This window comes from Burkholderia sp. PU8-34 (genome assembly GCF_053427725.1).
This window is the reverse complement of the sequence record NZ_JBSAXC010000004.1, coordinates 340631-398301: the sequence shown is the minus strand read 5'-3', so window position 1 is coordinate 398301 and position 57671 is coordinate 340631. Positions and strand designations below refer to the sequence as shown.

At 67.9% G+C, this 57671-nt stretch carries 47 protein-coding genes and 2 pseudogenes (1 of these 49 cut by a window edge); 20 read left to right on the top strand and 29 right to left on the bottom strand.

The features are described 5' to 3' along the window. On the top strand, positions 1-1229 hold the 3' portion of the coding sequence (locus ACV22Z_RS13155; RefSeq protein ID WP_448076724.1) for a Zn-dependent hydrolase. 22 nt of this gene lie to the left of the window's left edge; 1229 of the gene's 1251 nt are visible here — the last part of the coding sequence; its start codon lies beyond the left edge, outside the window; its stop codon occupies positions 1227-1229. A gap of 174 nt (positions 1230-1403) precedes the next feature. Here the strand turns inward: ACV22Z_RS13155 and ACV22Z_RS13150 are convergent, their stop codons facing one another. From ACV22Z_RS13150 to ACV22Z_RS13105, 10 genes are all read right to left on the bottom strand, one after another. Beyond that, positions 1404-2240, bottom strand: a complete 837-nt coding sequence (locus ACV22Z_RS13150) for a c-type cytochrome (RefSeq protein WP_448076723.1) — start codon at positions 2238-2240, stop codon at positions 1404-1406. 148 nt (positions 2241-2388) lie between these two features. Further along, positions 2389-3693, bottom strand: coding sequence for a hypothetical protein (locus tag ACV22Z_RS13145; RefSeq protein ID WP_448076722.1), 1305 nt, complete (start codon positions 3691-3693; stop codon positions 2389-2391). Next, the gene (gene glmS, locus ACV22Z_RS13140; protein ID WP_448076721.1) at positions 3690-5522 is read right to left on the bottom strand and encodes a glutamine--fructose-6-phosphate transaminase (isomerizing); all 1833 of its coding nucleotides are present in this window, start codon (positions 5520-5522) and stop codon (positions 3690-3692) included. The genes ACV22Z_RS13145 and glmS overlap by 4 nt, the downstream gene beginning before the upstream one ends. 133 nt (positions 5523-5655) lie before the next feature. Next, positions 5656-6144 (bottom strand): Biofilm PGA synthesis auxiliary protein PgaD, encoded by a 489-nt coding sequence (locus ACV22Z_RS13135; protein WP_448076720.1) that lies wholly within the window; start codon positions 6142-6144, stop codon positions 5656-5658. Further along, on the bottom strand, positions 6122-7393 hold the full coding sequence (gene pgaC, locus ACV22Z_RS13130; RefSeq protein ID WP_448076719.1) for a poly-beta-1,6-N-acetyl-D-glucosamine synthase: 1272 nt from the start codon (positions 7391-7393) through the stop codon (positions 6122-6124). Before pgaC ends, ACV22Z_RS13135 begins: the two co-directional genes overlap by 23 nt. Then, the gene (gene pgaB, locus ACV22Z_RS13125) at positions 7390-9480 is read right to left on the bottom strand and encodes a poly-beta-1,6-N-acetyl-D-glucosamine N-deacetylase PgaB (protein WP_448076718.1); all 2091 of its coding nucleotides are present in this window, start codon (positions 9478-9480) and stop codon (positions 7390-7392) included. Before pgaB ends, pgaC begins: the two co-directional genes overlap by 4 nt. Positions 9481-9497: 17 nt before the next feature. Beyond that, a complete protein-coding gene (pgaA, locus tag ACV22Z_RS13120; protein ID WP_448076717.1) occupies positions 9498-11522 on the bottom strand; it encodes a poly-beta-1,6 N-acetyl-D-glucosamine export porin PgaA in 2025 nt (674 codons plus the stop codon). A 171-nt stretch (positions 11523-11693) separates the two neighbouring features. Beyond that, positions 11694-12455: a hypothetical protein gene (locus ACV22Z_RS13115; RefSeq protein WP_448076716.1), complete on the bottom strand. Its 762-nt coding sequence runs from the start codon at positions 12453-12455 to the stop codon at positions 11694-11696. A 78-nt stretch (positions 12456-12533) separates the two neighbouring features. Beyond that, on the bottom strand, positions 12534-12950 hold the full coding sequence (locus ACV22Z_RS13110) for a hypothetical protein (protein WP_448076715.1): 417 nt from the start codon (positions 12948-12950) through the stop codon (positions 12534-12536). Between the two features lie 853 nt (positions 12951-13803). Further along, positions 13804-14793 (bottom strand): LysR substrate-binding domain-containing protein, encoded by a 990-nt coding sequence (locus ACV22Z_RS13105; RefSeq protein ID WP_448076714.1) that lies wholly within the window; start codon positions 14791-14793, stop codon positions 13804-13806. A 763-nt stretch (positions 14794-15556) separates the two neighbouring features. Here ACV22Z_RS13105 and ACV22Z_RS13100 point away from each other — a divergent pair. From ACV22Z_RS13100 to ACV22Z_RS13080, 5 genes are all read left to right on the top strand, one after another. Further along, complete coding sequence (locus ACV22Z_RS13100) at positions 15557-16972, top strand: circularly permuted type 2 ATP-grasp protein (RefSeq protein WP_448076713.1); 1416 nt, start codon at positions 15557-15559, stop codon at positions 16970-16972. A gap of 90 nt (positions 16973-17062) precedes the next feature. Further along, positions 17063-18004 carry an alpha-E domain-containing protein gene (locus tag ACV22Z_RS13095; protein ID WP_448076712.1) on the top strand — a complete coding sequence of 314 codons (942 nt, stop codon included), beginning with the start codon at positions 17063-17065 and terminating at the stop codon, positions 18002-18004. An 8-nt stretch (positions 18005-18012) separates the two neighbouring features. Continuing rightward, complete coding sequence (locus ACV22Z_RS13090) at positions 18013-19005, top strand: transglutaminase family protein (RefSeq protein ID WP_448076711.1); 993 nt, start codon at positions 18013-18015, stop codon at positions 19003-19005. A 183-nt stretch (positions 19006-19188) separates the two neighbouring features. Next, complete coding sequence (locus ACV22Z_RS13085; protein WP_448076710.1) at positions 19189-22626, top strand: transglutaminase family protein; 3438 nt, start codon at positions 19189-19191, stop codon at positions 22624-22626. Between the two features lie 369 nt (positions 22627-22995). Further along, positions 22996-25632, top strand: coding sequence for a circularly permuted type 2 ATP-grasp protein (locus ACV22Z_RS13080; RefSeq protein WP_448076891.1), 2637 nt, complete (start codon positions 22996-22998; stop codon positions 25630-25632). Here the strand turns inward: ACV22Z_RS13080 and ACV22Z_RS13075 are convergent. Continuing rightward, positions 25595-25933, bottom strand: a complete 339-nt coding sequence (locus ACV22Z_RS13075) for a hypothetical protein (protein WP_448076899.1) — start codon at positions 25931-25933, stop codon at positions 25595-25597. The genes ACV22Z_RS13080 and ACV22Z_RS13075 overlap by 38 nt on opposite strands. Between ACV22Z_RS13075 and ACV22Z_RS13070 the strand changes: the two genes are divergently transcribed. Beyond that, positions 25851-26864: a transglutaminase family protein gene (locus ACV22Z_RS13070; RefSeq protein ID WP_448076890.1), complete on the top strand. Its 1014-nt coding sequence runs from the start codon at positions 25851-25853 to the stop codon at positions 26862-26864. The two genes, ACV22Z_RS13075 and ACV22Z_RS13070, sit on opposite strands and share 83 nt — an antisense overlap. 265 nt (positions 26865-27129) lie before the next feature. Here ACV22Z_RS13070 and pip read toward each other — a convergent pair whose 3' ends face one another. Then, positions 27130-28062 carry a prolyl aminopeptidase gene (gene pip, locus ACV22Z_RS13065; RefSeq protein WP_448076709.1) on the bottom strand — a complete coding sequence of 311 codons (933 nt, stop codon included), beginning with the start codon at positions 28060-28062 and terminating at the stop codon, positions 27130-27132. Between the two features lie 319 nt (positions 28063-28381). On the opposite strand from pip, the gene ACV22Z_RS13060 reads away from it, so the two are divergent. Next, positions 28382-29533 (top strand): acyltransferase family protein, encoded by a 1152-nt coding sequence (locus ACV22Z_RS13060; RefSeq protein ID WP_448076708.1) that lies wholly within the window; start codon positions 28382-28384, stop codon positions 29531-29533. A 165-nt stretch (positions 29534-29698) separates the two neighbouring features. Here ACV22Z_RS13060 and ACV22Z_RS13055 read toward each other — a convergent pair whose 3' ends face one another. The 4 genes from ACV22Z_RS13055 to ACV22Z_RS13040 all read right to left on the bottom strand — a co-directional run bounded on the left by ACV22Z_RS13055 (position 29699) and on the right by ACV22Z_RS13040 (position 34050). Further along, positions 29699-30904, bottom strand: coding sequence for an acyltransferase family protein (locus ACV22Z_RS13055; protein ID WP_448076707.1), 1206 nt, complete (start codon positions 30902-30904; stop codon positions 29699-29701). Next, positions 30901-31728 (bottom strand): class A beta-lactamase, encoded by an 828-nt coding sequence (bla, locus tag ACV22Z_RS13050; protein WP_448076706.1) that lies wholly within the window; start codon positions 31726-31728, stop codon positions 30901-30903. The genes ACV22Z_RS13055 and bla overlap by 4 nt, the downstream gene beginning before the upstream one ends. A gap of 121 nt (positions 31729-31849) precedes the next feature. Continuing rightward, positions 31850-33670 carry a M56 family metallopeptidase gene (locus ACV22Z_RS13045; protein ID WP_448076705.1) on the bottom strand — a complete coding sequence of 607 codons (1821 nt, stop codon included), beginning with the start codon at positions 33668-33670 and terminating at the stop codon, positions 31850-31852. Then, on the bottom strand, positions 33667-34050 hold the full coding sequence (locus ACV22Z_RS13040) for a BlaI/MecI/CopY family transcriptional regulator (RefSeq protein WP_448076704.1): 384 nt from the start codon (positions 34048-34050) through the stop codon (positions 33667-33669). The genes ACV22Z_RS13045 and ACV22Z_RS13040 overlap by 4 nt, the downstream gene beginning before the upstream one ends. Positions 34051-34372: 322 nt before the next feature. Between ACV22Z_RS13040 and ACV22Z_RS13035 the strand changes: the two genes are divergently transcribed. Beyond that, a complete protein-coding gene (locus ACV22Z_RS13035; protein ID WP_448076889.1) occupies positions 34373-34717 on the top strand; it encodes a carboxymuconolactone decarboxylase family protein in 345 nt (114 codons plus the stop codon). A 97-nt stretch (positions 34718-34814) separates the two neighbouring features. Continuing rightward, positions 34815-34925: pseudogene (locus tag ACV22Z_RS13030) on the top strand (IS3 family transposase); the annotation flags it as partial. Between the two features lie 68 nt (positions 34926-34993). On the opposite strand, the gene ACV22Z_RS13025 reads toward ACV22Z_RS13030, so the two are convergent. The 7 genes from ACV22Z_RS13025 to ACV22Z_RS12995 are packed head-to-tail and all read right to left on the bottom strand — an operon-like array spanning position 34994 to position 42215. Further along, positions 34994-36058, bottom strand: coding sequence for a 2-aminoethylphosphonate aminotransferase (locus ACV22Z_RS13025; protein ID WP_448076703.1), 1065 nt, complete (start codon positions 36056-36058; stop codon positions 34994-34996). Further along, the gene (gene aepY, locus ACV22Z_RS13020) at positions 36058-37236 is read right to left on the bottom strand and encodes a phosphonopyruvate decarboxylase (RefSeq protein WP_448076702.1); all 1179 of its coding nucleotides are present in this window, start codon (positions 37234-37236) and stop codon (positions 36058-36060) included. The genes ACV22Z_RS13025 and aepY overlap by 1 nt, the downstream gene beginning before the upstream one ends. Then, positions 37233-38921, bottom strand: a complete 1689-nt coding sequence (gene aepX, locus ACV22Z_RS13015; RefSeq protein ID WP_448076701.1) for a phosphoenolpyruvate mutase — start codon at positions 38919-38921, stop codon at positions 37233-37235. The genes aepY and aepX overlap by 4 nt, the downstream gene beginning before the upstream one ends. Continuing rightward, positions 38918-39685, bottom strand: coding sequence for a phosphocholine cytidylyltransferase family protein (locus ACV22Z_RS13010; protein ID WP_448076700.1), 768 nt, complete (start codon positions 39683-39685; stop codon positions 38918-38920). Before ACV22Z_RS13010 ends, aepX begins: the two co-directional genes overlap by 4 nt. Positions 39686-39727: 42 nt before the next feature. Next, positions 39728-40729: an HpnL family protein gene (locus tag ACV22Z_RS13005; RefSeq protein WP_448076699.1), complete on the bottom strand. Its 1002-nt coding sequence runs from the start codon at positions 40727-40729 to the stop codon at positions 39728-39730. Then, entirely contained in the window at positions 40726-41538 is an 813-nt protein-coding gene (locus ACV22Z_RS13000; RefSeq protein WP_448076698.1) for a HalD/BesD family halogenase, read from the bottom strand. Before ACV22Z_RS13000 ends, ACV22Z_RS13005 begins: the two co-directional genes overlap by 4 nt. Further along, positions 41535-42215: a CDP-alcohol phosphatidyltransferase family protein gene (locus tag ACV22Z_RS12995; protein WP_448076697.1), complete on the bottom strand. Its 681-nt coding sequence runs from the start codon at positions 42213-42215 to the stop codon at positions 41535-41537. Before ACV22Z_RS12995 ends, ACV22Z_RS13000 begins: the two co-directional genes overlap by 4 nt. 417 nt (positions 42216-42632) lie before the next feature. Between ACV22Z_RS12995 and ACV22Z_RS12990 the strand changes: the two genes are divergently transcribed. After that, a complete protein-coding gene (locus ACV22Z_RS12990; protein ID WP_448076696.1) occupies positions 42633-44147 on the top strand; it encodes an acetyl-CoA hydrolase/transferase family protein in 1515 nt (504 codons plus the stop codon). Between the two features lie 39 nt (positions 44148-44186). Here ACV22Z_RS12990 and ACV22Z_RS12985 read toward each other — a convergent pair whose 3' ends face one another. Then, complete coding sequence (locus ACV22Z_RS12985) at positions 44187-45725, bottom strand: MDR family MFS transporter (RefSeq protein WP_448076695.1); 1539 nt, start codon at positions 45723-45725, stop codon at positions 44187-44189. Positions 45726-45868: 143 nt separating this feature from the next. Between ACV22Z_RS12985 and ACV22Z_RS12980 the strand changes: the two genes are divergently transcribed. After that, entirely contained in the window at positions 45869-46309 is a 441-nt protein-coding gene (locus ACV22Z_RS12980) for a MarR family winged helix-turn-helix transcriptional regulator (RefSeq protein WP_448076694.1), read from the top strand. A 71-nt stretch (positions 46310-46380) separates the two neighbouring features. Here the strand turns inward: ACV22Z_RS12980 and ACV22Z_RS12975 are convergent. Beyond that, positions 46381-46590: pseudogene (locus ACV22Z_RS12975) on the bottom strand (DUF2938 family protein); the annotation flags it as partial. 91 nt (positions 46591-46681) lie between these two features. Between ACV22Z_RS12975 and ACV22Z_RS12970 the strand changes: the two are divergent. Both ACV22Z_RS12970 and ACV22Z_RS12965 read left to right on the top strand, forming a co-directional pair. Then, positions 46682-47116 (top strand): helix-turn-helix domain-containing protein, encoded by a 435-nt coding sequence (locus tag ACV22Z_RS12970; RefSeq protein WP_448076693.1) that lies wholly within the window; start codon positions 46682-46684, stop codon positions 47114-47116. A 280-nt stretch (positions 47117-47396) separates the two neighbouring features. Beyond that, a complete protein-coding gene (locus tag ACV22Z_RS12965; protein ID WP_448076692.1) occupies positions 47397-48017 on the top strand; it encodes an HAD family hydrolase in 621 nt (206 codons plus the stop codon). 154 nt (positions 48018-48171) lie between these two features. Here ACV22Z_RS12965 and ACV22Z_RS12960 read toward each other — a convergent pair whose 3' ends face one another. Continuing rightward, positions 48172-49500, bottom strand: a complete 1329-nt coding sequence (locus ACV22Z_RS12960; RefSeq protein ID WP_448076691.1) for an aminotransferase-like domain-containing protein — start codon at positions 49498-49500, stop codon at positions 48172-48174. 82 nt (positions 49501-49582) lie between these two features. Between ACV22Z_RS12960 and ACV22Z_RS12955 the strand changes: the two genes are divergently transcribed. Together ACV22Z_RS12955 and ACV22Z_RS12950 are read left to right on the top strand one after the other, a co-directional pair. Further along, complete coding sequence (locus ACV22Z_RS12955) at positions 49583-50212, top strand: LysE family translocator (protein WP_448076690.1); 630 nt, start codon at positions 49583-49585, stop codon at positions 50210-50212. 44 nt (positions 50213-50256) lie between these two features. Beyond that, entirely contained in the window at positions 50257-50613 is a 357-nt protein-coding gene (locus ACV22Z_RS12950; RefSeq protein WP_448076689.1) for an antibiotic biosynthesis monooxygenase family protein, read from the top strand. A gap of 143 nt (positions 50614-50756) precedes the next feature. Here ACV22Z_RS12950 and ACV22Z_RS12945 read toward each other — a convergent pair whose 3' ends face one another. After that, complete coding sequence (locus ACV22Z_RS12945) at positions 50757-51635, bottom strand: helix-hairpin-helix domain-containing protein (protein ID WP_448076688.1); 879 nt, start codon at positions 51633-51635, stop codon at positions 50757-50759. A gap of 233 nt (positions 51636-51868) precedes the next feature. Here ACV22Z_RS12945 and ACV22Z_RS12940 point away from each other — a divergent pair, with 233 nt between their 5' ends. Continuing rightward, positions 51869-52069 carry a DUF2905 domain-containing protein gene (locus ACV22Z_RS12940; RefSeq protein WP_448076687.1) on the top strand — a complete coding sequence of 67 codons (201 nt, stop codon included), beginning with the start codon at positions 51869-51871 and terminating at the stop codon, positions 52067-52069. Next, complete coding sequence (locus ACV22Z_RS12935) at positions 52066-53202, top strand: CapA family protein (RefSeq protein ID WP_448076686.1); 1137 nt, start codon at positions 52066-52068, stop codon at positions 53200-53202. Before ACV22Z_RS12940 ends, ACV22Z_RS12935 begins: the two co-directional genes overlap by 4 nt. 137 nt (positions 53203-53339) lie before the next feature. Here the strand turns inward: ACV22Z_RS12935 and ACV22Z_RS12930 are convergent, their stop codons facing one another. After that, entirely contained in the window at positions 53340-54875 is a 1536-nt protein-coding gene (locus ACV22Z_RS12930) for a sigma-70 family RNA polymerase sigma factor (protein ID WP_448076685.1), read from the bottom strand. 376 nt (positions 54876-55251) lie between these two features. Between ACV22Z_RS12930 and ACV22Z_RS12925 the strand changes: the two genes are divergently transcribed. After that, a complete protein-coding gene (locus ACV22Z_RS12925) occupies positions 55252-55689 on the top strand; it encodes a hypothetical protein (protein WP_448076684.1) in 438 nt (145 codons plus the stop codon). Positions 55690-55755: 66 nt separating this feature from the next. Next, on the top strand, positions 55756-56562 hold the full coding sequence (locus ACV22Z_RS12920; RefSeq protein WP_448076683.1) for an SH3 domain-containing protein: 807 nt from the start codon (positions 55756-55758) through the stop codon (positions 56560-56562). Between the two features lie 181 nt (positions 56563-56743). Here ACV22Z_RS12920 and ACV22Z_RS12915 read toward each other — a convergent pair whose 3' ends face one another. Beyond that, a complete protein-coding gene (locus tag ACV22Z_RS12915) occupies positions 56744-57289 on the bottom strand; it encodes a cytochrome b (RefSeq protein WP_448076682.1) in 546 nt (181 codons plus the stop codon). Between the last annotated feature and the right edge of the window lie 382 nt (positions 57290-57671).

Genomic DNA, 57671 nt, shown 5'->3' with positions numbered 1-57671 from the left:
CGCCGCGCGTCGACGGCGACCGCCTGTGGGCGTCGCTCGACCGGATGGCGCAGATCGGCGCGACGCCGAAGGGCGGTGTCTGCCGTCTGGCGCTGACCGATCTCGATCGCGAATCGCGCGACCTGTTCGTGCAGTGGGCGCGCGACGCCGGCTGCACGGTGCGCGTTGACCGGATGGGCAACGTGTTCGCGCGCCGCGCGGGCCGCCATCCCGACGCCGCGCCGGTGATGACGGGCTCGCACGCCGATTCGCAGCCGACGGGCGGCCGCTACGACGGCATCTACGGCGTGCTCGGCGGGCTCGAGGTCGTGCGCGCGCTGAACGACGCGGGCGTCGACACCGAGCGCCCGATCGACGTCGTGATCTGGACCAACGAGGAAGGCTCGCGCTTCGCGCCGGCAATGGTGTCGGCCGGCGTGTTCTCGGGCGTCTATACGCTCGAATACGGGCTGTCGCGCACTGACAGCGCGGGCAAGACGATCGGCGAGGAGCTGGAGCGGATCGGCTACGCGGGCGACGAGCCCGTCGGCGGGTATCCGGTGCACGCGGCGTACGAGCTGCATATCGAGCAAGGCGCGATTCTCGAACGGGCCGGCAAGACGATCGGCGTCGTGACGGCCGGGCAGGGGCAGCGCTGGTACGAGGTGACGCTCACCGGTGTCGACGCGCACGCGGGCACGACGCCGATGGAGTTCCGCCGCGATGCATTGGTCGGCGCCGCGCGGATGATTTCGTTCATCGACGTGCTCGGCCGCCGTTACGCGCCGTACGCGCGCGCGACGGTCGGGATGATCGACGCGCGGCCGAATTCTCGCAACACGGTACCGGGCGGCTGCTTTTTCACGGTCGAGTTCCGTCACCCCGACGATGCGGTGCTCGACGAGCTGGACGCGGCGCTGCGCGCGGAACTCGCGCGGGCGGCGGACGAGACCGGCCTCGGCGCGCAGATCGAACAGATCTTCAAGTACCCGCCGATCCCGTTCGCGCCGCGCTGCATCGACGCGGTGCGTGACGCGGCCCGGGGGCTCGGGCTGTCGCACATGGACATCGTGTCCGGTGCGGGCCACGACGCGTGCTATGTCGCACGCGTCGCGCCGACCGGGATGATCTTCGTGCCGTGCGTCGACGGGCTGAGCCACAACGAGGCCGAGGCGATCACGCCGGAATGGGCGGCGGCGGGCGCTGACGTGCTGTTGCGCGCGGTGTTGCAGAGCGCGCAGGAAGCCTGAGCGTGACGCGTGCTCCGCGGCGGGCGGGCGTTCGACGCCAGTTCGCACGCGTTCAGATCGCCGTGCAGCAGCACCGTCGCCCTGAGCGGATGCGTCTGCGCGGCGTCGATCGAAGCGATGGTGAGCAGCGTGTCGCTCGACATCGTCGACGCTCGTTGTGTGGTCCGGCCGCGGTTACTTGCCCGCCTTGCGCCGCGCCATATACGCGAGATACGCGACGATCTGGTCGAGCTCCCGGTCGCTCAACTGATCGGGCGGGAATGCCGGCATGCTCCGGCCCGGCCAGTCGCGCACGGATGCCGGGTTGCGAATGTAGCGGCGCAGCGCGGCGGGCTGGAAGTAGTCGACCGGATTCATCGGCGCGTTCAGGTCGGGCCCGGCATGGCTGCTGCCCGCGCCGTCGAGGCGGTGGCACGCGAGGCATTGCGTGACGAACAGCTGCTGGCCCGCGCGGGCCGGATCGCTGGCGGGCAACGCGGGATCGACGGCGAGCGACGGCCAGCGCGCGACGGGAGCCGACTCGATCGTGACGCGCACGATCTGGTACGGCCACTGTTCGCCGCGCACCGACGACGCGTCCGGCCCGAGCCACACGAGATAGAACGGCCCCGCGCTGACCTGCTTGCCGGGCAGCTTCGGCCACGGATGGGCCGGTTCCTCGATCGCGAGCCACGCGACGGCGCCGGCCGGCGCGCGGCGGCGCACGAGGTCCAGCGGCAGTTGCGCGACGAAGCCGTCGGCCGCGCGCGTTTCGAGCACGCCGTTGGCCGGCAGCGGCGTGTCGCCGAGCAGCGCGGCGAACGGCACGGCGCGGAACGTCATCGGCCGGCCGTACGCGATGTCGCGCGGCACGTGGACGTCCGTCGCGTCGGGGCGCGCGAGCAGTGTCTGCCGGGTGAGGGTACGGGGCGTGCCGCCGGTCTCGAGTTCAAGCGTGGACTGGGCCGACGCGCGTTGTCCGATCAGGCAAACCGTCAGCAGCACGAGCGAAAACCACCGGCGCTTCTGCATGCGTTCTCCGGGAAAGGGCGTTCCGGCGGCGGCAGGACGCGCAAGCCGCGGCCGATGGAAGGAATCGGGCGACAGTCTATCCGGTACGCGCGGCGCTGGCGACTCGCGGACCGCCCGCGTTCACGGCACGGCCGTGACCGGACCGCTGTCAATGACTCGCACACGGCACCTCGTTCTTCGGCAACGGCGTGTCCCGCTCCGGTTCGAAATCGGCTTCGCGCGTGCCCGATGGCGTGAGCGACACGAAATGCATCGCTGCGCCGCGCGCCGGGAAACCGGCGATGCCCGTCGTGCCCCACGGAATCGGCGAGCGCTGCGCGCCGCTCACCGAAATCTCCGCCGGCGCAAGCGCGAGCGTCAGCAGCCGCCCGTCGCGGGTCGGCACGTACGCATGCGTGCCGGAGATGCCGATGCCGGCTTCGCGCACCGATGCCGGCAGGCAGTCGAGCGTCGCCGTGCGACGGCCGTCCGGGTCGATCAGCATCGCGACGCCGCGATCGTCCGCGGTCGTCGTGACGACGATGAAGCGGTCGATCGCCGGCACGTAAGCCGACGCGTACACGTAGTACCGGATCGCGTCGTTCAGCGTCCCGAGCTTGTCCAGCTTCGCGGTGACCGGATCGAACATCGCGTATTCGAGCGTCGCGTCCGTACTGCCTTCGATGAATTTCTGCCAGACGAGCAGCGCAATGCGCGGCGAGCCCGCGATCACGGGCCACCACTCGCGGCGGTGCGGCGCGACCGCGACGTGGTTCAGCACGCGCCCGGCCGCATCGTAGGTTTTCAGGTAGACGCCGTTGCCGGTGCCGAGGTTGTCGACGCCGCCGCCGTCGATCCAGTCGGCGGAATAGAACACGACGAAGCGTTCGCCGGCCGTTGCGACATGCCCCGAGTGGCCGCCCGACTCGACGTCGTTCGGGTAGGGTTTGATCGGCTTCAGGTCACGGCGGTAGACACCGTAGCGCTGGCTGACTTCCTGTGGCGCGTTCCAGCCGTCCTCGAACGTGACGAAGATGTCGCCGCGCGCGTTCTGCGCGATCGACACCGGCTCCTGCGCTTCCGGCCGGCTGATGAGCGTGTGGACATGCATCATGTGCGCGCTGCCGGGCGACCATTCGCCGACGTACACGTCATGCGGCCAGTTGCCGTTGGGCAATGCACCGCGCGGCGGGATGCCCGAGCTGCTGAAGAAGAGCCAGCGCTTGCCGTTGCCGGCGTCGGCCACGCCCACGCCGTGCATGAAGCGGCGCGGATCCCCGGTGTTCAGCTGTTGCGGAGAAGGTTGGGGCGCGGCCTTGTGCCGGGCCGTGGCGGTCGCGTGCGCAGCCTGCGACGCCAGGCCCGGCGCAACGGCGAGACAGCAGGCGATGCAGGCCATCGCCGCGACGGACGGCAAGGCTTTCCGTCTGCGCGGGTTCGATCCTCCGATGACCTGCACCGGCCGACGCGTCATTCGACGGTCACCGATTTCGCGAGGTTGCGCGGCTTGTCGACGTCGGCGCCGCGCGCACAGCCGACGTGATACGCGAGCAGCTGCAACGGCACCACGTGCATGATCGGCGCCAGCGCATCGCCCGGTTCGCGCAGGCGGATCACGCGTGTATCGTCGGCGGCGTCGATGTCGAGATGGCTGCCCGCCAGCACGTAGAGCCGCCCGCCGCGCGCCCGCACTTCGGCCATGTTGGACTTCAGCTTCTGGAACAGGCGATCGTCCGGCGCAATCGTGACGACCGGCATCGCGCTCGTCACCAGCGCGAGCGGGCCGTGCTTCAGTTCGCCTGCCGGATAGCCTTCGGCGTGGATATACGACACCTCCTTGAGCTTCAGCGCGCCTTCCATCGCGATCGGAAAATGAATCCCGCGCCCGAGGAACAGCGCATTCTCCATCCGCATGAAATCGGCCGCCCAGCCCATGATCTGCGGCTCCAGCGCCAGCGCATGGCCGATGCGCGCCGGCAGTACGCGCAGTTGCTGCAGATACGTCGCCGCGCGCGCGGCGTCGAGCCTGCCGCGCAGCTGCGCGAGCGTCACCGTCAGCAGGAACAGCGCGACCAGTTGCGTCGTGAATGCCTTCGTCGACGCGACGCCCAGCTCGATGCCGGCCTGCGTCAGGAAGCGAAGCTGCGCGTTGCGCGCGATCGTGCTCGTCGGCACGTTGCAGATCGCCATCGACAGGTCCTGCCCCAGGCTGCGCGCGTGCTCGATTGCACCGATCGTATCGGCGGTCTCGCCCGATTGCGAGATGCCGACGACGAGCGTGCGCGGATCGGCCACGGAATCCCGGTAGCGGTATTCGCTGGCGATCTCGACCTGCGCGGGTATGCCCGCGATGCCTTCGAGCCAGTATTTCGCCGTGAGCCCCGCGTAATAGCTGGTGCCGCACGCGAGCAGCAGCACGCTTCTCACGCGCGACAGCAGCGCCTGGGCTTCGCTGGCAGGGCCGAACAACGCAGGGCAGATCGTGTCGATGCCGGCCAGCGTGCTGTCGATCGCCTTCGGCTGTTCGAAGATTTCCTTCTGCATGAAGTGCTGGAACGGGCCAAGGCCGGCATCGCTGTCGCGCGCCTTGACTTCGCACAGCGGCCGATTCGCTTCGCGCCCGAGTGCGTCGGCGATCCGGATGCGCTCCGGCGTGATCAACGCGACGTCGCCGTCCTCGAGGTAGATGAAGTGGTCGGTCAGGTCGCCGAGCGCCGCGCAGTCGGATGCAAGGTAGTTCTGCTGCGCGCCGATGCCGATCACGAGCGGCGAGCCGGCGCGCGCGGCCACGAGGTGCTGCGGCTCGCGCGCGCTCAGCACCGCGATCGCATAGGCGCCGCGCAGGCGCTTGACCGCGCGAACGACGGCGTCGAACAGGTCGGCGCGATGCTCCTGATACTCGCCGTGAATCAGATGGGCGATCACCTCCGTGTCGGTCTCGCCGCGAAACGTGTAGCCGCGCTGCTGCAGTTCCGCCTTCAGCGCCTCGTGGTTTTCGATGATGCCGTTGTGGACGACCGCAATCGTGTCGCCCGACATGATCGGATGCGCGTTCGTTTCCGACGGCGCGCCATGGGTGGCCCAGCGCGTATGGGCGATGCAGGTTCCCGCTTCGAGTCCGAGCGTCATCACCCGTTGCTGCAGGTCCATCACGCGGCTCAGCGTGCGTTCGCTGCGAATGCGTCCGCCGCTTTGCAGCGCGATCCCGCACGAGTCGTAGCCGCGATATTCGAGCCGGCTCAGCGCCTTGACCAGTTGCGGCACCTGATTGTTCCGGCCACTTGCTCCGACGATTCCGCACATATGTCACCTCGTCCACAAGAAGTTATCGATGCCATGCCCGCGCGCGCAGTGCCCGCGGCCCCCGCCGTGCCCGGCATCCTGCCGGGCCGGCCCGGGGCTGCCGCAGTCGTCCGCTCACCCGCGGCCCGGCAGCCTATTTGCCACTCTGCGGCGCCGTGTGGGTCTTCCATTCGATCCCGGAAATCAGGCCGTTCGCGTCATGCGATGCGATGAGGATGCGCGACGACTGTTTCCCGGCGGGGCGGCGGGCGTTGATCAGCGAGGCAGCCGGCCCCGGCCGCGTCTTGAGGTGGGCCGAGCGCCGCAGCATCTTCGACACGCGCAGCCGGTACGCGAGCGGATGCACGACGCGCCCGGCGATCAACCACGTGAACAGCACGCCGGCCATGACCGCAATCCATGTCACATAGAAAATCAGCTGTTCGATCGGCATCTCCGCCTGATTGAACGGCAGCAGATAGCGGTACGTATAGATGCAGATCGACGCCCAGACTGCACCGACCAGCGACGGCCGCACGAGGCGGAACCACACGATCTGCACGGTTCCGACGATGAAGCCGTGGTCGGTGATCATCTGGCTCGGCGAGCGGAGGGAGAGATCAATAATCGGCGCGTTCTTCATGTTGAATTCCTCGGTCGGGACTGACCCATACGGCCCGCTTGCCACGGCCTCGCAGCACGGTGGCGGGCAGGGCGACGACGGTGGTGACCATGCTGATCAACCAGAAGGCCACCGGATACCAGACGGTGTCCAGGAAATACATCAGGAGTTTTTCGTCGTAACGCCGGTCGATCATGCAGCCGACGATCAGTTGCAGCACGCAGGTCGCCACCAGCAGCATCCCGTGCCAGTGCGGAACGACCGATACGTGCCAGTCCGGCGGCAGCGGATGGAAGAGGCCGATGAACGCGAGCAGCAGGATGAACGACATCGAATACGCCCACGCGATGCCGATCAGGTACTCCGCGAACAGCGGCCACATCATCATCCTCGTGGGGCTGGCGACGGTGCCCGCATACTTGATCAGCACCTGGATGCCGCCCTTCGACCAGCGCAGCCGCTGGCGGTAGAGCCCCTTCAGCGTCTCCGGCATCAGGATCCAGCTGAGCGCGTGCGGTTCGTACACGACGCGCCAGCCGCGGCACTGCAGCTTCCAGCTGATGTCGATGTCCTCGGTCAGCATGTCCGTGCTCCAGTAGCCGACATCGGCGAGCGCGGTCTTGCGGAACATCGTGATGACGCCCGACACCGTGAAGATGCGTCCGTACACCTGCTGCGTGCGCTTGATCAGCCCGACGATCGACGAGAATTCGCCGACCTGCATGCGCCCGAGCAGCGACGTGCGCGTGCGGATGCGCGGATTGCCGGTCACCGCGCCGACCCCTGGGTCGGTGATGAAGTGCTCGAGCATCCATTCGATCGCATCGTGCGCGAGCAGCGCGTCGCCGTCGATGCAGAGCAGGTACTCCGCGTTCGACACGGCCGCCGCGGTCGTGAGGCCGACTGCCTTGCCTTCGTTGCGCGCATGATGGACGACGAGAAGCCGCGGTATCGTGGCGGCCAGCTCGTTGAGGATGCCGCCGGTGCGGTCCTTGCTTCCGTCGTTGACCGCGATAATGTCGTAGTTCGGATAGTCCATGCCGTTCAGGTGCTCGATCACGCTTCGTGCGTTCGACTCTTCGTTGAAGCAGGGCACGACGATCGATATCTTCGGCATGCCGCTCGACGCAATCGTCCGCCTCGACAGCACGCGTCCGTCTTCGAGCAGGAAGAAATGCACGACGCCGCCGATCATCCACAGATACGACATGAAGAACGGATAGTAGAAGACGAAATCCTGCAGACGATGAATGATCAGTTGTGCCGTCATTGCGCCCGCCCCCCTTTCTGTTGCTGCATGTGCATCAACGCGTTGATCGAGGTCGGATCGAGGCGGGACTTGAGCGACATCACGTCGCGCATCGCGTCGAGGCTCGGCTGGTTGTTCAGGAAGTTGTCCGGGTAGTAGCCGAAGTTCAGCGCGCCTTGCCCTCGCAGCCGGTGCATCTGCGCAAGCAGCGTGCTGGCCGGAATGGCCGCGCGGGCGTGCCAGTCGTAGGACTGCAGCTCGAACACGGTCTTCGAGAAACCGCGCTGCTTTTTCGAAACGACGTCGACGAGCTGGTCGAGCCAGCGCTCGGGGCTCGACGCCTGTTCCATATAAGGCATCGCCATCAGCGCGACGTAGTCGTACGTGTTGAGGAAGTCGTCGTAGTTCTGCGCGTACCACGCTTCGGATTCGGGATTCAGCACCGGCTGCGCGAAGATGTTGCGCGCGGTCAGTACGTCGCCCTCGTTCTGGTTCGCAAGGACGATCTGTGTCAGCTGCCGCGTCAGGTTCAGCAGATAGCGTGTCTTCTCCCGGGTCCAGCGGTTCATCAGGTCCGGCTTGGCGCGAATCTGCCCGATGTCGCGCGGCAGTCCCCATTGGGCATACGTTTGCAGCGCGTGCTTGCCCGCATCCTCGTAATCGTCGAGCACGGCGTCGTCGCTGTACAGGATGCCGCTGAACGACGCGTATTTGCCGAGATCCTCGTAAATCTGCTCGATCATCAGCCGCGCGTTCGGATCGAACGGGCTCAGGCGAAAACCGCGCGTGACGTGCTCGCGCGCCGGTGCGCCGCCGTATGCGCTGACCGTTTCGAGGCCATGGAGCTTCTCCGGCGGCGGACGGAAGGCGAGCACCGGCATCCACGCATAGACCTGGACGTTGGCGCGCGTATTGAGCTGCCACGCGGCGCGCGAGAAGAGGTCGGCCCGCATCGGCAGGTGCCGGTTCGGAAAATAGACGGCCTCCGCGACGCCCGTGCCCTTCGGGTCGGCGTATGCCTGCAGGTAGACCGACTTCGGCTGCATCCGGTAGATGCGCTCGATCAGCACGCCGAGGTTCTTTTCCTGTTGCGCAGGGTTGGGGTCGTAGACCTGGTCGAGATCGACCTGCACGACGCGTTCGACGGAATGGACTTCGCCGCGGTTGGCCGCCGGCTCGCGCATCGAGTGCTCGAATCCGCCGATATCGACGTCGTACATCATCAGGATGCGCCGGAGGCGGTCGAGCGGCACGTCCGGCGTATTCGGCCCGGCATCGAGACTGAACTGGATGTCCATGCCGAGCGACGTCGATATCCTGCGCACCGGCTGGTTTTCCGCGCCATACGGCCAGACCATCGAGCGCGCGACCACGCCCGTGCGCTCGTGGATCTGCCGGATGCAGGTCTGCAGGTCGTTGCGTATCCGTGCCTCGAATTCCACATCGGTTTCATAGCGCTTCTCCTCTTCCAGATAGAGGTGCGACGTGGTCGCGGGCAACTGATTGCCCTGCGGATTGGCGGTCGCTCCATGGTGCAGGTTGTGCGTGTGGCACCCGAGCTCGACCAGCTCCGACGAACCGAGCTGCCGGACTTCGTCCCAAGACATGAAGTAATCGCGCGGCACCTCGATCTTGTCGCTGATGCGGATCGGCGTATCCGCCGGCGTGTCGATCCACGCGGTGACGATGCCCATCACCGCCGGATACCTGAAGCGCTTCAGCAACGGCAGCACTTTCGTATAGTGGCTGCGGAAACCGTCGTCGAACGTGAGCAGCACGGCGCGAGCCGGCAACGGCTTGCCGCCGTGCCGCGATGCCTCGATTTGCTTGACGGTCACGGGGTGATAGTTGTTGCTGTCGAGCCATGAAAATATCGCGGTCAGCGTGCCGGTATCGATCGCATAGGGGTCGATCATCGTGGACGTCGCAAACGTCGACAGCAGGTTGTCGCGCACGTCGTGCATGCAGATCACGCGAAACGTCTTGCCGTCTGCGGGGTCCGATGGCGGCAGCAGGTCGATCAGCTTCGCCTGGGTCACGCCTGGAAACAGCGAACACGCGGCGAAAGTGCCGAGGCATCCACACATGAATGTCCGTCTCGATTGCATTGCCTGACCTCCCGGTTCTAGAACGGCAGATTGAGCGCGAGGAAGCCCGTTTCCGAGCGCTCCCGCGTGCCGTCGTATGCATGGCTGGCGACTTCGATGCCGTAGCTCAGCGTGATGTCGTGCTTGAATGTCCACGCGTGCTCGAGACGCGCGCTCCACAGCGCGCTCGTGCCGAACCCGCGCTCGTTGTACGCGCCGCCCGACGCAAAGATGCGCTGTTGCAACGACATGTCGCCCTTTTTCCACATCGTCCATTGATGCATGACGGTCGCTGCGATCGCATAGTCGCGCCCCGGGCTGAAGTACGGGGTGTCCTGCTTCGAGTTGCTGTCGGTGCCGAGATTCAGCGACACGTTGACGAGCTGGTTCGCGGACGTGAACACGCGCTGCGTGCCGGTCGCCGCGATTTCCTGGTGGAAGTTCGTGTCGCTGTAGCGGCTCACGCCGTAGCTCAAGCTGACCTCGCGACGATCGTTCTGGCGCCACTTCACCTCGACATTCGCGGATTTGCCCCAGATGTGCGCGACATAGGCCTTCCACGGCAGCGTGTTGTCGTTGCTGTCGAGTGCGCCGGACACCGTCCAGTAGTCGTCGAGGTTGTAGGTGACGGAACCGCGGCCGCCGGTGCGCCCGTCCGAGCCGAACGAGCGTGTGGCTTCGGCCTGCACGGTTAACGGCCCGTGCCGGTAATCGCCGCCGACGCCCGTGCGCGTGCGGCTGAGGTTGCCGGTATCGGTCTGCCCATACCCGTAGAAGGTATGGGAGAACACGCGCCAGTTGTCGCCGAACGGCTGCGAGTACAGATAGGTGTCCGACGTGAACTGGTTGTCGGCCAGCACGCTGTTGCCGTGCTCGTAGCTCAGCTCCGTGGTCAGCACCGGGCTGCGGTACGCGTTGTAGTCGCGCTTGAACGAGCGGACTGCGCCGCTGTCCGGAAACGTGTTGTCGACGGTCTGGTCGACCTTCTTCGCGGTTTCATAATCGTCCGCCACGAGTGCCGCGCGGCCGAGCCCGGCAAGGACCTCGACGCTGTCCGGGTGGTCGGTCAGCGACGCGTTGTACATCGCCATCGCCTGACGCGGGTGCGACTGGCCCGACACGGCGTCGGCATGCGCGGCGCGTACCTCGGAGTTGAACGGGATTTCGTTCTCGAGCTTCTCCAGCTCGGCGATCCCTTCGTCGACCCTGCCCGTATAGATCAGGTACTGCGCGTGCAGCCGGTAGTAGCGCAGGTAGTCGTCGCCGCCCTGATCCCATGGATGCACCTGCTCGGCCGACGGCAGCGACTTGCGCATGTCGTCGAGCACGGTGCTCGCGTCCTGCGCTCGGCCCTGGTCGACATACGACCAGAACAAGCCCTCGCGCAATTCGATCGGGCGCGTGCGCGCGCCATACTGGAAGCCGCGCGTCGCGCGGTCGGTCGGCGTCGCGCTCGCCTGGGCCAGCGCGCGCTGATAGGCCGCCGACGCCTTGCCCGGCTCGTTCAGATACAGGTACGCATCGCCGGCGCCGGCCAGCGCGTCAATCGAGACTTCCGCATCGGGGGGGATCGTTTCGAACGTCGCCACCGCCTTGCGCATGTCGCCCCGGGCGGCATAGGCGACCGTCCGATCGCCCGCGAGCGCCGTTCGCACCGGCGAGTACTCGGGCGTGGGCGGCATTCTTGCATTGAGATCGTCCGCGGCGTGCAGTGCCGTATCGATCCCGTCGAAGCGATCGGGGCTCGTCATCGAGCGGGCCTTGTCGCGCCCGCCGCGCACCTGCTGGCGGATCGAGAGTTCCTCCAGCTGCGCGAGATCGAACGCGGAAAAGATGTCAGGCCGGGCCTTTGCTTCGTCGAGCGCCTTGACGGCACCGCCGCCCGTGGCGAGACCGAATACTTCGGCACGCACCGCTGCGGCGTCGGCCGGCTGCGTGCCCGTTGGACCGGGCGGCTCGGCGGCTTTGGCTGCTTGGGCGGCTTCTGCGATCTCGCGGGATCCGTTTGACTCGACGTCGCCTTCAGCGGCGATGCATGTGCCGGATGCAATGAACAGCAGCATGAGCGGCGCCTGAACGAGCATCCGCGGATTGGGCGGGATGGTAATGCGTCTGCGCTTGCGAACGTTGGCCACAGGGTGTCCTCCCTTCGAAACGGCTGAATCGGCCGTACCCCTGACAATGCGCCCGATCTCGCGCCGAGCTGCCCGATAGCTGGTTCTCCCGATTGCAGTTCAAATTCCAGGCCGGTTCCGGATGGCCTGCCCGAGCAGCAGCTGCGATTCGCTGTTGCCCGGATCGATTGCGAGCACCCGGCTCGCGTTCTGCTCCACGCAGCGCCACTGGTCGAGTACCGCGCACGAGCGCGCTCTCGCGAGCGCCCGGGCGCTATCCAGTTCCGGGCGCGTGACGCTGGCCGTCTGCATGCGGCCCGTGCCGCCGACAAGCGAATGCTGTCTCGACGCGACAGCCATGTGCGCCCGTGCCCCGGCAAGCTCGCGCGTCTGCAGCTGGCGATGCGGTTGGCCGTAGGGCCGTTTGACGGATGGGTTGGCCGGTGCGGGATGCGCGGCGTTGCTGGCCATCGTCACGGCGGGCGCATGCCGGGGCCGCGCGTGCCTGGAGGGCGCGGCGTTCGACGCACACGGAGAGGAGCAAGTGGCGGGCCCGGCCGCGGAATCGACTTCGACCGTGACCGGCGACACCGTTTCACGCGGCGGTACTGTTTGCGCCGCCGTGTTCGTCATGCGATCGGCGACGGGTTGGGGCGCCGCTGCGACGACCGATTGGCCGGCGGTCCCGGCCGCGGTGCCGACCACGCCCGACACTTCATGCGCCGCGTTCGCGTGCTCACCGCCGGCATCTCGCCTGACGTGTGTAAATACGCCAAAGATCACCGCAAATGCAGCGAAGCTGAGTGCCGCATTCTTGCCCGGACCCCATCTCGATTTCGGTCGGCCGGTGGGGTTGGCGTCCGGTCGTTTTGAACTGGTCATGCTTCGCTCCTCGATTCATGGCCTGTCGTGTGCGTCGCGTGAATCCGCTCACGCGCGACAGGCAGGCGAGCGGAAGACCTACCACCGCATTTGCGTGTTCAACGCGCCTGTTTCGACGGTTGCGTCCTTCATCTGCCCTTGATACGTCCCTTCGATCCGGTAGCTCGCATCGGGAACGCTGAACAGGCACCGCGACCCTGCGGCATTGAATTCAGCGAGGACGCGGCCGTGACGCCTCAACCGCACTTGAACGTTCATCAGCGGCGCGCCGGTCTGGGAGGAAGCGAACGTAACGCCGAGGTTGTACGGGCGCCCGTCGGCCGGGAGCGGCGCGATCCCGTCGATACGCGCATCGCCGCAAATGTATGAAATGACATATCGCTGCGCGCCAGGATCGGAAGCGACCGTTTGAGCGATTGAAGCTGCACTTGCGCAAAACATCGATGCAGTAATGGCTGCAACTGGAAGCGCATGTTTTTGAAACGAAGACGGCATAACGACCTCCGTTTGCAGTTTTTGGCAAGCATACATTTCGGCCGGGAAAACGCAAATCCGATTCGCTATTTCGCAACACGTGTTATTCGTACATGAAGAGCGATGAATGAACAATCGTGAGTTTCATGGGGTAGCGGTGAACGGAACGTAATATTTAAATAGGAATATGGCGAAATTAATGCCGAAAATAACGACTGACAAATAGAATTTTTCCCGATGGATTCAAATTATTGATGGCGCCGGAGGCCGAAGGCAAGGCGCTTGAGCAGAATTGCCGCGCAATTCGTGCCGACGGTAACGACTGACGATAGGGGTATTGCCGTTGCGCACGATGCCGAGCTGGAACGGGATGGCGCAAAATATGGCAATCAAATGATATTACGCTGTAACTCGTACCGAATTTGATGGCTGATAAATGAAAATATTTCCGCGCGTTCTGGGTTGCGGTAAAGGGGTGGCGATACAAATTATTGCAGGTTTAAATGGGGTTGCGGTGAAATTAGAATCGGCGCTGATTGCTGGTGAATGAAATATGTCTCACTTTGAGACAGATGGAGGTGTGCCGTTTTTACGTTTTATTACACGATTCAAGTTCCGCTTTTTGTATTGATGGATTTTCGGTTTCAGGCTGGAGAAATTCCGGCTGCCGGCATGCTTCATTTTCGATATTGGAACCGCGTCCATGTGAATCCGGTGAATTCCCGATGACGACGGTTGAAAAGATGCGGCGGGAACCCGATCGGCGCTCGAAGGCGATCGGGTTTCAACGTTCGGCGAACACCTGGCGAAGGCCGGTGAATGCCGACGCGAGCCGCGCGTTGCAGCGGCGCCGCCGACGGCGCCCGTGGCCGCGTTACCGGCCGCCGCCTGCGGCCCTTCGCGCGACCCGCATCGCCGGCGGCTGCGCTTGATCGGACGATGCCGCCGCCGCGCCGCGCGGCCGGTTCATGATGTAGGTCCACAGCTGTTCGGCCGCGAGCCCGCGCTTGCGCGCCGAGCGGTACAGCCGGATTTCGAGCTCGGTGATCCAGTCGCCCGACCCCGCGCATACGAGGGTGCCTTCCGCGAGCTCCTTCGCGACGCAGCTTTCCGGCAGCCAGCCGATGCCGTGTCCCGCCACCACCATCCCTTTCAGCGCCTCGGACATGTGCGTCTCGAAGCAGCGGTGCAGCGCGTACGGCTCGGCGGCATTCAGCAGCAGCATCTCGACCACGTTGCCGAGGAATGCTCCCGACGAATAGGCGAGCAGCGGCAACGGCTCGCCCGGCGTGCCGGGCAGCGCGAACACGGGCTTGCCGTGCGCGTCGGGCGTGGAAACGGGCAGGATCCGCTCGACGCCGAGGCTCACGAACGGGAAGTGGTTCGGATCGAGCACGATCGGCAACTGCGGATGGTGATAGCCGAGCAGCAGGTCGCATTCGCCCTCGACGAGCTGCTGCACGCCTTCCGGCACGTTCACAGCGTTGACTCGCGCAGTCACGTGGCCGACTTCGCCGTTGAGCTGCTTCAGCCATTCGGGGAACAGCGTGAAGACGAGGGTATGCGCGACCGCGAACCGCACGACCTGGTCGCTTGCCGCGAACTGGTCGTAGCCGTTCACGAGGTTGCGCGCCGCATACATGCTGCGCAGGATGTCCGCGGCGAGCCCGCGGAACATCTGTCCGGCCGGGGTGAGCGCGACCGGCGTGATGCTGCGGTCGACGAGCTTCGCATCCATCCACGTCTCGAGCGCGGCAATTCGCCTGCTGAATGCCGACTGCGTCAGATGCCGGTTACGCGCCGCCCGGGAAAAGCTCTTGGTATCCGCGAGGCTCAGGAAATCTTCCAGCCACTTTGCTTCCATATTGGTCGTCGTCTTTTATGGTCGGGCGCAGGGGTGTGCCTGGGCACGGTTTCGCTGCACGAACGTTCAAGCGTACCGCGCCTCGTGCTGAGCATACCGATGTTTTTTTTCGATCGGTGTCAGTCGAAATATGCATGAGCGTTGTCGCGATGAATTCGGCTGCATAACGTTGCGATGCCGGACACGGCTAACCGGTTAGTTCAACTCGCGTCGGAACCCGCCGGCGACGCCGTGGACGGTACTTCCCCCCAGGGCCGGTGCGCCGTGCGCGTGCCGGCCCGCCTTTTTCGGGGACGCCAGGGTCTGTTGCGGCCGTTCTCGTCGCAACGCATGCGTGTTCCGGATGTAAACAGACCCTGGGCATTGCGTTCGGGACACGGGGCCGTCCCGTCGTGGTGCACGCGTACCGGTACGGCGGGCGGCCGGCCGCCGCCTGCGCGTGGGCGCCGCATGTTGCGATGCGGCGGCGCGTCGCGATGCGCGCAACGGCATGCACGCCGATCGCGAATGCTGCACTGCAGATTGCACATTCGTGACACGCGGGAGAACTATGTTTGACATGCGCGGCGCAACATCGGTGCGCGGACGCGGCGCACCGATGCCGCGAATCGCGTCGCGCGTTGCACCGTCGTGGTGCGGCGTGCCGCGGGAGCGTGCCGCGGCCGCGGCGAAATTGGGGGAACCGCAAGGCACGGTCCTTGCTCAGCAGTCGTTACGCCGGTCCGGCATGCGCAATGCCGGGAAAACGATGGAGAACAAATCGATGAAGCCATTCGATGAAATGCTGCAATCCGGCGACATGGTCAGGGCGCCTTACGCGCGACTGAAGCAGTGGCTCGACACGCAGAACCCAGCGAGCCTCGCCCAGAAAGCCCGCGACGCGGAGAACGTATTCCGCAAGACGGGCATCACGTTTGCTGTCTACGGCGACGCGGACGCCGCCGAGCGGCTGATCCCGTTCGATATCGTGCCGCGCATCATTTCCGGCCAGGAATGGAATCGGCTGTCGCTCGGCATCGAGCAGCGCGTGATGGCGCTCAATGCGTTCCTCGACGACATCTACCACCGCCAGGAAATCGTCCGCGCGGGGATCGTGCCGAAGCACCTGATCGCGCACAACGAAGCGTTCCTGCCGGAGATGATCGACTTCCGGCCGCCCGGAAACGTTTACACGCACATCATCGGCGTCGACATCGTGCGCACCGCCGAGAACCAGTTCTACGTGCTCGAGGACAACGCGCGCACGCCGTCCGGCGTGTCGTACATGCTGGAAAACCGCGAGACGATGATGCAGCTCTTTCCCGAGCTGTTCCAGCAGGTCAAGGTGCGGCCGGTCGAAACCTATCCGCAGATGCTGCGCCAGTCGCTCGCGGCCGTCTGTCCGCCGGGCGGCAACGCCGACAACCCGACCGTCGCCGTGCTGACGCCCGGCATCCACAATTCCGCGTACTACGAACATTCGTTCCTCGCCGACCAGATGGGCGTGCACCTCGTCGAGGGCAGCGACCTGCAGGTGATCGACGGCCGCGTCGCGATGCGCACGACCGAAGGCTTCCGGCCGATCGACGTGCTGTACCGCCGCGTCGACGACGCGTTCCTCGACCCGCTGACGTTCCGGCCCGACTCGGTGCTCGGCGTCGCGGGCATCATGGACGTCTATCGCGCCGGCAACATCACGATCGCGAACGCGCCCGGCACCGGGATCGCCGACGACAAGGCGATCTATTCGTACATGCCGGAGATCGTGGAGTTCTACACGGGCCGCAAGGCGATGCTCGAGAACGTGCCGACCTGGCGCTGCGGCGACGCGGACAGCCTCAAGTACGTGCTCGAACACCTCGACGAACTGGTCGTGAAGGAAGTGCACGGCTCGGGCGGCTACGGGATGCTCGTCGGGCCGTGCGCGTCGAAGGCGGAAATCGAGGCGTTCGCCGCGAAGCTGCGCGCGCGCCCGTCGAACTACATCGCGCAACCGACGCTGGCGTTGTCCACGACGCCGATCCTGACCGACGCCGGCCTCGCGCCGCGGCACGTCGACCTGCGGCCGTTCGTGCTGGTGTCGGACCGGATTCGCATCACGCCGGGCGGCCTGACGCGCGTCGCGCTGAAGGAGGGTTCGCTCGTCGTCAACTCGAGCCAGGGCGGCGGCACCAAGGACACCTGGGTGCTGGCCGACTGAGCGGAACAAGGCGACCGCGCGCGGCGGCAACCAGCGGGCAACCCGCCGGCAACCCGCGGCGCGCGAACGGAACAAAGGGAGTGGACACAGATGCTTCTTGGACGCACTGCGAGCGGTCTCTACTGGATGTACCGCTATATCGAGCGCACGGAGAACACCGCGCGCATTGTCGATGCCGGGCTGCGGATGGCGCTCACGCGCACGTCCGACGCGCCGGCCGAATGGTCGTCGGTGCTCGTCAGCTCGGGCGCGGACGACGGCTACCGCGAGAAATACGATGCGTACGCGGCCGACACCGTGACCGACTACCTGCTGCGCGACCGTGAAAACCCGTCGAGCGTGCTGTCGTGCATCGAAGCCGCGCGCTCGAACGCGCGGATGGTGCGCACGGCGCTCACGCGGGAGGCGTGGGAGAGCGTGAACGGCGCGTGGCTGTCGCTGAAGCGCACGCTCGCGCAGCCCGTGCCGGAGGGCGACCTGCCGGCCGTGCTCGACCAGGTCAAGCGCGAGACCGCGCTGATCCTCGGCAGCTTCTACAGCACGATGCTGCGCAACGAGATCTTCGATTTCGCGCAGATCGGCGCGTTCGTCGAACGGGCCGACAACACCGCGCGGATCCTCGACGTGAAGTACCACCTGCTGCTGCCGTCGGTCACGCACGTCGGCACGATCCTCGACAACTACCAGTGGGAAACGATCCTGCGCTGCGTGGCCGCGCACCGCTCGTACCGCTGGGTGTACGACGTGCAGTACAAGCCGATGAACATCGCGGACTACCTGATCCTCAACGGCCGGATGCCGCGCTCGCTGCGGTATTGCTACGGCCGCGTCGTGTCGAGCCTCAACCTGCTCGCGAAGGATTACGGCGTCACGCACCCGTGTCACGACACCGCCACGAAGATCCTGCAAATGTTGTCCGACACCAGCGTCGAACGGATCTTCAAGAGCGGCCTGCACGAATTCCTGACCGACTTTATCGGCCGCAACAACGTACTGGGGCTCGAAATCGCCCAGGCGTACAACTTCGACTGAGACTTGCCATGCGACTCGCCATCCGACACATCTCGCGTTTTCAGTTCGACGATCAGGTCACCCACGTGCTGCAGCGCCTGCGGCTGCGCCCGCAGTCGGGGCCCGGCCAGACGGTGCGGGCCTGGCAGGTCACGATCGACGGCGTCGAGCCGACGCTGTCCTACGCGGACGGCCTCGGCAACCGCATCGACCTCGTGCGGCACGAGCGCGGCGCGCGGTCGGATACGAAGGCGGAGATCGTGATCGTCGCGGCAGGCGTCGTCGAGACGCAGGACCGCGCGGGCATTCTCGGCCAGACCGAAGGCTATGCGCCGCCGTGGATCTTCGAGCGCGAGACCGCGCTCACGAAAGCGGGCGACACGGTGCGCGCGCTCGCCGACGCACTGCCGATCGAGCAGCGCAGCCTCGACGCGCTGCACTGGCTGATGACCGAGGTGCATGGGCGCATCGCGTATGCGCCGAACGCGCCGGACGCGCCCGTCGACGCGGAAACGGCGCTCATCAGCGGCGAGGGCACGAGCCGCGATCACGCACACGCGTTCATCGCGGCCGCGCGGGTGCTGAAGTTCCCGGCGCGCTACATCTCCGGCTACGTGCTGGCCGACAGCGCGATGCAGCGGATTGCCGATGCGAAACAGCAGCCGGGCGGCGCGCAAGAGGAAGCGGTTGCGCTGCAGAGCGGCGACGGGATGCAGCAGGCGCTCGGTGCATCGCACACGTCGAACGCGTCCCAATCGCAGGGCATGCCGCAGCCGGCGCTCGGCGCGCAGCAGCAGGCCGCCGCGCTGATGCAGCCGCCCGCCGGCCACGCATGGGCCGAAGCGTACGTCGACGGGCTCGGCTGGGTCGGCTTCGATCCGTTCATGAACCGCTGCCCGGACGAACGCTACGTGCGCATCGCGGTCGGCCTCGACTCCCACGACGCGCAACCGGTGACAGGCCCCGGCACCAAGGCGCTCGGCGTCGAAATCAGCGTCGTGCAGTCGCCGGAGCTGGTGTGACGCGTATCGACAGCGGGGCCGTGCTCGCCGCAATGCCGGTGCGCCTCCGATGTCGACCGACCCCGGCCGAACCCGCCGTGCCCGTAGTGCCTGCTGTGCCCGCCGTGCCCGCTGTACCACGTGGCCGCGCCCGAACCGGCGCGGCACGCCGGCCCGACCCAACCTGAACCGAGCGGCTTAGCCATGCCCATTCACGTCGCGCTGCATCACACCACCCGTTACCGTTACGACCGGCTCGTCAATCTCGGCCCGCAGGTCGTGCGGCTGCGTCCCGCGCCGCATTGCCGGACGCCGATCGTCGCTTACTCGATGACCGTCTGGCCCGCGCAGCACTTCATCAACTGGCAGCAGGATCCGTTCGCGAACTATCTCGCGCGGCTCGTGTTTCCGGAGCGCACGCGTCACTTCGAGATCACGGTCGACCTGGTCGCCGAGATGTCGGTCTACAACCCGTTCGACTTCTTCCTCGAGAGCAGCGCCGAGCAGTACCCGTTCCAGTACGACGACGCGTTGCTGACCGAGCTGGCGCCGTATCTCGTGTGCGATCCGCAGACGAGCGCGTCGCCCGCGTTCCGCGCGTATCTCGACGGGATCGACCGCACGTCCGCCGGCACCGTGAACTTCCTCGTCGCGCTGAACCAGCAGGTGCAGCGCGACGTCGGCTATCTCGTGCGGATGGAGCCGGGCGTGCAGACGCCCGAGGAGACGCTCGAACGCGCGTCCGGCTCGTGCCGCGACAGCGGCTGGCTGCTCGTGCAGCTGTGCCGGCATCTGGGCATCGCGGCGCGTTTCGTGTCGGGCTACCTGATCCAGCTCACGCCGGACGTGAAAGCGCTCGACGGCCCGAGCGGCACGGCGGTCGACTTCACCGACCTGCACGCGTGGTGCGAGGTCTACCTGCCGGGCGCGGGCTGGATCGGCTTCGACCCGACGTCGGGCCTGCTCGCCGGCGAGGGGCACATTCCGCTTGCGTGCACGCCGCAGCCGACCAGCGCGGCGCCGGTCGAGGGGCTGATCGACGAATGCGAGGTCGAGTTCGAGCACGTGATGACGGTCACGCGCGTGTACGAGTCGCCGCGCGTGACGAAACCGTATTCCGACGCGCAATGGGGCGCGGTGCGCGCGCTCGGCGCGCAGGTCGACGGCGAGCTGACGGCCGGCGACGTGCGGCTCACGCAGGGCGGCGAGCCGACCTTCGTGTCGATCGACGACCGCGACGGCGCGGAGTGGAACACCGACGCGCTCGGCCCGACCAAGCGCGGCTATGCGACCGAACTCGTGCAGCGGCTGCGCGCGGAATACGGCGAAGGCGGCTTCCTGCATTTCGGGCAGGGCAAGTGGTATCCGGGCGAACAGCTGCCGCGCTGGGCGCTGTCGATCTTCTGGCGCGCGGACGGCCAGCCGGTCTGGCGCGATCCGTCGCTGTTCGCGGACGAACGCGAGCCGGCGGCGCTGACGACCGGCGATGCGAAATGCTTCATCGACGCGCTGGCCGCGCGCCTGAACCTGAGCGGCGAATTCATCCGGCCCGGTTACGAAGACGTCTGGTACTACCTGTGGCGCGAGCGCCGGCTGCCGGTCAACGTCGATCCGTTCGACTCGCGGCTCGACGACGAACTGGAGCGCGCGCGGCTGCGCAAGGTGTTCGACCAGAAGCTCGACAGCGTGGTCGGCTACGTGCTGCCGCTCAAGCGCACGGACGAGGTACCGGGCCTCGACGGCCCGCGCTGGCAGACGGGCCCGTGGTTCTTCCGCGACGAGCGCATGTACCTCATGCCCGGCGATTCGCCGATGGGCTATCGGCTGCCGCTCGACTCGCTGCCGTGGGCCAGCCGCGGCGACTATCCGTACCTGATCGAGCGCGATCCGTTCGCGCCGCGCGAACCGCTGCCGGACGCGGACGCGTTCCGCGCGCGCTACGTCGCGGCAGCCGATGCGCCGGGCTATCTGGCCGGCGTGCACCGCGAGGCGTCCGCGCAGACGGTGATGCAATGGCGCGAGGAGGGCATGACGGGCGGCACGGCGGGCGGGACGGCGGTGGGCGGGCCTCGTGTCGAAACGGATGCGACGCGTCGTCCCGAACGCTTCGAATCGGCAGCATGGATCACGCGCACCGCGCTGTGCGTCGAAGTGCGCAACGGCATCCTGTACGTGTTCATGCCGCCGCTCGCCGCGCTCGAGGACTATCTCGACCTGCTGAACGCGATCGAGATGACCGCAGGCGAGCTCGGCGTGAAGCTGGTGCTCGAAGGCTACCCGCCGCCGCGCGACGCGCGCCTGAAGCTGCTGCAGGTGACGCCGGACCCGGGCGTGATCGAGGTCAACATCCATCCGGCGCACAGTTTCGACGAGCTGGTCGGGCACACCGAATTCCTGTACGACGCGGCGTGGCAGTCGCGGCTCTCCAGCGAGAAGTTCATGGTCGACGGCCGCCACGTCGGCACGGGCGGCGGCAACCACTTCGTGCTCGGCGGCGCGACGCCGGCCGACAGCCCGTTCCTGCGGCGCCCGGACCTGCTTGCGAGCCTGATCGCTTACTGGCACAACCATCCGTCGCTGTCCTACCTGTTCTCGGGGCTCTTCATCGGCCCGACGAGCCAGGCGCCGCGCGTCGACGAGGCGCGCAACGACCAGGTCTACGAACTCGACATCGCGTTCGCGGAGATCCAGCGCAACAAGCTGCTCTTCGGGCAGGACATGCCGCCGTGGCTCGTCGACCGCGTGCTGCGCAACCTGCTGATCGACGTGACCGGCAACACGCACCGCAGCGAGTTCTGCATCGACAAGCTGTATTCGCCCGATTCGCCGACCGGCCGGCTCGGGCTGCTCGAACTGCGCGCGTTCGAGATGCCGCCGCACGCGCGGATGAGCGTCGTCCAGCAATTGCTGCTGCGCGCGCTGATCGCGCGCTTCTGGGCGGCGCCGTACACGACGCCGCTCACGCGCTGGGGCACCGCGCTGCATGACCGCTTCATGCTGCCGGCGTTCCTGAAGATGGATTTCGACGACGTGCTGACCGAGCTGCGCGACGCCGGCTTCGATTTCGATCCGGCGTGGTTCGCGCCGCATTTCGAGTTCCGCTTCCCGCTGTTCGGGCAGATCGCGGTGAACGGGATGCAACTCACGCTGCGCGGCGCGCTGGAGCCGTGGCACGTGATGGGCGAGGAGGGCGCGGCCGGCCGCACGGTGCGCTACGTCGATTCGTCGGTCGAACGGCTCGAGGTGCGGGTGACCGGCCTGAACGACAATCGCTACGTCGTGACCGTCAACGGCCGCGCGCTGCCGCTGCAGCCGACCGGCACCGCCGGCGAGTACGTCGCGGGCGTGCGCTACAAGGCGTGGTCGCCGCCGTCCGCGCTGCATCCGACGATCGGCGTGCATGCGCCGCTGACGTTCGACATCGTCGATACATGGATGCAGCGCTCGCTCGGTGGCTGCCGGTATCACGTCGCGCACCCGGGCGGCCGCAACTACGCGACGTTCCCGGTCAACGCGTACGAGGCCGAGAGCCGGCGGCTCGCGCGGTTTGTCGCGATGGGCCATACGGCGGGCCGGATGGATGTCACTGCTGCCGTGCCGAGCCGCGAGTTTCCTTTCACGCTGGATCTGCGGCGGCCCTGAGCGCGGCGGGATCGACGAGGAGGATGACAATGCAGGGGCGGCAACGACGCGAACGCGGGCTGGCTGAACGCGGCACGGTCGATCGTGCCCGGCGGCGATGCAGCCCGGCCGATTGCGGCGCGGTCGATCGCAGCGCGGTCGATCGCAGCGCGGCCGATCGCAGCCCGGCCGATCGCGGCTCGACCTGTCGCGTCCCGACCTGTCCCGGCCCGACCTGTCCCGGCCCGACCGGAATGTTAGGATGCCGGCTGTTTGCGGCCGTGCGCAGCGCACCGGAAGGGCGGCGCGCACGCGCGACCGCCTGCTGATTCATGACGGACCGACACCGTGCCGCCCATCCACCCCGACGATCTCGCCGCTGCCGACGCGATGCATACGCTCTTCGATACCGGATCGCAGCCGGACGCCGCCGAGCTGGCCGCCGCGCTCGCCGCGCCGGCGGCCGCCGGCCGCTACGACGAACTGCGCGGCAGCGCGGCCGGCCTGCAGGCGCCCGCGCTCGCGCCCGCGTGGCGCGACTTCTTCACGGCGATCGGCAGCGACGGCGTCGCCGATCTCGACCGCCGCGCGGACGCGCTGCAGCGGCGCATGCGCGAGAACGGCCTGTTCTACCAGTTGCACGAGCAGCGCGCGGGCGACGGCGCGACAGGCCCGTGGTCGCTGGACCTGCTGCCGCTGATCGTCACGCCGCAGGACTGGGCCGCGATCGAGCGCGGCGTGCTGCAGCGCACGCGCCTGCTGAACACGATGATGGCGGACCTGTACGGGCCGCAGACGATCCTGCAGCGCGGGCTCTTGCCGCCCGCGCTCGTCACCGGGCATCCGGGCTATCTGCGCGCGATGCGCGGCGCGCGGGTGCCGGGCGATACGTGGCTGCACGTCGTCGCGTTCGACCTCGCGCGCGGGCCCGACGGCCAGTGGCGGATGATCGCGCATCATACGCAGGGCCCGTCCGGGCTCGGCTACCTGCTGGAAAATCGCCTGATCGTGTCGCGGCTCTTTCCGCGCGGCTTCCGCGGGCTGCGCGTGCAGCGGCTCGCGGCGAGCTACCGCGCGCTGCTGCAGAGCATGCAGGCGCTGAGCCCGGCGCGGAAGAACTCGCGGATCGTGCTGCTGACGCCGGGGCCGCACAGCGCGACGTATTTCGAGCATGCGTATCTCGCGCGCTACCTCGGCTTGACGCTGGTGGAAGGCGGCGACCTGACCGCGCGCGACAACCATGTGTTCCTGAAGACGCTGCGCGGGCTCGAGCCCGTGCACGGGATCCTGCGGCGCGTCGACGACGCGTGGCTCGATCCGCTCGAATTGCGGCCCGATTCGCTGCTCGGCGTGCCGGGGCTGCTGCAGGCCGTGCGCGCGGGCAACGTGCTGCTCGCGAATGCGCCGGGTTCGGGCTTCCTCGAATCGCCGGGCCTGCTCGGCTTCCTGCCGCGTCTCGCGGAAAGCCTGCTCGGCGAAACGCTGACGCTGCCGGCCGTGCATTCGTGGTGGTGCGGCGAGGCGGCCGCGTGCAACGACGCGCTGCCGCAGCTCGCGCGCTGCATCGTGAAGCCAGCTTTCCCGCCGGACGTGCAGGCGGGCGGCGGCTTCGAGCCGGTGATCGGCGCGCGGCTCACGCACGCGCAGCTCGCCGAATGGCGCGCGCGGATCCTTGCGCAGCCCGCGCATTACACGGTGCAGGCCGACCTGCCGCTGTCGCAGGCGCCGACGTGGCCGGGCCGGGGCGAGCCGAACGGGAACGGGGACGGCTACGTTCAGCGCTACGGCAACGGCGGCGCGCGAATCGTGCCGAAGCCGTTGCTGCTGCGCGTGTTTGCGCTCGCCGACGGCGAAGCGCGCTGGCGCGTGCTGCCGGGCGGGCTGTCGCGGGTCGGCACGCGCGACGCGCTGTTCAACGCACCGATGCCGCGCGGCGGCAGCACCGTCGATACCTGGGTGATGACGGAAGGCTTCGTCGATCAGACGACGCTGCTGCAGACCCACCTTGGCCCGGACGACCTGACCGCGCGCCCGCGCGCGATTGCGAGCCGCGCGGCGGAGAACCTGTTCTGGCTCGGCCGCTACACCGAGCGCGCGACCAACCTGATGCGGCTCGCGCGCGCGGCGCTCGAGCGGCTGCGCGGCGAGGACGATGCGGACAGTCCCGCGCATCTGGAGCTGCTCGACACGCTATGCCGCGACACGGGATTGATCGCGGCCGATACGCCGAGCGCGGTCGATGCGCCGCGCGCGTTCCAGCATGCGCTTGCCGCATCGCTGACGCGTGGTGCGGATCGCGCGTCGGGCATCGCGTCGTGCCTGTTCGGGATGCGCGGCGCGGCGGCCGCGATCCGCGAGCGTCTGTCGAGCGAGCAATGGCGGCTGATCGACGACGCGACGCAGCTGTTTGCCGACAGTGCCGGCCATCCCGAAGCGGAGGAACAGCTCGGCAACGAAGCGCTGCAGCTGCTCGAACGGCTCGGGCTGCTGCTTGGCGCGATCACCGGCGCGCAGACCGACAACATGACGCGCGACGACGGCTGGCGGCTGCTGTCGATCGGCCGGCAGATCGACCGGCTGGATTTTCTGTGCACTGTGCTTCGGTTCGCGTTCGAGGAGGGCGCGGTGCGCAAGCAGGACGGCTTCGAACTCGTGCTCGAGCTGTTCGACAGCGCGATCACGTTCCGCTCGCGATACCAGCGCGGCTTCGACGTCGCGCCGCTGCTGGCGCTCGTCGTGCTCGATACGGACAATCCGCGCTCGCTCGCGTGGGTCGTGCAGGCGATGCGCGGACGTCTGACCAAGGTCGAGCGCAGCGAGGGCTATGCGTTGTCCGAACTGGCCGACGCGATTCCCGATGTGCCCGGCTGGTCGCTGCACGAACTGTGCGAAACCGGCGATGACGGCCGCCACGCATTGTTGCTCGACCGGCTGCAGACGACCGCGAAGTCCGTATGGGATCTGTCGAACCGGATCGGAGAACGCTATTTCAGCCACGTGCGCGAGGCGGGCAGGACGCTATGGTGACGACGAAGTCCGCGGCGAAGACGCCGCCGGCCGCCGGCGCGCAGCGCATGAAGGATGCGCCGAGCGCGTCGAACGCGTCGAACGCGCCGAACGCGCCGAACGCGCCGAACGCGCCGAACGCGCCGAACGCGCCGAACGCGCCGAATGCGTCGAATGCGTCGAATGCGTCGAATGCGTCGAATGCGTCGAATACGCCGAATGTACCGAATGTACCGAATGTGCCGAAAACGCCGAATAAGGCCGCAGCGAACAGGCCGGCCCCAGCGACCGCCGCTGCCGGCGGCCGGCTGTTGCGCGTCACGCATGACACCGAATACCGCTACGCGGCGCGGGTCGAATCCGCGCAGCATCAAGCACGCCTGACGCCGCTTGCGACGCCGCGCCAGCAAGTGCTGTCGTTCGCGCTCGAGATCGCGCCCGCGCCGAATAAAGTCAGCACGGAGACCGACGCGTTCGGCAACGCGCGCGCATCGTTCGCGCTGAACCAGCCGCACGACGCGCTGTTCGTGCGCAGCCGGAGCGTCGTGCGCGTGACGCCGCCCGTGTGGTCGGCCGGCGTGCGCGGCGAGCCGCCGCCCGCGATCGCGCAGCCGGATGCCGAGCACGCGAGCGCGTGGGAAGCGGTGCGCGAGCGCTTCCGTTTTCATGCGGGGCAGCCGTACGACGCGGCGAGCGAATTCGTGTTCGCGTCGCCGCATGTCGCGTGTGCGCCGGAACTGGCCGCGTATGCGGCGGCCAGCTTCACGCCCGGCCGGCCGCTCGTGCAAGCCGCGTGGGAGCTGATGCGGCGGATCCACGCGGATTTCGCGTATACGCCGAACAGCACCGACATCACGACCACGGCGCTCGATGCGCTGGCGTTGCGCAAGGGGGTCTGCCAGGACTTCGCGCACGTGATGATCGGCGCGCTGCGCTCGCTCGGGCTGGCGGCGCGCTACGTGAGCGGCTACCTGCTGACGCAGCCGCCGCCGGGGCAGCCGCGCCTGATCGGCGCGGACGCGTCGCATGCGTGGGTCGAGGTGTACGACCCGGCGTGGCCGGAAGACGGCGGCTGGCTGCAGCTCGACCCGACCAACGACCGCGCGCCGGGCGACGACTACGTGATGTTGTCGATCGGGCGCGACTATGCGGATGTCACGCCGCTGCGCGGCGTGATTCGCGGCGGGGGCGCCGATCAGGAGCTGAAGGTCGGGGTGACGGTGGAGCCGCTGGAGGAGGCGGGCGGCGCGTGACGGGGTGATCGCGCTTGTCCGCTTCGCCGATCGAGGCGGGTTCCGCGTACCGACCGTGACCAACGCTATGCCGACGAGAGATGCCGCCGGCCAGTCAAGAACCGCCAATATTGCAGCTTTTTCGTGAGCGGAATGCCAGAATATTGGCACTTTGTACGGATGCCGAGCGCCTTCCGTTACGCATCGAGTGCCGGGGTACACCGTGTCCTGACGGTAAGTGCCCCCGGAACTGTCAGCGTATGTCGATTACGGGCGTTGGCCGGCTCTACGCCGCGAACTGATCCGTCGCCGCGATCAGCGCTTTCAGAATTCCCGGCTCGTTGTACGCATGCCCCGCGTCCGGCACGATCTCGAGCGTCGCGTTCGGCCAGGCCTTCGACAAGTCCCACGCGGTGCGCGCGGGCGTCGCGACGTCGTAGCGGCCCTGGACGATCACGCCGGGGATGCCGGCGAGCCGATGCGCGTCGCGCAGCAGCTGGCCTTCGTCGACGAAGCCTTCATTGACGAAATAGTGGTTTTCGATCCGCGCAAATGCGAGCGCGAAATGTCCGTCGCCGAAGTGTTCCGCGAGCGCCGCGTCGGGCAGCAGCGTGATCGTGCGGCCTTCCCACCGGCTCCACGCGCGCGCGGCTTCGAGCTTCGCGGCTTCGTCGTCGCCCGTCAGGCGGCGATGGTACGCGGCCATCAGGTCGCCGCGCTCGTGCTCCGGAATCGGCGCGAGGAATTCGTCCCACAGATCGGGAAACAGCCACGACGCGCCTTCCTGGTAGTACCACAGCAGTTCCGCGCGGCGCAGCGTGAAGATGCCGCGCACGATCAGCGCGCTCACGCGTTCCGGGTGGGTTTCCGCATAGGCGATCGCGAGTGCGCTGCCCCACGAGCCGCCGAACACGAGCCACTGTTCTGCGCCGACCATCTCGCGCAGCCGCTCGATGTCGGCGACGAGATCCCACGTCGTGTTGTTGTCGAGGCTCGCGTACGGCGTCGAGCGGCCGCAGCCGCGCTGGTCGAACAGCAGGATGTCGTAGCGCTCGGGGTCGAACAGGCGGCGATGCTCGGGGCTGCAGCCGCCGCCCGGACCGCCGTGCAGGAACACGGCCGGCTTGCCGGCGGGGTTGCCGCAGCGCTCCCAGTACACCTGGTGGCCGTCGGCGGTGTCGAGATAGCCGTGCGCGTAGGGTTCGATCGGTGGGTACATGACGTTTCCCGGATTGACAGGTCGACAGGGTTCCGGCCGGGCGCGTCGCACGCGGTCCACACGCGAAGCGGGATCGCGCGGTTGCCGGCGCGATGGCGCCGGGCCGCGCCCGGCCGGATGCAAGTCGTCATTATGCCGCCTGAATCGGGGCGATACGTGCCGGCCGCTGCTTGCGGAAATTCGCGACCCGGATTCGCAGCGGATTTTTTGGCCATTTCATTTCGATATTTTTTTGTGGAGACTAATGGCGGCATTCGGCACGCCACTCGGAAACATCAATCAATAACCGGCCATTCGCCATTCCGACGGAAACGAGTCCATGAAACATCGCGTGATGCAGCTTACGGGGTTGCGCGCCGTCGCGGTGGCGATGGTGGTCGTCGGGCATGCCGAGCACGTGGTTCCCGGCGGCTACACGGGCTGGCTCGCGCCGCTGCGCCTGATTGCAGACGGCCGGCTCGGCGTGCTGATCTTCTTCGTCCTCAGCGGCTTCCTGATTACCAACGTGCTGCAAGCCGAACTGAAGCGCACGGGCGACATTGCGCTGACGCCGTTCTATGTCCGGCGCGCGTTGCGGATCTGGCCGGCATGCTACGTGTATCTCGCGTCGGTCGCGATCGTGGCCGCGGCAGGGTGGATCGACGTCGACCGTCGCCAGTGGCTGTATGCGGCGCTGCATGTGTGGAATTACTCCGCATGGTTCGGGCTGACGCCCGACAATGCGCTGCATGCCGACGGCGCGTGGTATCTCGGCCATTTCTGGTCTCTGGCGCTCGAAGAGCAGTTCTACTGGTTCTGGCCGCTGCTGTTCCTTTATCCCGTCCGCCGCTTCGGCACGCGCTGGCTCGCGGCCCTGATCCTGATCGTGCCGCTGGTGCGGGCCGGCACCTATTTCGTTGCGCCGGACCTGCGCGGCCAGCTCGGCATGATGTTCCATACGGGCATCGATCCGATCCTGATCGGCTGCTTCGCCGCGCTCAACCAGCAGCGGCTGGACGCGTGGATCCGGTCGTGGCCCGGCGAGTCCCGCATCGTGACGGCGATCATCGGCGTGGTGCTGTTCGTGATGCCGGTGGCCGAGTCGACACTCGGCGGGCTCTGGAATGCGACTTACGGCGTCACGCTCGAAGCCGCGCTGATCGGCATCGTGATTGTCGTGCTGAATTTCCGCAGCGATTTCTGGTGTGCGCGATTGCTGCGAATGAAACCGCTGGTATTTATCGGAACGATTTCATTCAGCCTTTATCTGTGGCAACAGCCGTTTGCCAATCCGCACCTGCCGATCGAGCATGATTTTCCGCTCGGCATTCTGTGGGCGCTGGCGGCGGCGACGGCCAGCTACTTCTTCATCGAGAAGCCATTCCTGCGGCTCAAGGATCGCTACGCAGCGCGCATCGAGCGGTCGTCGCCGAACGACGCGCGGCGGATGCCGGCGGCGTCCGAGTGCATCGGGGTGAAAGTGGCCGAGTAGGGTGAGGCTGGCTGCCGATCGCAATTGACGTGACGCACGCGAGCCCCGCAACGATAAGGCTCGCATCCGGCCGCAACCGACTATTCGTGGTGGCGATCGTAGCGGCTACCCCGTAACCGGAACCTCACGTGCTGAAGACGCACGCGCCGGTTCGCCGGCATTCCTTCATGCGTCGGGATCGGGGACCTTCGGCCCTTCCCGGTCCCACTCGGAGCGCGCGGGCTTCACGCGTCCGTTTCCCGACGCGGAAAGCCGCGGAACCAGCCACTGTCGCACGCTGCGATTCAACGGCTCCGCATAGCGTCGCGCGATCGCCGCGCTCAACCCGGCGGAAAGCAGCAGATAGCCGGCCAGCAGCGCCAGCTTCTCGTCTCCCGCCACCTCCGGCCGAGGAAAGATTGTCCGCAACAGACCGAGCACGATGAGGTGGAACAGATAGAGCTCGTAGCTCAGTCTGCCGAACCATTCGAACACGGCCGACACGCGCGCGCGCCGAAATGGCGGCTCGTCCGGGCGGTCATGCGCGGCCAGCAGCAGGACCGCCGTTCCGAGGGCCATCGCCGTGACGCCGAGCACATTGCTGTCCGCGATCGGCCGATACAGATAGACGAACGTCATCGCGGCGACCGCAAGCAAGGGCAGCATGGTTCGCGTGCGGTCGCGCCACGCGATCCGCTTGGCGAGCAACGCCGTGCAGCACCCGATCGCAATTGCATCGAAGCACGCGAAGTACGCGTAGAGGAATCCGCCTTCGTCGCCTTGATGGCCGAACCGGTAAATGGGGCCGACGACAATGAGCGCGGACCAGAACACCAGCAGCCGCGACTCCCGCCGTAGCGCGAGGCAAAGCAACGGGAACGACAGGTAGAAAACCTCCTCGACCGACAGGGACCACAGCACGCCCAACGGATAGTTGATCCACCCGTGCGCGCCGATGAGTACATTCATCCAGAAGGTGACGGAGGCCAGATTCACCAGCCAGAAGGACACGGGCGTGCCGGCCGGCGCGTGGTTCTGGAAGATCGCGACACCGGCCGTCGCGAGCGCATTGACGGCAACCAGCAGCAGGAGCAGGCACGGGGCGATGCGCGCGATACGCAGGCCGTAGAACGCCCGGGCGTCGACGTTGCCGAGCCCGGACCAGCGCCGGTCGGCGTGCATGGTGATCAGGTAGCCCGAGATCACGAAGAACATCGTCACCCCGTAGTTGCCGTTTCGCGCGACGGCGCGCACGGCTTCCCATCCGAACGCGCGTGCGAGCGACGTGTCGTCCAGCCGGTACGCGATATTGAAGTGGTGAAACAGCACGAGGAGGATCGAGATTCCCCGGATCAGGTCGTTCCTCCGGTTGCGGATGGCGGCGCGCGTCATGCGACGGCCGTCGCCCAGTTCACGAATGCCGTTCCGGCCTCGCGCAAGACGGCCTCGCGCGCATCCATGCTGACGCCCGGCGCATCGTAGTACGCGGCGACGAGCAATGGCGCGCGGCCAGGCGGGCGCACGAGTGCGTAGTCGTTGGTGGCGCGTTGCACGCTCGTTCCGGGCCGGTCTGCTGCCTGCCAGCCGGCGGGCAATACGGCGCGCAGGCGCTTGAGTCCGGGCTTGCAGTCGATCATCCCGCGTTCCAGCCGCTCGCGAGACGCGGCGCTCAGCACGTTGCCCAGCAGGGTGTTGCGGGCGATCGTCGCGATGGCTCGCGGGGTTGTCGTGTCGAGCACGCCGTCATCATCGTTCGAGTCGGGTTCGTAACGATCCGAGCGGGTAACGGTATCGCCAAGTTCGCGCACGAACCGGGTCAATCCGGCAGGGCCGCCGGCGCTTCTCATCAACAGAATGGCGGCTCCGTTGTCGCTGTATTCCAGCATCGCATCGCAGAGCGCCTCCACCGACATCGCCCCTCGCGCGACATTGGCCTTGGTCACGGGTGACGTGAAGGTGAGGTCTTTCTCCGTATAGCGCACGAGGCGGTCGAGCCGCTCGTCGCCGTCGTCGACGCGCGCGAGCACCTGCGCCGCGAGTATCCCCTTGAACGTGCTGCACATCAGGAAGCGTTCGTCGGCGCGATGGCTGAGCGTACGCCCTGAACCCGTATCGACGGCGAATACGCCGAGGCGGCCGCCGTGCCGGCGTTCGATGTCGGCAAGTGGGGATTCGGCCGCGCGCAGCGCGGGCGCAACGCCCATGCCGACGAGCAAGGGCAGTCCGATGATCAGGTTTCGACGCGTGATCGAGTGAGTCACAGAAGGGTCCTCGGGTTCTGGTTATGGTGCTGGTTATGGTGCTGGTACGGATACGGGACGACGGAGCCGTCCGGACTCATGCCACCTTGCCGGTCAGCAGGGCGCGGCGGAGGTGGGTCGCGTCGCGAGTCGGGAATGCGGCCGGATCGGCGTCCAGCAACACCACCGTGACGTTCTTCTCGACGGAGCGCAGCCGCATGATCAGGCAGCGTCCGGCCGCGCTGCTGAAGCCGGTCTTCGACAGCGCGATGTCCCAGCCTTGCTGGCCGACGAGCGGATTGGTGTTCCGGTACTCGACCGGCCGGCCGTTGATCCGGACGATGCTGCTGGCGTCGGTGGTGGCCCGCGCGATCGCCGGATAGCGCGCCGCCGCGTTCACCATCACCGCGACATCGCTGGCCGTCGACGTGTTGCGCGGCGACAGGCCGGTCGGGTCATCGAGCGTCGTGCGCGTCAGGCCAAGCGCGGCAATCTTCGTGCGCACGGCGAGCCGGAACGCAGGCAGGCCGCCGGGATAGTGGTGTGCGAGTGCGGATGCGGCGCTGTTGTTGGACGACATCAGCGCAAGCTGCAACACCTCGCGAAGCGGCAAGCTCGCGCCGGCGGGCAATCCGGTTCGGCCGGGCTGCAACGCTTCGGCGTCGGCCTGATCGATACGGATGGTCCGGTTCATGTCAGGCTGCGAGTCGAGCACGACCATCGCCGTCATCAGCTTGGTCAACGACGCGATCGGCACGACGTCGTCGGGACGCTTCTGGAACAGGACCGTTCCGGAGTTGTCGTCGACCACCACGACATGGTTCGATTCGATCCGCCCGACGCGCGTCCGAAGGTCTTCGTCCGGCGCGACACCGGCTTCCCGATGCGGTACGGTTGCAATGACGGCCGGCGTGGCGGTGTCGAACGGCCCGGGCATGGAGCGGAACACTTGAGCCGCCACGCACAGCGCGACCAGGCCGGGTGCGATGGCCGGCACGTGCAGCGTCCGGTTCAGCGGCCGCCGGGCAGGTTGGCACAGCCGTTTGATCCGATCCAGCAAGTCGCCGCCCTTCGCCCATTGCGCAACGGGCGCGCACGCCGCGCCGGCCGACTGAAGATCGCTCAGGCGCTCGAGCGCAAGGGCAAGACGCCGGGGATCGTCGATGGCCTTTGCGGCCAGGTGATCGGCGATGTGCTCGCGCTCGATGCGCATGCGCCGCGACAGCCACCACACTGCCGGGTGATAGAACAGCAAAGCCTCGATCACGCGCTGCAGCAGGTTGATCAGGTAATCGGCGCGCTTGATGTGCGCGACTTCGTGTGCGAGCAACGCTTCAAGCAGATCCGGCGGCATCCCGGTCAGCAACGCAGCCGGAACCAGCACCAGCGGCCGCCACCAGCCGACCGTCAGCGGGCTGGAGAGGCCCGCTGTGACGCGCAGCGTGACCTTGCGGGCGATACCGCAACGCGTGGCCAGCCGGGATACGCAGTCCTGCCATCCGGCGTCCGCCCGTTCGGAGCCCGCGCGGCTGATCCGGCGCACCCACAGCAGGCCGGCCGCGAGCCGGCACGACATGACGGTCACGCCCAGCAGCCATGCGGCAACCAGCCACGGCATCAGGTGCAGTACCGCGGAAGGGGCGGGCTGGCCCGCCATCGGGATATCGACGACGACAGGCATGCCGAATGAATCGGACGCCTGCGCCGCCACGTCGAGGGTCCGATAGACGTCGAGCGACGGGACGCCGGCGCATGAGAGAAGCGACAGGCAGAGCAGCACGTAGCGACTCTGCGGACTGGCATCGCGCAACAACCTGAGCGACAGCGCCGTTGCGATGCCGATCAATGCGCCTTTCCAGACGAAATGCAGGAGCGCCCATCCGATGACCTGAACGAGAACCCCGGAAAGGGCACTCACCGATCGTCTCCGTGCAGCAGCTTGCTGATCTCGGCGCGTTCTTCCTTCGTGACGTGCCCGCGCAATGCGGCCAGCACGAGCGCCTTGCCCGATCCGGAAAACGCCTTGTTGATCAGTTCCTTCAACAGGCTGGTTTGCAACGCCTTCTGGCTTTGCGCCGGTGCGTAGACATGCGAGCGTTCGCTCTCGTCACGCGTCAGGAGTCCTTTCGAATGCATGATCTGCATCTGGCGCAAGACGACGGCATAGGTGACATCCGGACGCTCGGCCTGCATGGCCTGATGAACCTGTTTGACGGTGGCGGGCCCGAGCGGCCACAGAACACGCAGGAGATCGAGTTCGGCCGCGGTTGGTTTGGTCGGAGGAGCGGTTTTGGCCATCACGGAACCTCAATGGGGAAGCGATGAGATGTAGAATAAATTTTCTAGAACAAGATGTCTACATCGGGCTTGTTGGCGAGGTGGCCTGTCGCGAGTGCGTTGATGTCGTTATCGGCCGGATGACGGACGTCCGGGTTCCACGAGCGCTGTGGCTTCGCGTCGTCACTACCCGATGGGCGGGCTGGCCGGTTCCTGCGTATCATCTGATGATTCGCGGTGAGCGGGCGGCGCTGAGGCTTTTTGGTTGTCGCTCGGCTCCCTTGGCCGCGTTGCGGCTCCAATGACCTGGTTAACCGACTTGATTGGGGAGACACGTTTCATGCTGAAAAACTGGCGACAATTCCTGCCGAAGATCGGGCAAAGCATGAAGGACATCAAGGAACTGAGTCCTTTGACGATCGACGGCTATCGGATGCTGCATCAGGCGGGCGCCGAAACCGGCAACCTCGATGCGAAAACGCGCGAGCTGATTGCGCTGGCCGTTGCGGTCACGACCCGCTGCGATAGCTGCATTGCGAATCACGTGAAGAAGGCGATCGAGCTTGGCGTGTCGAAAGCCGAGCTGACGGAGGCCCTCGGCGTTGCAGTGGCGATGAACGCCGGGGCGGCGCTCGCGTATTCCGGACGCGTGATGGACGCGTACAACGGGCTGTCGGAAGGTGAGTGACGCGGTGGCGTTCGGTTCGCTGGATCGGGAGGTCATGCCGTAAGGCGCGCAACTGCTCCCAGGAACAGGGCGGTGTGCGTTGCACCGGCAACCGGCTGGGATCCAGCAGCACATTCATGACTACAACCACGAACGTATCCGGCTGAAACCAAAAGGGCTGAGTCCTGTGCAGTACAGAACTCAGCCCTTGTTGGCCCGCCATTCTTGAACCGTCCAACTTCCGGGGTTCAGTTCATGCGGGCCTTTTCATCTTCATTCAGACAGGTGCCCGGACGCTCACCGCGTCAGTTCGCTGAACCCGTTCAGCAACCGCTCGACATCGGCCGCTTCGATCGCGCCCATCGTCGAGATCCGGAACAGTTCCTTCGACAGCCCGCCTTGCCCTGCGTAGATCACGAAGCCGCGCGCCTTCAGCCCGTCGTGCAGCGTTTCGTACGAGACGCCCTGCGGCAGCCGGTACGCGCGCAGCACGACCGACGACGTGCCTTCCGGCAGCACGAGCGGCATCCCGAGCGCGGCGAGGCCGGCTTGCGCCTGGTCGGCGAGTGCCTTGTAGCGCGCGTGGCGCGCGCGCCAGCCGCCGGCTTCGTCGAATTCGCGCAGCGCCTCGACGAGCGCGTAGTAAGCATGCACCGACGGCGTGAACGGCGTGTTGCGCTGGTCCTGCAGTCTGGCGAGGCGGCCGAGGTCGAGGTAGTACGTGCGGCTCGCGGCCTTCGCGAGCGCGCTGCGGCGCACGATCACGAACGCCGCGCCCGGCACGCCGTGCAGGCATTTGTTCGCGGTCGCGGCCACCGCATCGATGTCGCCGCCGGCGAAATCGATCGCTTCCGCGCCGAAGCTGCTGACGCCGTCGACGAGCAGCTTCACGCCGCGCGCGCGGCACACGTCGGCAATCGCGCCGAGATCGTTCAGGCGGCCGGTCGTCGTTTCGTGATGAATCACCGCGACGTGCGAGAAGCCGCCCGCATCGAGCCGCGCGGCGATCAGCGCGAGATCGGGCGCAGCCATCCACTCGTGCTTCAGCACATCATGGGCAATCCCGTACTGCGTCGCGATCTGCGTGATCCGCTCGCCGTAGACGCCGTTCTCGATCACGAGCAGCTTGCCGTCCTGCGGCACGAGCGCCGCGATCATGCTTTCGACCGCGGCGGTGCCCGAGCCCGTCATCAGCACGGCAGTCCATTCGGCCGGATCGAGCTCGTACGCGGCGACAAGCCGCGCGCGGGCTTCGTCCTGCAGATCGAAGAACTCGCTTTCGCGATGGCACAGGTCGGGTTGCAGCAGGCTCTGGCGCACGCGTTCGGTCAGCGTTACCGGGCCGGGGTTCAGCAGCAGCATCAATGGGCTCCTTCAGCTTCAGTCGGTGCGGCGCCGATGTGCCGCATCAGGCGGTTCTTGACCTCGACCGGCGTCACGGTCGGGCGCGGCAGGCCGTCGGGCACGCCGGTGCGGATCGCGAGCCGCACGAACTGCGCGCCGTTCGCGCGGGCTGCGGCCAGCGCCGAGTCGAGCACGTCGAGCGTGTCGCCTTCGGCCGCCGACGCATAGCCGCACGCGGCCGCGACGCCGGCGAACGACACGTGCTGCGACACGGTCGCCTGGCCGCCGGTCGATTCGTGCGCGCCGTTGTCGAGCAGCACGTGCGTGAGGTTCGCGGGGCCGTAGGTGCCAAGCGTCGCGAACGCGCCCATCCGCATCAGTGCGGCGCCGTCGCCGTCGACTGCGACCACGTGGAGATCGGGCCGCGCCAGTGCGAGACCGAGCGCGAGCGGCGTCACGCAGCCCATCGAGCCGACCATGTACAGCTGGTTCGGGCGGTCGTCGAGCGCGTACAGTTCGCGGCCGCAGAAGCCGGTCGACGCGAGCACGACGGTCGAATCGACCGGCGTGTGCGCGATCACGCGCTGCAGCACGTCTTGACGGGTCGGCCATGCATCGGGCGATTCGGCGCGCGACGACGATTGCGCGGCGACGTGCGCGCGCGGCTTCGCTGCCGGGTTGGCCTTCAGCTCGTACGGCGCGACGCTGCCTTTCTGCATCACGAGTGCGTACGGGCGGCCGGTCGCATCCATGTGCGCGAGCGCGCGGTCGAGCGCCGGGCCGACCTGCTCGGGATCGGTCGGGAAGGTCTCCCACGGGATTTCCATCGTGTCGAGCATCGCGGGCGTGATCGGCCCCATCAGCGCGTGCTGCGGCTCGTCGGGCACGCCCGGCTGGCCGCGCCACGTGACGATCAGCAGCTGCGGCAGGCGGAATGTCCATGTCAGCGACGTGAGCGGGCTCACCGCGTTGCCGAGCCCCGAGTTCTGCATCATCGCGATCCCGCGCTTGCCGCCGAGCGTCGCGCCTGCGATCAGCGCGACCGCGTCGCCTTCGTTCGCGGCCGACAGATAGTGCAGCGTCGGATCCTGCAGCACGTAGTTGATGAACGGCGTCAGGTACGAGCAGGGCACGCCCGCATACCAGTCGAAGCCGCGTGCGCGGGCGGCCTCGACGAACTGGGCCGCTTCGATCATTGCGCGCCTCCGGTGCCGGCGTTCTGCTCGGACAGCGGCGTCTGCCCGTGCGCGAAATCGCCTGCGCGGCGGAAGTCTTCCAGATCGTTGACGCCGCGCCAGTGGCCGTGCACATACTGCACCTCGATCTTCTCGCCGGCGGCGATCAGTTCGTTGAGCAGTGCAGGGATGTCGAGCGTGTCGAAATCGTCGCGTGCCTGCAGCGTCGCGAGCATCGCCTTCAGGCGCGCGACGCCGCCGCCGCGCACGTTCAGCAGGCCGATCCAGCGGCCGTGCGGCGCGCCGTCGGTGGCATCGCTCGACACGCGCTGCAGATGAGTCTTCTGGCCGAACAGGCCGCGGTCGTCGGCGGCCGAGCAGAACGCGAAATCGCGCACGCTCTGGTTCGACGGCTGCGTCTGCGACGAATCGACGACGACGCTGAATTCCGCCTCGCTTTCCGCGAGATCCCGCAGGATGTAGCTGCGGAACAGCAGGTCGCCGTACGAGATCACGGTGTCACCGGTCAGGCGCTCGGCCGCGCACGCGAGCGACGCGAGTTCGCCCGTGGCCGCATGGCGCTCGTTGACGACGAGCTTGATGCCCGACGTGTCGATCGCGTCCGCGCGATAGCCGCCGACCACGGTGATGTCGTTCACGCCGTGCTTCTTGAAGCCGTCGACGAGCCAGCGCAAGAGCGGCTTGCCGGCGACCGGCAGCATCACCTTGGGTTTGTCCTCGGTGACGGCCTCGAGCCCCTTGCCGCGGCTCGCCGCGAGCACGATCGCGGCGTTCGACGCGCGCGACGACGACGACAGGTAGATCCGCTCGGCCGCCGAATATTCGTCGGCGTCCTGCAGGCGAAAGATCTCGTTGACCGACGCGACGCGATCCTCGACGTTGATCAGCGTCTCGCTGTCGTGGATCTCGCGCGCGACCGCCTGCATCGCGGATGCCGACGCGCGGATCAGGTGGTTCGCCCAGATCACGGTGCTGATGCCGGCCTGGCGGAACACGTCGGTCGGCGTGCTGTAGTACTTGGTCGGCACGATCACGAGCGGCGCCTTGCCGCTCCATTCGCGCGCGAATTGCAGGATCTCGTCCGGGCGCGACAGCTTGCTGTGGATCAGGATCGCGTCCGCGCCGGCTTCCGCGTACGCGTTCGCGCGGCGCAATGCCTCGTCCATTCCCCAGCCGGCGATCAGCGCCTCGACGCGCGCGACGATCGAGAAGTCGGGGTCGCTTTGCGAATCCTTGCCGGCCTTGATCTTGCCGCAGAACTCGTCGATCTCCGCGAGCGGCTGGCGCTCGCCGTCGATGAAGCTGTTCGTTTTCGGGAACTGCTTGTCCTCGATGCACACGCCGGCGATGCCGCGCTGCTCGAGCTTCTTCACGAGGCGGCGCACGTTGTTGAAGTTGCCGTAGCCCGTGTCGCCGTCGAGCAGGATCGGCAGGTCGCTCGCGTCGGCCATGAACTCGAGCACGTCGACCACCTGGGTCCAGCTCGCCTCGTTGTTGTCGCGCACGCCGAACTGCGCGGAGATCGCGAGGCCCGACGCCCAGATCCCCTTGAAGCCGGCCTCGCGGACGATCCGCGCGGACAGCCCGTTGTGCGCTTCCATCAGGAATTCGAGGTCGCTGCTGACGAGCATGCGGCGCAGGCGGGCGCTGCGCGATTCGGTGAAGTTGGGTTCGCGTGCGTTCATCGTGCGGCTCCCACGGTCGTGCGCTGAATCAGCGGGAGGACGTCCTGCGCGGCGCGCGCGACGTCGTTCGGGAAGTCGATCTCGATCCACGGCGCGCCGGTCACGTCGGCAACGTCGAACTTATGGCCGCCTTCGAGCAGCAGGTCGCGCACCGCTTCTTCGTGCGGCATGTTCGCGCGGCCGCTGTCGACGTAGCCCGCGACGATCGTCGCGAGGCGGCGCGCGGTGCCTTCGGTGAAGCGGAAGAAGCCGACCGATTCGCCGATCGTGTCGTAGTCGAGGTCGACCGCGAGCTGCTTGCGCAGTTCGACCGGCACGCCGTCCTTCAGGCACAGCTTGACGGGCTCGTCGCCGGCCTCGAAATCGCGGTCGATCAGCAGCCGGTCGACCGGTTCGCCGGGGTTGGCCACCAGCGCATGCAGGATGCTGTCGTCGTACAGCACATCGGCGTCCATCAGCAGCACGTCGCCGCCGCGCGTCATCGCGTCGGCGACCGTATGCACGGTCAGCACGCTGCCGAGATCGTAGCGCTCGTTCAGCACGATCTCCGCGCGGCGGCCGAGGCGCTTCAGCTCTTCCTCGACCTTGTCGGCCTCGAAGCCCAGCGCCAGCACGATCTCGTCGACGCCCGCGGCGTCGAGCACGCGAAAGTGGCGCTCGAGCAGGGAGGTGTCGTCGAAGCGCAGCAGACACTTCGGGAATTGCGCTTCGGGAGGCTGTTGCAGGCGCAAGCCGAGGCCTGCCGCAAGAATGATGGCTCGCATGTGTTCTCCAACCAATAGTCAGACGGACCGGTTCGTGACCGGTCAGTCGGCGAGGGGCTGCGGCGTACGGCGCCGCTGCCAGTTTCTTTCACTGAAATGCAGGTAGAGCAGGCCGGGGAGGCCGAGCGCCAGTTCGCGCGCGCGCTTTGCGAGCGAAAGCGCGAGCGCCGCGTCGGGCGGCAGGCCGACGAGCGGCGCGAGCAGCAGGTAGCCGCCTTCCTGCGCGCCGAGCGAACCCGGGATCGCGAAGGCGGCGCCGCGGATCGCCTGGCCGACGCTTTCGAGCAGCAGCGCGTCGAGCCAGCTCACCGGGTGGCCGAGGAAGTGCAGCGCAAGCCACACTTCCGCGGTGCCGACGATCCAGCCCACGAGGCTCAGCGCGAAGGTCGCCGCGACCTTGCCGCGGTCGCGGTACAGCGCGCCGACCGCGTCGTCGATCGCGTCCGCGCGCGTCGCGAGCGACGACCAGTCACGCGGGCCGAGCAGCTTCGATACAAGGCGCAGGCCGCGGCCGAACAGCCCGCGCCGCTGCGCCGCGTAGAACAGCGCGGCGAGGGCGCCGAGCACGCCGGTGGCGATCAGCGCGGGCGTGCGCAGGTGCGCGACCGAATCGTGCGTGGCGTACACGCTGAACGCGGTGATGCCGATCAGCGCGAACGCCATCTGCGCGAGCGCCTGCATCGTCGTGCTGACGGTGATCGCCGCGGCGGCGTCGGCCATCCGCGTGCCGCGCTGGGCGAGGTGGCGCACCATCAGCACCGGCCCGCCGATCTGCCCGGCCGGCAGCAGGCTGTTCACCGATTCGCCGACCCAGCGCGCGCGCAGCGCATTGCCGAGCTCGGCGCCGGGCTGGCCACGGCGGAACATCACGGAGATGGCCGCCGCGTCGATCACGAGCGGCACGACGTGGAACGCCGCGACTAGCGCAAGCCCCCAGCCGGCCGCGAGGAACGTCGCCGCGACCGCGCCCACTCCTTGCCATGCAAGAAGTGCAACGAACAGAGCCGTCCCGAGGGACAGCAGGATCATGCCGGCGCGTGTCATGACGCCTTCGTGCGTCGCGTCGCCAGCTGCTTGAACACCTGGCGGAAACCGAAGTACGCGATCGCGTCCTTCATGTTCGAGATGAAGCGCTTCCACGGCCGCATGCCCGGGTCGGTCACGTACTCGAACGTGAGCGACACGCGCATCTCGTCCTGGCCGAGCGGCGTCACGCGGTGGCGCAGCTTGTCGCCGTCGAACAGCACGATGCCGCCGTCGGCGATCTGCACCGTGCCCGGTTCGTCGGGCACGTCGGGGTTGCGCGTGTGCAGCTCGTAGTCGAGGCGGCAGGACGAATCGTCGATCACGCCGATCAGCAGCGTGTAGCGGCGGCCGTCGTAGTAGGACGTGTCGTAGTGCCAGCCGATGTGGTCGCCGGGCTTCGTGTAGTAATACAGCGCGTATGCGTGCGGATCGTCTTCCGGCGACAGCAGCAGCGTGTCGCCGGTGAGCTTCTCGAGGAAGCCGATCAGTGCCTTCGAGCGGTACAGCTCGGCGATGTACGGCGCCTTCGCGTCGATCGTGTGGCGGCTCACGCTGCCGCCCTGCTTGTGGCCGGGCAGGTAATTGCGGTTGATGTCGGCCAGCAGCGCGCGCGCGGCGTCCGCGAGCTTCGCGTGCGCGTCGGGCGGCAGGAACGTGTCGAGGTACAGGAACGACCCCTGGCGCGCGTAGTCGTCGCGCAGGCGGCCGACGTCGAGCTGGCCGACGCGGTCGGCCACGGTGCGGTCGGGACTGGCCGCCGCCGCTGCGTGCCGGGGCGCGGGGCGTGCCGGGTTCAGCACGGCGTCGTCGTGTGTGCTGGGCGTCATTTGGTTGCGTGGATTTCGGTTGGGTTCTGCGGCAGGCTGCCGCGCTTCACGATGCGCCACCAGTCGATCACGACCCAGGCGGCGAACAGCGGCGCGCCGATCGACGCCGCGAGCAGGAACGGCTCGACGCCGTCCGCGAGGGTCACGAGCGGCAGCAGGTAGAGCACGTCCTCGGTTTCGAAACCGCCGACGAACGCCTGCTTCGTGCCGGCCTTGCCGGCGAACGACTCGATGCGCATCCGCAGGTAGAAGATCAGCGCGACCGCCGAGCCGGCAAGCGCGCCGAGCAGCACCGGCGGCGCGGCCATCTGGCCGCCCTGCGCGACGATGCCGACACCCATGCTGACGAACAGCGCGATCGTGACGACCGCGTCCGCCGCGAGGTCGTAGAAATGGCCGATCTTGCTGGATTTGCCGCTGATGCGCGCAAGTTCGCCGTCGGTGTGGTCGACGAAGTTCGACAGCACGATCAGCAATGCGCCCGCGTTGCTCCAGCCGAAGCCGCCGTGCGCGAGGCACCAGGCGCCGGCGAGGCCGATCAGCAGACGGACGGTGGTGAGGTGATTCGGGGTGACGGGCGTGTCGACGAGCGGCCGGACGAGCGAGCGCGCAAGCCGAGCATCCCAGGTGCGCGGCAGGGGTGGTTCGGAACGTGCGGCGGTTTTTCTTTGGTCCATCGGCGAAATATATACGGAATTGTAAGTTGTTGCTTTTTTTCGCTCAATCTCCTGACATCTTTGGGTGTTATGACGGGTTGTTTGACCGCGTTCGGCGGCCCGCCGGGCGGGGCGGAGCGACAGATAAGCCCAAGCAGGGCGCGCCACAATCCAGTTTCGTACCCGCAGGGCACTTGTGCAAGGCGCGCGCGGCGGCACGACCGATTCCGCGCCGCCTGTCACAGAATGGTCATTCGATATTTGGCAAATTCAGGAAGGGTCTTTTGCATCCGGCGGACATTTCACCGCTGCGGCCTCTGCGATACTCGAGCCGTGCCTGTGGTGCCGGCCGCCGATCGCGGCCCCAGGGTTTCACGCCGCTCAGGAGACACCCCCCGCGGCGTCAATGACAGACCAAAAAGCGTTCGATCATCTGCCATGTCTTCATCACGCATTCTTGCTCCCGCCCTGCGTTCGCTCGTCCGCACCGCCGACGAAGCGGCCGCGCTGATCCGCCCCGACATGACCGTCGCCATGAGCGGCTTCACCGGCTCGGGTTACCCGAAAGCGGTGCCGGCCGCACTCGCCAAGCACATCGAGGCGGCCCACGCGCGGGGCGAAGATTTCCGCATCAACGTGCTGACGGGCGCGTCCACCGCGCCTGAGCTCGACGGCGCGCTCGCCCGCACGGACGGCATCTCGATGCGCCTGCCGTACCAGTCCGACCCGACGCTGCGCGACAAGATCAACGCCGGCGAGGTCGAATACCAGGACATCCACCTGAGCCACGTCGCGCAGTACGCGTGGTTCGGGCTGTTCGGCGAGCTCGACGTCGCGATCGTCGAAGTCGCGGGCATCCGCGAGGACGGGCTGCTGATTCCGTCCGCGTCGGTCGGCAACAACAAGACGTGGCTCGACCAGGCGAAGTACGTGATCCTCGAAGTCAATTCGCGCCAGCCGCTCGGCCTCGACGGGATGCACGACATCTATTACGGCACCGCGCTGCCGCCGCACCGCAAGCCGATTCCGCTGACGAAGAGCGACGATCGCATCGGCGAGCCGTACCTGCGTTGCCCGGCCGAGAAGATCGTCGCGATCGTCGAGACCGACGCGCCGGACCGCAGCAATGCGTTCTCCGCGCCGGACGACACGTCGAAGCAGATCGCGCACCAGCTGATCGATTTCCTGCGCCACGAGGTGAAGCGCGGCCGCCTGCCGGAAAAGCTGCTGCCGCTGCAGTCGGGCGTCGGCAACATCACGAACGCGGTGCTCGCCGAGCTGAGCTCGGCCGGGTTCTCGAACCTGACCGCGTACACCGAGGTGATCCAGGACGGCATGCTCGACCTGCTCGCGGACGGCACGCTGAGCTTCGCGTCGGCCACCGCGCTGTCGCTGAGCCCCGATGCCGTCAAGCGCTTCGCGGATGAAATCGCGATGTTCCGCGAGAAGATCCTGCTGCGTCCGCAGGAGATCAGCAACCATCCGGAGCTCGTGCGCCGTCTCGGCTGCATCGCGATGAACGGGATGATCGAGGCCGACATCTACGGCAACGTGAACTCGACGCACGTGATGGGCACGAAGATCCAGAACGGCATCGGCGGCTCGGGCGACTTCGCGCGCAACGGCTACCTGTCGTGCTTCATGTCGGCGAGCACCGCGAAGGGCGGCGCGATCTCGCGGATCGTGCCGATGGCGAGCCACGTCGACCATACCGAGCACGACGTCGCGGTGGTCGTCACCGAGCAGGGCCTCGCGGACCTGCGCGGCCTGTCGCCGAAGCAGCGCGCGCGCAAGATCATCTCGACCTGCGCGCACCCGGATTTCCGGCCGATGCTCGAGGATTACTTCGAGCGCGCGTGCCGCGAAAGCTTCGGCAAGCAGACGCCGCACCTGCTCGGCGAGGCGCTGTCGTGGCACGAGCGCTTCGTGCGGACGGGGTCGATGAAGGGCTGACGCCCACGGTCCCGACGCGCGCCGGGCCGCCGGCGCGCGTCAATCCATCGCCGCGTGCGCGATGTCGCTGCTGTCCGCCTCTCCCTTGGGCCGGATCAGCAGCAGCAACGGGATCATCAGCAGCGTCGCGACGAACATCAGCTTGAAGTCGTTCAGGTACGCGATCATCGACGCCTGCTGGTTGATCGTCCGGTCGAGCAGCGCGATGTCGACGCGGCTGCCGCTGCCGACCATCGCCTGCACCGCCGGGTCGAACGGCGTGATGTGCGTCGCGAGATCCGCGTGCGCGACCTGCGTATTTCGGGTCATCAGCGTCTGCACGATCGAGATGCCGATACTGCTGCCGATGTTGCGCATCAGGCTGTAGGTGGCGGTGCCGTCCGCGCGCAGCTCGGGCGTAAGCGTCGAGAACGACAGCGCGCTCAGCGGCACGAACACGAGCCCCAGCCCGAATCCCTGCACGACGCCCGGCCACACGATGTCCGCCGCCGACAGCACGACCGTGTACTGCATCATCTGCCACAGCGCGAGCGCGGAGATCGACAGCCCCGCGAGCAGCAGCATCCGCGCATCGACGTATTTCAGCAGCCGCCCGACGAACAGCATCGCGATCATCGTGCCCGCGCCGCTCGGCGCGGTGACGAGCCCCGTCATCGCGACCGGGTAGCCCATCAGGTTCTGCAGCATCGGCGGCAGCAGCGCGCGGGTCGCATAAAGTACCGCGCCGACCACGAAGATGAACAGCGTGCCGGTCGCGAAGTTCGGGTCGCGCAGCAGCTCGGACTTGAAGAACGACGCCTTGCCGACTGTCGCCGTGTGCACGAGGAAGAACGCGAACGCGAGCGCCGCGACGAGCGCCTCGATCTGGATTTCATGCGAGCCGAACCAGTCGAGCTGCTCGCCGCGGTCGAGCATCGCCTGGAACGCGCCGATCGCGAGCGCGAGCGTTGCGAAACCGAACGCGTCGAACTTCACGTGCGGGCGCGGCGCGCGGCCGGGCAGGAATGTGAGCACGCCGGCGAGTGCGAACGCGCCGATCGGCACGTTGATGAAGAACACCCAGCGCCAGTTGTAGCTGTCGGTCAGCCAGCCGCCGAGCGTCGGGCCGAGGATCGGCCCGACCATCACGCCCATCCCCCAGATCGCCATCGCCTGGCCCTGCTTCTCGCGCGGATTGATGTCGAGCAGGATCGACTGCGACAGCGGCACGAGCGCGGCGCCGAACACGCCCTGCAGCAGCCGCGACCCGACGATCTGCACCAGCGACTCGGACAGCCCGCACAGCGCGGACGCGAGCGTGAAACCGGCGATCGAGAGCGTCAGCAGCCGCTTGACGCTCAGCCGGTCGGACAGCCAGCCGGTGAGCGGCGTCGCGATCGCGGCGGCAACGATATACGAGGTCAGCACCCACGTGATCTCGTCCTGCGACGCGGACAGGCTGCCCTGCATGTGCGGCAGCGCGACGTTCGCGATCGTGCTGTCGAGCGTCTGGATCAGCGTCGCGAGCATGATCGACAGCGTCAGCATCGGACGGTTCAGTGCGGGAGCCGGGGATGCGGCGGCGTGAGCGGGGTTCAAGGGGATGTCTCCGTGGGGGCCGGCGCCGCGTCGAAGATCGGGCACGGTTCAAATAATAAGCGTGCTTATTATATATGGACTCATATCCCTTGGCGGCCAGCGGCGCCGACGCCGGCTTTCGGCTCGACCCCTATAATCCGCGCATGGACAACACTTACGAGAACCGGATCGGCTACCTGATTGCCGACGTCGCGCGGCAGTACGGCCGCATTTACGACCGGCGCGCGAGGCAACTCGGGGTGACGCGCGCGCAAAGCCGCGTGATCGCGTACCTGACGTGGAAGGGCGAGATGAACCAGGCGCGGCTGGCCGAATGGCTGGATATCACGCCGATCTCGCTGACGCGCCTGCTCGACCGGATGGAGAGCTGCGGCTGGATCGAGCGCGTCGCGAACGACGACGACCGGCGCGCGTTCGTGATCCGCCTGACGGACAAGTCGCGCGAGATCTTTCCGCAGATGCTCGACGTGGGTGATACGGTCGCCGACGACGGGCTGCGCGGGTTGTCGCGCGACGAGCGCGACACGCTGATCCGCCTGCTCGGGCGGGTGCGTCAGAATCTGAACGACAGCGGCGGGGAGTGAGCCGCGCGAGTGGGCCGACTCGCTTCAGACACCGAAAACAAAATGCACCGCCGATGTGCACGCGTGTCGCGTCACGGCACGAGCGAGCGCAGCACGAGCGCTGCCAGATAAAGCCCGACCCCGTACGACAGGTGCGTGACGATGCTGCGGCGGCGCGCGACGCTCGGCTGCGGCGTGCGCGACGCCGCGATTCCGAAGCCGAACGCCGGCTGCATCACGAAGAACGGCGCAACCACGCTGCCGAGGCCCGCGACGAGCGCCGGCGCGGGCGTCGGCGCATCGCGGGATTCGAATCGGATTCATCTCGGCTCTGGCTTGTTTCAATGGGATCGAGCGGCTATCTTGCTGCTTCAAGTTCACTTGAGGTCAAGCATGGGCAGCCTGGATATCGCCGATGTCGCGCGTCACGCGGGATTGCCCGCCTCAACGCTGCGTTACTACGAGGAGAAGGGACTGATCGTGTCGAGCGGGCGTCGCGGCCTGCGGCGGCAGTACGGCCAGGACGTGCTGCAGCGGCTCGCGCTGATCGCGCTCGGCCGCGAGGCCGGGTTCTCGCTCGACGAGATCGGCGCGATGCTCGGCACGGGCGGCGAGCCCGCGATCGATCGCGCGAAGCTCGACGCGAAGGCCGACGAACTCGATCGCACGATCCGCCAGCTCGGCGCGGTGCGCGACGCGTTGCGGCACGCGGCGGTCTGCCCCGCGCCGAGCCATCTGCAATGCCCGTCGTTCCAGAAGCTGCTGCGCATCGCCGGGCATCGTCACGCCGCGCGTCGCGCGAAGCCGGCCGGTACGGACGACGCCTGAACGCGGCGCCGCGGCGTGTGTGATCGGGTGCGGCCGGCAACACGCGATCGGCGACGTGTGCCGGCGCAGTGTGGCCTGCGATGCGCTGCGGACGAAGTGACGCGGGCAACGGTCGCGCGGCTGTCGTTCACAGTGGCGCGTGGGGCGGGGGCCCACACCGCGTTGCTCGCGCGGGCTACGCGCACCTGCCGAAACGGCCGGCCGCCGAGGCACAATGGCGCGATGAGCCGGCCGCCGCGCGGCGGTTTCGTCCGATCGCTGTCCGACCCGAGGGGGCACCATGAACTTGCCGATCGCGTGGGTGCTGTTCGATATGGAAGGGGTGCTGACGCACTACGATCGTGCGGCGCGGGTCGCGCGTCTCGCGGTGCTGACGGGTCGGCCGCCCGACCTGATCCGCTACGCGATCTGGGAATCCGGTCTCGAAGCGCGCGCCGATGCCGGCGAGATCACGCCGGACGCGTATCTGCAAGCGCTCGGCACCCTGCTGAACTGCCATGTCAGCCGCGACGCGTGGCTCGACTCGCGCCACGCGTCGATCACGCCGAACGCCGACACGCTCGCGCTCGCCGAGCAAGTGGCCGAGCGGCACCCGATCGCGGTGCTCACGAACAACAGCCGCCTCGTCACCGATCATCTCGACTATCTCAATCCGCCGGTCGCGCGCCTGTTCGGCACGCACGTGTACGCATCGGCATCGTTCGGCGCGGTCAAGCCGGCCGCACAGGCGTATCTCGGCTGCGTCGGGCAGCTCGGAACGCGGCCGGGCGCCACGCTGTTCATCGACGACACCGACGCGAACGTCGCCGGCGCGGTCGATGCGGGGCTGCTCGGCTATCGCTTCGTCGACGCGTCATCGCTCGCGGACGAACTGCGGGCACGCGGCGTGATTCTGCCGTGAAGGGGTGAGCTCGCTGCGGCGTCATGCAGTCACACGGTCACACCGTCACACCGTCACACCGTCGCGCCGTCACACCGTCACACCGTCACACCGTCACACCGTCACACCGTCACACCGTCGCGCCGTCACACCGTCGCGCCGTCACGCCGTCGCGTCAGCCGATCACCGCGCGCCGGACGCACCGCAACGCCGCGTCGAGCGCGTCCATCGCAATCGAGCCGAGCGCAATCCGCAGCGCCTGCGGGACGCTGGCGGTCGTCGCGAACGGCTCGGCGGTCGTGACGAGCACGCGGTCCCGCTCGAGCGCAGCCGCGACGTCGTCGGCGCGCAGATGGTCGGGCAGCGTGAGCCACAGGTAATACGACGACGGGTGCGCGAGCAGCGCGGCGCCGTGCAGCACCCGCCGCGCGAGCTTCTGCCGGCGCCGCGCATCGCGGCGTTTCTGTTCCTCGAGCGTATCGACGACGCCCTGGTCGATCCACTGGCAAGCGAGCGCAACCGTCAGCGACGGCGTATTCCATGTCGACACGCGGATCGCGCGCTCGAGCGCGGGCACCCAGCGCGGCGGCGCCGCGACGAAGCCGAGCCGCAACCCGGACGCGACGCTCTTCGACAGCCCCGACACATACAGCGTGCGCTCCGGCGCATGCGTGAACACCGGCTTCGGCGCAGGCTCGGCGAGGAATGCATACGCGCCGTCCTCGATGATCAGCAGGTCGTGCCGTTCCGCCAGCGCCGCGAGCCGCACGCGTTCCGGCTCGTCCATCACCGTGCCGAGCGGATTGTGCAGCGTCGGCATCGTGTAGACGGCCCGCACGGGGCGCTTGCGGCACAGCGCCGCGAGCCGGTCGAGATCCATGCCGCCGCCGGCGCGCGCCGGCACCGGCGCGAGTTCGAGCCGGTGCGCGTGGGCGAGTGCCTTCATCCCCGGGTAGGTCAGCGTGTCGACGGCGACGACGTCGCCGGGCTGCAGCAACGCCATCGCGCCGACCGCAAGACCCTGCTGCGCGCCGTTGACGATCAGCACCTGCTCGCCGGGCACGCGAATGCCGCGGTTCCGAAGATGGCGTGCGACGGCCTGCCGTTCGTGCGGCCGCCCGCCTTGCGGCGCCGAATGCAGCAGCGCGTCGAGATCGCCCGATGCGGCGAGCGCGCGCAGCCCGTTGCGCAGCAGCTCGACCTGTCCGGGCAGCGACGGATAGTTGAAGGTCAGGTCGATCGCGCCGGTGCGGGCCGGCTGCTGCTCGAGGCCGAGGCCGCGCGGCAGCGACGTATCGCGGACGAACGTGCCGCGCCCGGTCTCGCCGACGACGAGGCCGACTGCCTCGAGTTCCGCATAGACGCGCGCGGCGGTCGCGAGCGCGATGCCGTGCTGCTTCATCAGCGCGCGCACGGTCGGGAGCTGGACGCCGGGCGCGAGCCGTCCCGCGCGGATCTGCGCGGCGAAGTCGTCGACGATCGGCTGGTAACGGGGTTCGCGCATCGTTTGTATCTGGAACAATTCTTTGTTTGTATCGAATCGGAAGATTACGCTGCCGGCATCGCTCACGCAAACCTGGACCACCATGATCGGACTGACGACGCTCTCGATTTTTTCCGCGGCGGTGATGCTGCTGCTTCTGTCGCCGGGGCCGAACATGACGTTCGTGCTCGCGCACGGCGTCACGTACGGCGTGCGCGGCGGCGCGGCGGCCGCGCTCGGCATCGGCGTCGCGGACCTGATCCTGACGGCGCTGACGGCCACGGGCATCACGGCGGCCGTCAACGCGTGGCCGCCTTCGTTCGACGTGATCCGCTACGCGGGCGCCGTGTACCTGCTGTGGATGGCGTTCAACGCGCTGCGGCGGCCGGGGCGCCTCGGCACCGCCGGCGCGCCGCAGCGGTCGCTGACGTCGGTCGCGTGGCGGGCGATGCTGAACAGCCTGCTGAATCCGAAGGCGCTGCTGTTCTTCGTGGTGTTCCTGCCGCAATTCGTCGAGCCGCGCCATGGCGCGGTCACGATGCAGCTGATCGAACTCGGCTGCGTGCTGACCGCGATCAGCACGGTCTTTCACCTGCTGCTGGGCGCGGCGGGCGGCTCGGTGCAGCGCCTGATGTCGCGCCATGCGCGTGCTGCGACGATCCAGTCGCGCGGGCTTGCCGCCGTGCTCGTGCTGCTCGCGGTGCGGCTGGCGGTGATGTCGAGGCCGATTTGAGCGGCGCATGCAGCCATCGTCAACAGGAACGACAAGGAAACCGAATGTATATCGCAGCCTTTATTTACCGGCCGGGCGAGATCGACGACACGTTTCGCGCGTTGAGCGCGGCGATCGATGCCGTCGCAGTCAGCCTGCCGGGTTTTGCGGGTGCGGAATCGTGGCGCTCGGCCGACGGGAGCATGGTCAACGCGACCTATTACTGGCATGACGAAGCGTCCTTGCGCGCGTTCGCGACGGACCCGCGGCACCTCGACGCGAAACGCCAGTACCGCAAGTGGTACGGCGGCTATCACGTGATCGTGTCGAAGGTCGAGCGCGCGTATGGCGACGGGGCGTTTGCGCATGTCGTCACCGACACGCGAGCGGCTGGCCGGCGGCGCGGCGAAGCTGCGGCGTAATCGGTGGCTGAACCGGCGACTGAACTGGCGACTGAACCGGCGACTGAACCGGCGACTGAACCGGCGACTGAACCGGCGACTGAACCGGCGGCCGTGCCGGGCGCAGATCCGTCCGCGACAGCGCCTGCGCGCCCCGACGCCGGTCAAGCGGCGTAATACGCGCTGCACTCCATTTCGCGGCCGCGAACGACACGCTTGCCCGCCAGTTCGCCATGCGTCTCGGTGACGACGGTGCGCTGGTGTTCGTCGTGCGTATCGTCGTAGAAGTAGAGCACGACCCAGTCGGTCGTGCGGCGGAGTTCGTGCGCGCGCCCGGTGTTCGAGAACAGCGCGGTGAAATGCCAGCCGCCCCGCGTCTCGTGCATCACGGGCAGCCAGGCCGTGCCTTCCGGGTTCAGGCGCTTCGGGGCGATGGTCGGCAGCTTGCCGGCGGCAGCCCCGGCGCGATAGAGGCGGTCGATGTGAAGCAGCAGTTCGACAGGCGGCTCGGTGCCGACGCCGTCGCCCTGCGGGCGGCCGTGCCAGCGCCGGCGGCGGCTCAGCATGTCGTCGAGCGCGGCGCGGATCCCCGCCGCGCGCCGCGGGCCGACACCCGCGACCGTTTCGAGCCGGCCGCTGCGCGCGGCGATCTCGAGATCCTCGAGCGTATCGATGTGCAGCGTATCGTGAATGCGCATCGCGAGTTCGCGGCCGATGCCGGGTACCGACTCGAACGCGGAAGCCGGTTCGACTTCGCCGCGCAGCCGGTCGAGCTGGCGCCAGTGCCCGGTGACCAGCAGCTCCGCGATCGCTCGCGCAATGCCCGTGCCGATGTGCGGCAGCGCGTCGAGCGCGTCGAGGCCGCCCGCGTCGAACAGGCTCCGCACGTCGTCGTCGAGACCGTCGATGGTGTCGGCCGCCGCGCGATACGCGCCGGCCCGATACGGGTTCGCGCCCTGATCCGACAGGCGCTGCGACGCCTCGCGCAGGCATCCCGCGATCTGCCGGTTTTCCTCGTACGTTCGACTGGCGGTCATCAGCATGGCGGGGAGGCGCAGGAACGCAAACGGAAGACGCGGCGTGCCGCGTCGATCCGGCCTGCGGAAATTGTCCCGGCGGCCGGGCGCAGGAAATTGATGCGCATCAATGGCAAACGTTGCACAGGATCGTGCCCCTTAATCGTGCGACTTCAAGCATGCGCGCATTCCCGACGGGTGCCGCGTGGCGTTACGCTATGTACGGGACGTGATGCAGGAGGGTGGCGAGGAGGGCTGCCATGCAACGGGCGCTTTTGATCTGCGGAATGCTGCTGGTCGCGGCGGGCCTCGGCTGGCGCTGGCTCGCCCGGATTCCGTTCGGCCGGCTGCCGGGCGACATCCACATCGTGCGCGACGGATTCAGCTTCCACTTTCCGCTCGCGACCTGCGTGCTGCTGTCGGTCGTGCTGACGGTGCTGTTCTGGCTGCTGCGGCGATGAACGACACGCGACGCGCTCGGCCGCCGGGCTGCGTAAGGATGTTCCTGTGCGGCGACGTGATGACGGGGCGCGGGATCGACCAGATCCTGCCGCATCCGGGCGATCCGCGGCTGTTCGAGCCCGTATGCCGTTCCGCGCGCGATTATGTCCGGCTCGCCGAGCAGGAAAACGGCCCGCTGCCCGCGCATCGCGACGAAGCGTATCCGTGGGGCGATGCGCTTGCCGAACTCGAGCGCTTGCAGCCCGACGCGCGGATCGTCAATCTCGAGACGGCCGTCACCGCCAGCAACGACCGCTGGCCCGGCAAGTCGGTGCTGTACCGGATGCACCCCGACAACGTCGGCTGCCTGCTGCGCGCGCGGGTCGATTGCTGCGTGCTCGCGAACAATCACACGCTGGACTGGGGCCGCGCGGGCCTCGACGAGACCTGCGCGACCCTCGCGCGGGCCGGCATCGCGACGGTCGGCGCGGGGCTCGACGCGGCGGCGGCGGCCGCGCCTGCAGTCGTCGAGTGTGCAAACGGCGCGCGGGTGCGGGTCGACGCGTTCGCGACGGCGAGCGCCGGGGTGCCCGATGGCTGGGCCGCGCGCGCGACGCAGGGCGGCGTCAACGTGCTGCCCGACCTGTCGTCCGCGCGGGCCGACGCGATCGGCCGCCGTCTCGGGGACGCGCGGCGCGCCGCCGGCGACGTGAACGTCGTCTCGCTGCACTGGGGCGGCAACTGGGGCTACGCGGCAAGCGCCGACGAGCGCGCGTTCGCGCACGGGCTGATCGACACGGGCGGCGTCGACATCGTGTACGGCCATTCGTCGCACCACGTCAGGGGCATCGAACGGTATCGCGGGCGGCTGATCCTGTACGGTTGCGGCGACTTCCTGAACGACTACGAAGGGATCGCCGGCCATCGCGCGTGGCGGCCCGATCTCGCGCTGATGGTTTTCCCGCTCGTGGACACGGGCAGCGGCGCGCTCGGCGACCTGTTCATGGTGCCGATGCAGATCCGTCAGTTGAGCGTGCGTCGGGCGCCGGCGGAAGGCATCGCGTGGCTGGCCGAAACGCTCGAGCGCGAAAGCGCGGTGTTCGGCACGCACGTGCGGATCGACGGGGCGGGCCGGATCGTATTGCGGGATTGACGTGATGAGACCTGAAGAGACCTGAAGAGACCGTACGAGACCGTGCGAGACCTGACGCGACGCGTGCAAGGGTCGCGGAACCGCCGATCCGCATGCCGACGACGATCATGCCGCCGATTCCGCGCCGCATGCACGCGTTACATATCGAGGAACGTATGCGCGTCCTCGGCCGCCTCCGATTCGCGCAATGCCGCGAGCGCGCGCCGTTCGATCTGGCGCACGCGCTCGCGCGACATCCCGGCCCGCTTCGCGATGGACTCGTAGGTGTCCGGCTCCGCGCCGTCGATGCCGAAGCGCCGGCGCAGCACGTCGGCCTCGACCGGCGTCACGGACTTCAGCAGCGCGGCGACGCAATCGCGCAGGCGCGCATCGGCGAGCGTGTCGAACGGGCTGCGCGACGCGCGATCCTCGATCATCTCGCCGAGCCCGGTGTCGGCATCGGGCAGCGGCGTGTCGAGCGACACCGGCTCGCCCGGCAGCGACAGCAGCGAACGCAGCTTGTCCTCGGTGAGCCCGCTTTCGGCTGCGAGCTGTGCGGCCGTCGCCTTGCGGCCGGTGCGCTGGTGCAGGCGCTGCGCGGTGCGCTTCACGCGGTGGACCTGATCGCCGACGTGCACCGGCAGGCGGATCGTCCGTGCCCGTTCGGCGACCGCGCGTGCGACCGCCTGGCGGATCCACCAGGTTGCGTAGGTCGAGAACTTGAAGCCGCGGCGGTATTCGAATTTCTCGATCGCGCGCAGCAGGCCGATGCTGCCGTCCTGGACGAGGTCGGACAGGTCGACGCCGCGGTTCGCATACTTGCGGGCGACCGACAGCACGAGGCGCAGGTTCGCTTCGAGCATCCGGCGCGTCGCATCGTGCATCGTGCGCTGGCCGTCGCGCAGCGCGGCCGCAAGGGCGCGCCGCGTGCCCGTGTCGAGCAGCGGCGGGTCGGCATCCTGCGTCGCGCCGCCGTGCGTCGTCGACGCGGCCAGCGCGTGCAGTACCCGGCAGGCCGCCTCGAGTCCAGCGGCCGGCCAGGCGATCGTGTCGAGCCGTGCCGCGAGCCGGCACTGCGCATTTCGGTATCCTGCCGATTGGCAACCGTCGACGTGCAGTGCGCGGCGTACCGCGGCGACCGCCTTGCGCAGCGTGGCCAGCGTGACGGCAGGGGGCGCATCGGTGTCGTCGCTGGTTGCGGCGATGCTGCTGAAGTGCGCGAGCAGTGCGTCGGCGGCGGCCGGGCAGCCGGCGAGCGCATGCAGCAGCTGGTGGCGGCCCGCTTCGATTTCGCGGGCGAGTGCGATTTCCTCGTCGCGCGTCAGCAGCGGCACCGCATGCATGCGGTGCAGGTAGACGGCGAGCGGGTCGGTCGACGCACTCGCGCCGCGCGCGATGTCGTCGAGCAGCGCGCCGCCTTCGTCGAGCGCGTCGCGATCGACGTCGACGGCTGCCGGCTCGGTGAACGGCGCGGCGAACGGCGCAGGCTGCGGGCGTTCGTCGAGCACGGCGATGCCGAGGTCCGCGAGCGCGGCGCGCACCGCGTCGAGCGCTTCCGAGGTATCGCAGCCGGCCGGCAGCGCGTCGATCAGGTCGGCGTGAATCAGGTAGCCCTGTTCGCTGGCGAGCGCCAGCAGGCGGGCAATCGTGTCGGGGGAGTCGTCCGCGCGTGGCGCGCGGCCTGGTGTATCCATGTCGGTGGCGGCTTGCGCCGTTTTCCTGCTGCGGCGGGCTTGCGTCCGCCGGGGCCGGCTGCCGGGGGAATCGCGGACGCCCGTTCGCGCCGGCATGCCTGATGTCTACCAGATTGAGGCCTGTGGCGCAGCTTTCAATGGTCCTAAACCCGCATGCCGGGCGCTCCGTCATGCGCCGAACCGGATGCAGGACGTCCCGCAAGCGCGCCGCAGTGCCCGCCGGGCGGCCTGCCGCGTGCGCATGGAACGGCCGCGGCTTCGTTCGTTGCATGAAACAAACAGTAACCGATCATACGTCCCGAAATGTGCGCAAGACGTAAGCTACAGATGTAGGCATGCGCCGGTTGGCGCGGCGCCGTTCTGGCTGGAGCGCGAAATGAACCCGATTTCCGCGTTGAGGTCCGCCGCATTCGCGTCGGCTGCGCTGACGCTCGGCGGTTGCTATTACACGAGCCCGCCGTACGGTTACGCACCGCCGTACTACGTGCCGGCCACGGTGGCGCAGGCGCCGGGCGGCACGACCGCGCCGGGAGGTACCGCTGTGGTGCCGGATGCTTCGGCCGCGGTCGCGCCCGACGTCTATGCGGGGCCGGTCTATCCGCCACCCTATCCGTATCCCTATCCGTATCCGTATTACTACCCGCCGTACTACCCTGGTTGGTATGACTGCTGCTGGCCTCCGGTCGCGATTGGCTTAGGCTTCGGATTCGGCGGCCGAGGGCACTTCCACGGCCACGGTGGCGGCGGACATTTCGGGCATTTCGGGCATCCGCCGACGGGCGGCGGGCATTTCGGTGGCGGACATGGACACTGAGCCGCGGGCCGCGCCGGCGCGACATGCGGTGACACTGCGTGCGCCCGCGCCGCGCAGGAGAGCATCATGAGAAACACGATCGCCCGAGCCATCTGCATCGCGCTGCTGGGTCTGCTGACACTGCCGGGCGTGGCGGACGCGCAGACCGCGGCGTACACGAATGCGCCGGCGAACCTGCGCGCCGGCCCGGCGGAGGACTATCCACTCGTCGCGGAACTTCCGGAGGACACGATGGTGTCCGTGATCGGCTGCATCAGCGACTACACGTGGTGCGACGTCGCGCTGCCGGGGTTGCGCGGCTGGATCTACGCGGGACTGCTCGACTACCCGTATCAGGGCGGCTACGAGCCGCTGCTCGACTACGGGGCCTACTTCGGCTTCCCGGTCGTCGTGTTCGCGATCGGGCCGTACTGGGATCATTTCTATCGCAACCGGCCGTTTTTCCATGACCGCGACCGCTTCATGCACCACGCGGAGCCGCGGCTTGGCCCGGGCGGCATCCCGCCGGGACGTGGCCATCCGCAGATCGGCGAGCCGATGCCGGGACGCCCGGTGCCCGGCGCGGGCGGCAGGCCGGGTGAGCCCGGCGGGCATGAAGGCCATGACGCTCGGCCATCGGCCACGCGCGGCGGCTGGAACGGTGCGATTCGCACGCCGACACCGGCGCCGATGCCGCAATCCGGCGGAAACATGCGCGCGCCGGCCCCCGTGATGCATGCGCCGCCGGCCAATGGCGGCGCAGTCGTCGTGATGCCGCCTCCCGGCCGTCAGGGTGGCGGCGGTGAACGCGGCAGCTTCGGCGGCCGCCAAGGTGGCGGGGGTGGCGGCGGTGGTGGCGGCGCGCACGGCGGTGGCGATTTCAGGCACGAATGATGCCTGCGGCTCCCGATTGACCAGGGCGCTTGCAGCGGAAAGGGCGCCCGACGGTTCCGGATTCCCGAATGGCTGGCGTCGCAGAAAAAGCGCCCGACAGCGCCGGGCGGAAAGCGAGCGACCCGACCCGCCGGCGGCGGACGCCGGACGGGCGCGATATCACTCCGCGTGGAGCCGCGCGTTACAGCATCCGGGCCAGCACGTCGTCCTTCATGAACCAGCGATGCGCGAGCGCCGCGCACGCGTGCAGCCCGATCAGGATCGCGAGTGCGGTAGCCCACGCGCTGTGCAGCTCGCCGATCGAGGCGCCGAGCGAGTGCGGCGCGGCGATCGTCGGCAGCGTCAGCCAGTGGCCGAGGCCGATCTGCCAGGTGCGGCCGTTCGAGTTCAGCCAGCCGAGCAGCGGCACCGCGATCAGCGACACATAGAGCAGCTTGTGCGTGACGTTCGCGACGAACGCGAGCACCGGGTGCTGTTCGACCGGCGCGATCGGCCGGCGCGCGCCGGACCACAGCAGGCGCGGCACCGCGATCAGCAGCAGCAACACGCCGAGATTGACGTGCAGCAGCACGAGCCCGAGCGGCGGCGCGGTGCCGTGGACGTCAGGCATCGTCCAGCCGAGCGCGAACTGGGCGGCGACCAGCAGCACCATGCACCAGTGGAACAGGCGGGTCAGCTGGTCGTAACGGGCTGTCTGAGGGGCTGTCTGACGGGCAATATCGGACATGGCGGACTCTTCTGACGAATGAGGGGCGGCGGCCGACGCGGCTCGGAACGAGGGCAGGGCCGTGGACACGCCCATCATCGACGCGCGAACCTTATGGGAACGTTAAGGTAAGGGAGCGAGTGCGGGCGCGGCCTGCCGGTGCGGGTGTGTGTGTGGGCGCAGCCTGCCGGTGCAGGTTTGGGCGCGGGTATGGGCGCGGCCTGCCGGTGCAGGTGTGGGCGCCGGTGTGGTCGCGGCCTGCCGGTGCAAGTGCAGGTGCTGGGTGCAGGTGCTGGGTGCTGGTGCTGGTGCGGCATGCGGGGAGTGGGCAGCAGGGAGCCGGCAGCAGGATGCAGGAAGCAGGAAGCCGGCCCGTTCGGCCGTCGGGGGGAACGATCCGCGG

Bases quoted from the DNA above. Each gene is read 5' to 3' on its own strand.
- ACV22Z_RS12925 (WP_448076684.1), top strand. From the start codon at position 55,252: ATGAACCCGATTTCCGCGTTGAGGTCCGCCGCATTCGCGTCGGCTGCG.
- ACV22Z_RS13115 (WP_448076716.1), bottom strand. From the start codon at position 12,455: ATGACCAGTTCAAAACGACCGGACGCCAACCCCACCGGCCGACCGAAA.
- ACV22Z_RS12935 (WP_448076686.1), top strand. From the start codon at position 52,066: ATGAACGACACGCGACGCGCTCGGCCGCCGGGCTGCGTAAGGATGTTC.
- ACV22Z_RS13095 (WP_448076712.1), top strand. From the start codon at position 17,063: ATGCTTCTTGGACGCACTGCGAGCGGTCTCTACTGGATGTACCGCTAT.
- ACV22Z_RS13055 (WP_448076707.1), bottom strand. From the start codon at position 30,904: ATGACGCGCGCCGCCATCCGCAACCGGAGGAACGACCTGATCCGGGGA.
- ACV22Z_RS13105 (WP_448076714.1), bottom strand. From the start codon at position 14,793: ATGGAAGCAAAGTGGCTGGAAGATTTCCTGAGCCTCGCGGATACCAAG.
- glmS (WP_448076721.1), bottom strand. From the start codon at position 5,522: ATGTGCGGAATCGTCGGAGCAAGTGGCCGGAACAATCAGGTGCCGCAA.
- aepY (WP_448076702.1), bottom strand. From the start codon at position 37,236: ATGATCGAAGCGGCCCAGTTCGTCGAGGCCGCCCGCGCACGCGGCTTC.
- ACV22Z_RS13110 (WP_448076715.1), bottom strand. From the start codon at position 12,950: ATGCCGTCTTCGTTTCAAAAACATGCGCTTCCAGTTGCAGCCATTACT.
- ACV22Z_RS13005 (WP_448076699.1), bottom strand. From the start codon at position 40,729: ATGACACGCGCCGGCATGATCCTGCTGTCCCTCGGGACGGCTCTGTTC.
- ACV22Z_RS13010 (WP_448076700.1), bottom strand. From the start codon at position 39,685: ATGCGAGCCATCATTCTTGCGGCAGGCCTCGGCTTGCGCCTGCAACAG.
- ACV22Z_RS12970 (WP_448076693.1), top strand. From the start codon at position 46,682: ATGGGCAGCCTGGATATCGCCGATGTCGCGCGTCACGCGGGATTGCCC.
- aepX (WP_448076701.1), bottom strand. From the start codon at position 38,921: ATGAACGCACGCGAACCCAACTTCACCGAATCGCGCAGCGCCCGCCTG.
- pip (WP_448076709.1), bottom strand. From the start codon at position 28,062: ATGTACCCACCGATCGAACCCTACGCGCACGGCTATCTCGACACCGCC.
- ACV22Z_RS12990 (WP_448076696.1), top strand. From the start codon at position 42,633: ATGTCTTCATCACGCATTCTTGCTCCCGCCCTGCGTTCGCTCGTCCGC.
- ACV22Z_RS12995 (WP_448076697.1), bottom strand. From the start codon at position 42,215: ATGGACCAAAGAAAAACCGCCGCACGTTCCGAACCACCCCTGCCGCGC.
- ACV22Z_RS13060 (WP_448076708.1), top strand. From the start codon at position 28,382: ATGAAACATCGCGTGATGCAGCTTACGGGGTTGCGCGCCGTCGCGGTG.
- ACV22Z_RS12980 (WP_448076694.1), top strand. From the start codon at position 45,869: ATGGACAACACTTACGAGAACCGGATCGGCTACCTGATTGCCGACGTC.
- ACV22Z_RS12960 (WP_448076691.1), bottom strand. From the start codon at position 49,500: ATGCGCGAACCCCGTTACCAGCCGATCGTCGACGACTTCGCCGCGCAG.
- ACV22Z_RS13025 (WP_448076703.1), bottom strand. From the start codon at position 36,058: ATGCTGCTGCTGAACCCCGGCCCGGTAACGCTGACCGAACGCGTGCGC.
- ACV22Z_RS13145 (WP_448076722.1), bottom strand. From the start codon at position 3,693: ATGACGCGTCGGCCGGTGCAGGTCATCGGAGGATCGAACCCGCGCAGA.
- ACV22Z_RS12930 (WP_448076685.1), bottom strand. From the start codon at position 54,875: ATGGATACACCAGGCCGCGCGCCACGCGCGGACGACTCCCCCGACACG.
- ACV22Z_RS12950 (WP_448076689.1), top strand. From the start codon at position 50,257: ATGTATATCGCAGCCTTTATTTACCGGCCGGGCGAGATCGACGACACG.
- pgaB (WP_448076718.1), bottom strand. From the start codon at position 9,480: ATGCAATCGAGACGGACATTCATGTGTGGATGCCTCGGCACTTTCGCC.
- ACV22Z_RS12945 (WP_448076688.1), bottom strand. From the start codon at position 51,635: ATGCTGATGACCGCCAGTCGAACGTACGAGGAAAACCGGCAGATCGCG.
- ACV22Z_RS13090 (WP_448076711.1), top strand. From the start codon at position 18,013: ATGCGACTCGCCATCCGACACATCTCGCGTTTTCAGTTCGACGATCAG.
- ACV22Z_RS12915 (WP_448076682.1), bottom strand. From the start codon at position 57,289: ATGTCCGATATTGCCCGTCAGACAGCCCCTCAGACAGCCCGTTACGAC.
- ACV22Z_RS13100 (WP_448076713.1), top strand. From the start codon at position 15,557: ATGAAGCCATTCGATGAAATGCTGCAATCCGGCGACATGGTCAGGGCG.
- ACV22Z_RS13135 (WP_448076720.1), bottom strand. From the start codon at position 6,144: ATGAAGAACGCGCCGATTATTGATCTCTCCCTCCGCTCGCCGAGCCAG.
- ACV22Z_RS13040 (WP_448076704.1), bottom strand. From the start codon at position 34,050: ATGGCCAAAACCGCTCCTCCGACCAAACCAACCGCGGCCGAACTCGAT.
- ACV22Z_RS12955 (WP_448076690.1), top strand. From the start codon at position 49,583: ATGATCGGACTGACGACGCTCTCGATTTTTTCCGCGGCGGTGATGCTG.
- ACV22Z_RS12920 (WP_448076683.1), top strand. From the start codon at position 55,756: ATGAGAAACACGATCGCCCGAGCCATCTGCATCGCGCTGCTGGGTCTG.
- ACV22Z_RS12940 (WP_448076687.1), top strand. From the start codon at position 51,869: ATGCAACGGGCGCTTTTGATCTGCGGAATGCTGCTGGTCGCGGCGGGC.
- ACV22Z_RS13085 (WP_448076710.1), top strand. From the start codon at position 19,189: ATGCCCATTCACGTCGCGCTGCATCACACCACCCGTTACCGTTACGAC.
- ACV22Z_RS13150 (WP_448076723.1), bottom strand. From the start codon at position 2,240: ATGCAGAAGCGCCGGTGGTTTTCGCTCGTGCTGCTGACGGTTTGCCTG.
- ACV22Z_RS13080 (WP_448076891.1), top strand. From the start codon at position 22,996: ATGCATACGCTCTTCGATACCGGATCGCAGCCGGACGCCGCCGAGCTG.
- ACV22Z_RS13000 (WP_448076698.1), bottom strand. From the start codon at position 41,538: ATGACGCCCAGCACACACGACGACGCCGTGCTGAACCCGGCACGCCCC.
- pgaC (WP_448076719.1), bottom strand. From the start codon at position 7,393: ATGACGGCACAACTGATCATTCATCGTCTGCAGGATTTCGTCTTCTAC.
- pgaA (WP_448076717.1), bottom strand. From the start codon at position 11,522: ATGCTGCTGTTCATTGCATCCGGCACATGCATCGCCGCTGAAGGCGAC.
- ACV22Z_RS12965 (WP_448076692.1), top strand. From the start codon at position 47,397: ATGAACTTGCCGATCGCGTGGGTGCTGTTCGATATGGAAGGGGTGCTG.